This is a genomic window from Streptomyces sp. 4F14 (assembly GCF_048159485.1).
Taxonomy (GTDB): Bacteria; Actinomycetota; Actinomycetes; order Streptomycetales; family Streptomycetaceae; genus Streptomyces.
This window is the reverse complement of the sequence record NZ_JBLRVY010000012.1, coordinates 1-57,671: the sequence shown is the minus strand read 5'-3', so window position 1 is coordinate 57,671 and position 57,671 is coordinate 1. Positions and strand designations below refer to the sequence as shown.

General features: G+C 72.9%; 41 protein-coding genes and 1 pseudogene. 16 read left to right on the top strand and 26 right to left on the bottom strand.

Going from position 1 to position 57,671, the window contains the following annotated elements; genetic code table 11:
• The first annotated feature begins 24 nt into the window (after window positions 1-24).
• Window positions 25-1,260: a condensation domain-containing protein gene (locus ACLZOT_RS21975; protein ID WP_416970703.1), complete on the top strand. Its 1,236-nt coding sequence runs from the start codon at window positions 25-27 to the stop codon at window positions 1,258-1,260.
• Window positions 1,261-1,310: 50 nt separating this feature from the next.
• Here ACLZOT_RS21975 and ACLZOT_RS21970 read toward each other — a convergent pair whose 3' ends face one another.
• Complete coding sequence (locus ACLZOT_RS21970) at window positions 1,311-2,630, bottom strand: condensation domain-containing protein (protein WP_416970702.1); 1,320 nt, start codon at window positions 2,628-2,630, stop codon at window positions 1,311-1,313.
• 273 nt (window positions 2,631-2,903) lie between these two features.
• Between ACLZOT_RS21970 and ACLZOT_RS21965 the strand changes: the two genes are divergently transcribed.
• The 3 genes from ACLZOT_RS21965 (at window position 2,904) to ACLZOT_RS21955 (ending at window position 6,925) form a co-directional block, all read left to right on the top strand.
• Entirely contained in the window at window positions 2,904-4,628 is a 1,725-nt protein-coding gene (locus ACLZOT_RS21965) for a non-ribosomal peptide synthetase (protein WP_416970701.1), read from the top strand.
• A 20-nt stretch (window positions 4,629-4,648) separates the two neighbouring features.
• Complete coding sequence (locus ACLZOT_RS21960) at window positions 4,649-5,848, top strand: MFS transporter (protein ID WP_416970700.1); 1,200 nt, start codon at window positions 4,649-4,651, stop codon at window positions 5,846-5,848.
• A 75-nt stretch (window positions 5,849-5,923) separates the two neighbouring features.
• Window positions 5,924-6,925, top strand: a complete 1,002-nt coding sequence (locus tag ACLZOT_RS21955) for an aldo/keto reductase (protein ID WP_416970699.1) — start codon at window positions 5,924-5,926, stop codon at window positions 6,923-6,925.
• An 84-nt stretch (window positions 6,926-7,009) separates the two neighbouring features.
• Here ACLZOT_RS21955 and ACLZOT_RS21950 read toward each other — a convergent pair whose 3' ends face one another.
• Window positions 7,010-7,255 carry a phosphopantetheine-binding protein gene (locus ACLZOT_RS21950; RefSeq protein WP_416970698.1) on the bottom strand — a complete coding sequence of 82 codons (246 nt, stop codon included), beginning with the start codon at window positions 7,253-7,255 and terminating at the stop codon, window positions 7,010-7,012.
• 7 nt (window positions 7,256-7,262) lie between these two features.
• The gene (locus ACLZOT_RS21945) at window positions 7,263-9,191 is read right to left on the bottom strand and encodes an amino acid adenylation domain-containing protein (protein WP_416970697.1); all 1,929 of its coding nucleotides are present in this window, start codon (window positions 9,189-9,191) and stop codon (window positions 7,263-7,265) included.
• Between the two features lie 219 nt (window positions 9,192-9,410).
• Between ACLZOT_RS21945 and ACLZOT_RS21940 the strand changes: the two are divergent.
• From ACLZOT_RS21940 to ACLZOT_RS21930, 3 genes and pseudogenes are all read left to right on the top strand, one after another.
• Window positions 9,411-9,704: pseudogene (locus tag ACLZOT_RS21940) on the top strand (hypothetical protein); the annotation flags it as partial.
• A gap of 78 nt (window positions 9,705-9,782) precedes the next feature.
• Window positions 9,783-11,921, top strand: a complete 2,139-nt coding sequence (locus tag ACLZOT_RS21935; protein WP_416970696.1) for an ATP-binding protein — start codon at window positions 9,783-9,785, stop codon at window positions 11,919-11,921.
• A 32-nt stretch (window positions 11,922-11,953) separates the two neighbouring features.
• Window positions 11,954-12,673 carry a hypothetical protein gene (locus ACLZOT_RS21930; protein ID WP_416970695.1) on the top strand — a complete coding sequence of 240 codons (720 nt, stop codon included), beginning with the start codon at window positions 11,954-11,956 and terminating at the stop codon, window positions 12,671-12,673.
• Window positions 12,674-12,744: 71 nt separating this feature from the next.
• Here ACLZOT_RS21930 and ACLZOT_RS21925 read toward each other — a convergent pair whose 3' ends face one another.
• The 6 genes from ACLZOT_RS21925 to ACLZOT_RS21900 all read right to left on the bottom strand — a co-directional run bounded on the left by ACLZOT_RS21925 (window position 12,745) and on the right by ACLZOT_RS21900 (window position 26,569).
• Window positions 12,745-14,631, bottom strand: coding sequence for a hypothetical protein (locus tag ACLZOT_RS21925; RefSeq protein ID WP_416970694.1), 1,887 nt, complete (start codon window positions 14,629-14,631; stop codon window positions 12,745-12,747).
• Between the two features lie 16 nt (window positions 14,632-14,647).
• Complete coding sequence (locus tag ACLZOT_RS21920; RefSeq protein ID WP_416970875.1) at window positions 14,648-18,574, bottom strand: DUF5682 family protein; 3,927 nt, start codon at window positions 18,572-18,574, stop codon at window positions 14,648-14,650.
• Between the two features lie 92 nt (window positions 18,575-18,666).
• Window positions 18,667-19,827 carry an ATP-binding protein gene (locus ACLZOT_RS21915; protein ID WP_416970693.1) on the bottom strand — a complete coding sequence of 387 codons (1,161 nt, stop codon included), beginning with the start codon at window positions 19,825-19,827 and terminating at the stop codon, window positions 18,667-18,669.
• 50 nt (window positions 19,828-19,877) lie between these two features.
• Complete coding sequence (locus ACLZOT_RS21910; protein ID WP_416970692.1) at window positions 19,878-24,914, bottom strand: hypothetical protein; 5,037 nt, start codon at window positions 24,912-24,914, stop codon at window positions 19,878-19,880.
• On the bottom strand, window positions 24,911-25,768 hold the full coding sequence (locus ACLZOT_RS21905; protein WP_416970691.1) for a DUF4132 domain-containing protein: 858 nt from the start codon (window positions 25,766-25,768) through the stop codon (window positions 24,911-24,913). Before ACLZOT_RS21905 ends, ACLZOT_RS21910 begins: the two co-directional genes overlap by 4 nt.
• A 237-nt stretch (window positions 25,769-26,005) precedes the next feature.
• Window positions 26,006-26,569 (bottom strand): MBL fold metallo-hydrolase, encoded by a 564-nt coding sequence (locus ACLZOT_RS21900; protein WP_416970690.1) that lies wholly within the window; start codon window positions 26,567-26,569, stop codon window positions 26,006-26,008.
• Between the two features lie 161 nt (window positions 26,570-26,730).
• Between ACLZOT_RS21900 and ACLZOT_RS21895 the strand changes: the two genes are divergently transcribed.
• Window positions 26,731-28,092, top strand: a complete 1,362-nt coding sequence (locus tag ACLZOT_RS21895) for an alpha/beta hydrolase (protein WP_416970689.1) — start codon at window positions 26,731-26,733, stop codon at window positions 28,090-28,092.
• Between the two features lie 68 nt (window positions 28,093-28,160).
• Here ACLZOT_RS21895 and ACLZOT_RS21890 read toward each other — a convergent pair whose 3' ends face one another.
• On the bottom strand, window positions 28,161-28,550 hold the full coding sequence (locus tag ACLZOT_RS21890; RefSeq protein ID WP_416970688.1) for a cold-shock protein: 390 nt from the start codon (window positions 28,548-28,550) through the stop codon (window positions 28,161-28,163).
• 447 nt (window positions 28,551-28,997) lie between these two features.
• Between ACLZOT_RS21890 and ACLZOT_RS21885 the strand changes: the two genes are divergently transcribed.
• Complete coding sequence (locus ACLZOT_RS21885) at window positions 28,998-29,744, top strand: hypothetical protein (protein WP_416970687.1); 747 nt, start codon at window positions 28,998-29,000, stop codon at window positions 29,742-29,744.
• A gap of 104 nt (window positions 29,745-29,848) precedes the next feature.
• Here ACLZOT_RS21885 and ACLZOT_RS21880 read toward each other — a convergent pair whose 3' ends face one another.
• Both ACLZOT_RS21880 and ACLZOT_RS21875 read right to left on the bottom strand, forming a co-directional pair.
• Entirely contained in the window at window positions 29,849-31,189 is a 1,341-nt protein-coding gene (locus ACLZOT_RS21880) for a right-handed parallel beta-helix repeat-containing protein (protein WP_416970686.1), read from the bottom strand.
• A gap of 78 nt (window positions 31,190-31,267) precedes the next feature.
• Window positions 31,268-31,678, bottom strand: a complete 411-nt coding sequence (locus tag ACLZOT_RS21875) for a DUF5997 family protein (protein WP_416970685.1) — start codon at window positions 31,676-31,678, stop codon at window positions 31,268-31,270.
• Between the two features lie 57 nt (window positions 31,679-31,735).
• Between ACLZOT_RS21875 and ACLZOT_RS21870 the strand changes: the two genes are divergently transcribed.
• Window positions 31,736-32,449, top strand: coding sequence for a LysR family substrate-binding domain-containing protein (locus ACLZOT_RS21870; protein WP_416970684.1), 714 nt, complete (start codon window positions 31,736-31,738; stop codon window positions 32,447-32,449).
• 108 nt (window positions 32,450-32,557) lie between these two features.
• On the opposite strand, the gene ACLZOT_RS21865 is transcribed toward ACLZOT_RS21870, so the two are convergent.
• From ACLZOT_RS21865 to prcB, 3 genes are all read right to left on the bottom strand, one after another.
• A complete protein-coding gene (locus tag ACLZOT_RS21865) occupies window positions 32,558-35,227 on the bottom strand; it encodes a beta-L-arabinofuranosidase domain-containing protein (RefSeq protein ID WP_416970683.1) in 2,670 nt (889 codons plus the stop codon).
• Window positions 35,228-35,370: 143 nt separating this feature from the next.
• Window positions 35,371-35,847 carry an Lrp/AsnC family transcriptional regulator gene (locus tag ACLZOT_RS21860; protein WP_416970682.1) on the bottom strand — a complete coding sequence of 159 codons (477 nt, stop codon included), beginning with the start codon at window positions 35,845-35,847 and terminating at the stop codon, window positions 35,371-35,373.
• A gap of 124 nt (window positions 35,848-35,971) precedes the next feature.
• Entirely contained in the window at window positions 35,972-36,811 is an 840-nt protein-coding gene (gene prcB / locus ACLZOT_RS21855) for a proteasome subunit beta (RefSeq protein WP_416970681.1), read from the bottom strand.
• Window positions 36,812-37,060: 249 nt separating this feature from the next.
• Here prcB and ACLZOT_RS21850 point away from each other — a divergent pair, with 249 nt between their 5' ends.
• Entirely contained in the window at window positions 37,061-38,323 is a 1,263-nt protein-coding gene (locus tag ACLZOT_RS21850) for an FUSC family protein (RefSeq protein WP_416970680.1), read from the top strand.
• Window positions 38,324-38,411: 88 nt separating this feature from the next.
• Here the strand turns inward: ACLZOT_RS21850 and ACLZOT_RS21845 are convergent, their stop codons facing one another.
• From ACLZOT_RS21845 to ACLZOT_RS21835, 3 genes are all read right to left on the bottom strand, one after another.
• Window positions 38,412-39,329 (bottom strand): sirohydrochlorin chelatase, encoded by a 918-nt coding sequence (locus ACLZOT_RS21845; RefSeq protein WP_416970679.1) that lies wholly within the window; start codon window positions 39,327-39,329, stop codon window positions 38,412-38,414.
• Between the two features lie 184 nt (window positions 39,330-39,513).
• Window positions 39,514-40,191: a uracil-DNA glycosylase gene (locus ACLZOT_RS21840; protein ID WP_416970678.1), complete on the bottom strand. Its 678-nt coding sequence runs from the start codon at window positions 40,189-40,191 to the stop codon at window positions 39,514-39,516.
• 106 nt (window positions 40,192-40,297) lie between these two features.
• On the bottom strand, window positions 40,298-41,386 hold the full coding sequence (locus tag ACLZOT_RS21835) for a WD40/YVTN/BNR-like repeat-containing protein (protein ID WP_416970677.1): 1,089 nt from the start codon (window positions 41,384-41,386) through the stop codon (window positions 40,298-40,300).
• Between the two features lie 273 nt (window positions 41,387-41,659).
• On the opposite strand from ACLZOT_RS21835, the gene ACLZOT_RS21830 reads away from it, so the two are divergent.
• Window positions 41,660-42,277 carry a hypothetical protein gene (locus ACLZOT_RS21830; RefSeq protein ID WP_416970676.1) on the top strand — a complete coding sequence of 206 codons (618 nt, stop codon included), beginning with the start codon at window positions 41,660-41,662 and terminating at the stop codon, window positions 42,275-42,277.
• 56 nt (window positions 42,278-42,333) lie between these two features.
• On the opposite strand, the gene ACLZOT_RS21825 is transcribed toward ACLZOT_RS21830, so the two are convergent.
• A complete protein-coding gene (locus ACLZOT_RS21825; RefSeq protein WP_416970675.1) occupies window positions 42,334-44,628 on the bottom strand; it encodes a HEAT repeat domain-containing protein in 2,295 nt (764 codons plus the stop codon).
• 60 nt (window positions 44,629-44,688) lie between these two features.
• Complete coding sequence (locus ACLZOT_RS21820) at window positions 44,689-46,338, bottom strand: acyl-CoA dehydrogenase family protein (RefSeq protein ID WP_416970674.1); 1,650 nt, start codon at window positions 46,336-46,338, stop codon at window positions 44,689-44,691.
• Between the two features lie 75 nt (window positions 46,339-46,413).
• On the opposite strand from ACLZOT_RS21820, the gene ACLZOT_RS21815 reads away from it, so the two are divergent.
• The gene (locus ACLZOT_RS21815; protein WP_416970673.1) at window positions 46,414-47,226 is read left to right on the top strand and encodes a PaaX family transcriptional regulator C-terminal domain-containing protein; all 813 of its coding nucleotides are present in this window, start codon (window positions 46,414-46,416) and stop codon (window positions 47,224-47,226) included.
• Between the two features lie 476 nt (window positions 47,227-47,702).
• Here the strand turns inward: ACLZOT_RS21815 and ACLZOT_RS21810 are convergent, their stop codons facing one another.
• Together ACLZOT_RS21810 and ACLZOT_RS21805 are read right to left on the bottom strand one after the other, a co-directional pair.
• Window positions 47,703-48,488, bottom strand: a complete 786-nt coding sequence (locus ACLZOT_RS21810; protein ID WP_416970672.1) for a pectate lyase — start codon at window positions 48,486-48,488, stop codon at window positions 47,703-47,705.
• A gap of 98 nt (window positions 48,489-48,586) precedes the next feature.
• Window positions 48,587-49,543: a pectate lyase family protein gene (locus ACLZOT_RS21805; protein ID WP_416970671.1), complete on the bottom strand. Its 957-nt coding sequence runs from the start codon at window positions 49,541-49,543 to the stop codon at window positions 48,587-48,589.
• Between the two features lie 300 nt (window positions 49,544-49,843).
• Between ACLZOT_RS21805 and ACLZOT_RS21800 the strand changes: the two genes are divergently transcribed.
• Window positions 49,844-51,148, top strand: coding sequence for a PHB depolymerase family esterase (locus ACLZOT_RS21800; RefSeq protein WP_416970670.1), 1,305 nt, complete (start codon window positions 49,844-49,846; stop codon window positions 51,146-51,148).
• A gap of 13 nt (window positions 51,149-51,161) precedes the next feature.
• Here the strand turns inward: ACLZOT_RS21800 and ACLZOT_RS21795 are convergent, their stop codons facing one another.
• Window positions 51,162-52,517, bottom strand: a complete 1,356-nt coding sequence (locus tag ACLZOT_RS21795; RefSeq protein ID WP_416970669.1) for a nucleobase:cation symporter-2 family protein — start codon at window positions 52,515-52,517, stop codon at window positions 51,162-51,164.
• 113 nt (window positions 52,518-52,630) lie between these two features.
• The gene (locus tag ACLZOT_RS21790; protein WP_416970874.1) at window positions 52,631-53,962 is read right to left on the bottom strand and encodes an FAD-dependent oxidoreductase; all 1,332 of its coding nucleotides are present in this window, start codon (window positions 53,960-53,962) and stop codon (window positions 52,631-52,633) included.
• Window positions 53,963-54,141: 179 nt separating this feature from the next.
• Here ACLZOT_RS21790 and ACLZOT_RS21785 point away from each other — a divergent pair, with 179 nt between their 5' ends.
• A complete protein-coding gene (locus ACLZOT_RS21785) occupies window positions 54,142-54,609 on the top strand; it encodes a DUF6214 family protein (RefSeq protein ID WP_416970668.1) in 468 nt (155 codons plus the stop codon).
• A gap of 19 nt (window positions 54,610-54,628) precedes the next feature.
• On the opposite strand, the gene ACLZOT_RS21780 is transcribed toward ACLZOT_RS21785, so the two are convergent.
• A complete protein-coding gene (locus tag ACLZOT_RS21780; RefSeq protein WP_416970667.1) occupies window positions 54,629-55,276 on the bottom strand; it encodes a DUF305 domain-containing protein in 648 nt (215 codons plus the stop codon).
• 180 nt (window positions 55,277-55,456) lie between these two features.
• Between ACLZOT_RS21780 and ACLZOT_RS21775 the strand changes: the two genes are divergently transcribed.
• Window positions 55,457-56,962, top strand: a complete 1,506-nt coding sequence (locus ACLZOT_RS21775) for an LVIVD repeat-containing protein (RefSeq protein ID WP_416970873.1) — start codon at window positions 55,457-55,459, stop codon at window positions 56,960-56,962.
• Here ACLZOT_RS21775 and ACLZOT_RS21770 read toward each other — a convergent pair.
• Window positions 56,947-57,609: a TetR/AcrR family transcriptional regulator gene (locus tag ACLZOT_RS21770; protein ID WP_416970666.1), complete on the bottom strand. Its 663-nt coding sequence runs from the start codon at window positions 57,607-57,609 to the stop codon at window positions 56,947-56,949. The genes ACLZOT_RS21775 and ACLZOT_RS21770 overlap by 16 nt on opposite strands.
• Between the last annotated feature and the right edge of the window lie 62 nt (window positions 57,610-57,671).

Here is a 57,671-nt window from a genome sequence, read left to right as displayed (position 1 = left end):
AACAGAACACAGTGGAGGCATGCTGTGCACCGCAGCATCACCAGGACCTACCTCAAGCACTACGCGAACGTCCATGACGGAGCCGACGAGCTGATGCCGCTGACCGGCGCGCAGCGGAGGTTCCAGCACGCCAGGTCCACCGACCCGCGCGACCGGGCCCAGATCCTGCCGGTGTTCCTGGAGTTCCCGCCCGGCCTGTTGTCGGCGCACCGCCTGGAACAGGCGGCGCGATCGGTCCTGCTGCGGCATCCGGCCCTGCGCGGGGTCCCGGACACCGCCGGAGGGGTGCCGGTTCTGCGGATCGACCCGCTTCCCGAGTCCCCGGTCGTGCGGGAGATCACCGCCCCGGGCACCGACCGTGCCCTGTGGGCCGCCCTGGAGAACTGGCCCACCGGGCTGGGGTCGTTCCGGGTGCTCCTGGCCAGGGACGAGGGGCGGGACCTGCTGGCCATCGGCTTCGACCACCTGATCTGCGACGGCGAGTCCACGGGTCTGGTGCTGGACGAGCTGATGTCCGACTACCACAGCCCGGCGCACGAACCGGACTCCGTGGCCGTCACCGCACTGTGCCGCTACCGCGAAGCGGTGGAGCGGCAGTTGGCGAGGGAGCACGAGGCCAGCGGCCCGGAGGCGCTGGAGCACTGGACATCGCGGGTACGCGACGCGGGGCCCGGCCTGTGGGGCACGGGCCCGCACGAACCCAGCCCCAGCGCCTCGATCTGGCAGCGCGTCACGTTGTCGGGACCGGCCGCGCTGCGGCCGTTCCCGGCGGTGCTGGCCGGCTGCCACCAGGCGCTCGCCCAGGTGGAGAAGACCGCACCGGTCGCCTACACCTGGGGAGGCCAGGACGGGGCGGGCGTGGTCGGGTGCTTCATCAACACGGTGCTGGCCCACCCGCAGCACGACGGCGTCCACGACAGCTGGCTGGAGGACCTGGAGTTCGTGGACACCCCGTTCGACGAAGTCGTCCGGGCGGCCAGGGCGTGCCAGGCGCTGTGGACCGGCCACCTCGATCTCGTACTGACCCTCGTCGACCGCACACGCCGCCCGGCACCGGTACTGGAGGGCGTACCCGGCACGTTCGTCTATGTGCCGGGCCACCGGGCTCACGAGCCGGTGGTCGTCTCGGCCCTCCACGACGGGGAGGAGCTGACGCTGCGCGTCGACCACGATCCCGCGGTCGTGCCCGGTGCCGCCGCGACCGCGATCACCGACACGCTGCGGGAATCCCTCACGGACAGCGGCCAGGACGCGCGCTGAACCGTCCTACCGGTCACCGCTGATCGGCTTCTCGCCGGTGTCCCCGCCCCTCACCGGGAAGGGGACACGACCGGCTCGCTCTGGGCCTGCGGGAAGCGGGTCAGGACGTCGGCGAACTCGGCGGCGAGTTCCTGGGCGTGGGCGGCGCTGAGCTGGTCCCCGCGATGGGCCACCAGCGCGATCAGCCGGCCGTCCCGTTGCGCCATGGTCACCGTCAGGCCGAACTTGGCGTAGTTGCTGCGCAGTGAGTCGTCCAGTACCGGTGCCAGCCGCGTGCCGTCCAGCTCGGCGGCGTGGTCGTCCAGCAGGTTCATGTTCAGCGTGACGTTGGTGTAAGGGGTGCGTCCGAACCGCCGGGGCGGCTTCAGCCGAGTGACCACGTCGTCGAACTCGACGCTCTGGTGCTCCAGCGCGTCCAGGGCCTGGTCGCGCATCTGCGTCAACGCGTCCAGCAGCGTGCTGTCCGAGGTCACCCGGGAGCGCAGCACCACGGTGTTCAGACACGGACCGAGCAGTTCGCCGAACGGGGGCTGGTCCCGGTTCGCCGTCGGGGAACCGAAGGTGACGTCGTCCAGGCCGGTCCACCGGTGCAGGGTCACCGCCAGGGCGGCGGCGGCCACCATGAACCAGCTGACGCGGCGCTCGGACTGGAACTTCTGCAGCGACTCCAGCAGCCCGTCGGGCAGCGAGATCTGGAACGCCCCGTTCGGCTCCGGTCGCTCCGGCACGGGCAGCGGTGTGTCCGGCGAGGCTCCCTCCAGCGTGGACGCCCAGTACTCCAGGTCGGTGTTCCAGGCGTCGGTCTCACGCTGCTGTTGCTGGTGGGCGGCGAACTCCCGGTACTGGACGACCGGTCGCGGACTGTCCGGGCTCGTGTAGTGGCGGTCGAGCTCCGCGAGCAGGAGGGGAACCGACTCCCCGTCGATGACCAGGTGGTGCAGGCACAGCAGCAGCACCTGCCGGTCGTCGCCGAGCTCACCGAGGGCGGCGCGCAGCAGCTGCCCGGATTCGAGGTCGAACGGCTCGCGGACGGTGGCGTCCAGCCAGTCCATCATCCCGCCGGGAGCTTCGCGCAGGTCGAGCACCTCCAGCTGCGGCGACCACGGCTCACGCAGCCGCACGGACAGCCCGTCGTCGTCCTCGACGAAACGGGTGCGGAGTATCTCGTGCGAGGCCACCAGCCCGCCCAACGCCGCGCGCAGCCGGCCGGGGTCAAGACGGCCCGCCACCTCCCAGGCGAGCGGCACGTGGTTGCGCACGTCGGGATCGATCAACTCGGCCAGCCAGATGCGCCGTTGGAAAGCGGACAGCGCCAGGGGGACGGCTGGGGAGACGGCATCGGGCAGCGGCATCCTCGACACGGGGTCCATGAGCGCGGTTTCTCCTCGTTTCGCGGCGTGAGACGCCTGCGCAGAGACTTGCTTGCAGGCGGGCCCGCAAGTGCACGCGGCCCGTACGAAATTCCTTGATCATGTTACAAGCCGGGTGCCGACCGGAGCATTGTTGTATACGACACAGACCTGGTCAACAGCCGCCCGGCCAGGGGTTTCTGACGTGCGGCGTTGACTATGTCGATCATGGTGTGGTCCGATCGAGCCGCTTTGACCGATCCACTTCGAGTGATCCATCTGCGGGGGATGAGCATGTCGGACGAGGGTTTGTTGCACGCCCAGGTTCTCGGTGGAGCGCAGGCGGCCACGGCCTGGCTCGACAGTGCGGGTACGCCGCTGGCCTACCGGGAGCTGGAGGAGCGGTCGGGACGGCTGGCGAGACGTCTGGCCGAGGCGGGAGCGGGCCCCGGTGAGCGGGTCGCGCTGTTCCTGGAGCGCGGGGCCGACATGGCTGTCGCGATGCTGGGTGTACTGCGGGCCGGCGCGGCGTTCGTGCCCCTGAGCCTCGCGGAACCCGCTCCCCGGCTGGCCCGGATACTCGCGGACTGCGCGCCGGCCGCGGTGCTGGTGCACGACGCGACCGAGTCCCGGTTCCGGTACGACGGTGTCCGCACGCTCGGCGTGGACGGAAACGGGGCCGGGGAGCACGCACCGGCCGCGGCCGGCGCCCCGGAGGATCCCGCGTACGTCATCTACACCTCCGGATCGTCCGGCGTGCCCAAGGGCGTGGTCGTCGAACACCGCAACCTGACGCCGCATCTGGACTGGCTCGCCGAGCGGCTGCCGCTCGGGTCGGGCGACCGTTTGCTGCAGGTGGCGCCCTACACGTTCGACGCCTCGCTGACCGACTTCTTCTGGCCGCTTCGCGCGGGCGCCACGGTGGTCTCGGTCGCCGAGGGCGACCATCTGGACCCGCTCGCCATCGCCACCGCGCTGGTCGAGCAGGAGATCACCGCGGTCCGGCTCCCCCCGGCGATCCTGCCGTTGCTGCTCGACGAGCCGCGCCTGCGGGAAGCCACCGGCCTGCGGTACCTGATCAGCGGCGGTGACCGGCTGCCGACGTCCACGGCCCGCCGGATCCGCGAACTGCTGCCCGCAGTGCGGGTGTTCAACCGGTACGGGCCGACCGAGGCCGCCGTGGCGGTCACGTACCACGAGTTCGACGCCGACACGGACACCGGGTCGGACGTGCCGATCGGCCTGGGTGTCACCGGGGCCGAACTGCACGTCTCGCCGGACGGAGAGCTGCTGATCGGCGGCGCCTGCGTGGCGCGCGGCTACCTGGGCGATGCCGCACTGACGGCGGAACGTTTCGTCAGTTTGCCGGACCTGGGCAGGGTGTTCCGCTCCGGAGACCGTGTCCTGACGAACGCCACGGGCGCGTTCGAGTTCCTGGGCCGGGACGACGAGCAGGTCCAGGTCAACGGACACCGGGTGGAGGTCGGCGAGGTACAGGCGGCCCTGCGCGCGCATCCGGACGTCGTGGACTGCGTGGTCCTGGCCCAGGAGCAGGCACTCGCCGGGTATGTGGTGGCCCCGGCGGATCGGCGGTCGGCCGATGGGATCCACGAGCATCTGCGGGACAGGCTGCCCGGCCACATGGTGCCCAACGTCATCACGTTCGTGGACCGGCTGCCGATGACCGAGCGGGGCAAGGTGGATCTCGCGGCCCTGCGCGCCTTGTCCGCCTCGCCCGCCGCGGAGCCGGCGCCCGCCGCGGACCCGGTGCCTGCCGAGGACCCGGTGCGGGAGGTGGTCGTACGGGTGTGGTCGCAGCTTCTGGGCGGTGTCGAACTGCGGGAGGACGACGACTTCTTCGAGCGCGGCGGGCATTCGCTGCTCGCGGTGCAGGCGGCGGGCCGGATCCGTAAGGAGTTGGGCCACCGCATCCCCCCGCGGATCATGTTCGAGAGGACGACCCTGGGCGAGTTCACCGAGGCGGTCAAGGAGATCGTCTCCCCGGCCGCCGCAGGGTGATGGTGCGAGAGAGAGCTTCTGTGCCGACTGAGCTGAATTCCGAGGCCGCCGAGACCACCGACAAACGGTCGATACGGCACGCACTGCTGATCTCGCTGGCCACCGGGATCGGTTACCTGCCGTTCGCCTTGACGATTCCGATCCTGCCCGGCCATGTGACGGATCGCCTGCACGGCGGCCCGGCGGACGTCGGCGCGGTCATCAGCAGTTACGCGGTGACCTCGCTGCTGTCCCGGCCGGTGTCGGGTGCCTTGATGAACCGTCTCGGCACCCGGTCCCTCTCCATCGGCGGCGCGGTGCTGACGGCGCTGGCCACGGTGTGCTACCCGCTGGCCGGGTCGATCGCCCAACTGGTGGCCCTGCGGCTGCTGGTGGGTGTCGGTATGGGAGTGATGCAGGCCGCGACCGGGGTCTGGCCGGTGCAGTTGGTCGCCAAGGACCGGCAGAACTGGGCGTTGGGGCTGGGCGGCACCGTCAACTACCTGGCCCTGGGGATCGGTGCTCCGCTGGGTACCTTGATCGCTCGCTGGGCAGGCACGGCGGAGACGTTCGTGATCGCCGGGCTGGTCACCCTGCTCGTCATCCCGATCGCTCTGTACGTGCCCGAGGTACGTCTCCCCCCGAAGACGGAGAAGACCGCCGACGTCGACCGGAACCAGGCGCTGCTGGGCACCGTACTGCCGAGCGTCGCCCTGGTCTTCACCGCGTTCGGCTTCGCGGCCGTCGCCAGTTTCGCGGTCGCGAAGTTCAACGACCTGGGTATCGCCGGCGGAGCGGCCGTGGTCACCGCGTACTCCCTGACCGTGGTGCTGTTGCGCATCGCGGGTACCTGGATCCGCTGGGAGGCCACGCGGCCGATGGACCTGGTGATCCTGTTCTCGGTCGAGGCCGTGGGGATCGCGCTCGTCGGACTGTCGCACGGGCTGGTCATGGGGGTGATCGGCGGCGTGCTCACCGGGGTGGGCATGTGGCAGATCTACCCGGCGCTCGGTGTGTTCGTGGTGCGCTCGGTCAGCGAGCGCGGGCGGGCCATGGCGCTGTCGGTCTTCGGCGCCTGTTTCACGGTGGGTGTCGCCATCGGCAGCGGTTCCCTCGGGCTCGTTGCCGAGGCCGCCGGATATCAGACGATGTTCCTCATCTGCGCGGCCTGCATTCTTCTGGGCCTGCTGGTGGCGGTGAGCGCGTCCCGCGTACGAGAACCGGCGGCAGCCCAGGGCTGAGGCATTCTCCATGCCGCTATCCGGTCGTCCTCGACCGTGATTTTCCGATCACAGAACCGATGAAGGGGAAGCATCTTGAAGTACGTCAAGCTGGGCTCGACCGGCATGGACGTGTCGCGGATCTGCCTGGGTGCCCTGAGTTTCGGCACGCCGGGCAAAGGCGTCCACAACTGGACTCTGGACCTGGACGAGGCGCGGCCTTTGATGCTGCACGCCCTGGAGTCCGGGGTGAACTTCGTGGACACCGCCAACGTGTACTCCGCGGGGTCCAGCGAGCAGATCGTCGGGCAGATCCTCCACGAGTACGGTCGCCGCGACGAGGTCGTGCTGGCTACGAAGGTCCACGGGCGGACGCGCCCCGGACCCAACGGCGTGGGGCTGTCCCGCAAGGCGATCATGACCGAGATCGACAACAGCCTCCGCCGGCTGCGCACCGACTACGTCGACGTCTACCAGATCCACCGGTGGGACCCGGCGACGCCGATCGAGGTCACCATGGAGGCCCTGCACGATGTGGTGAAGGCCGGCAAGGCCCTGCACATCGGCGCGTCCTCGATGTGGGCCTGGGAGTTCTCCAAGGCCCAGTACGTCGCCGACGCGAACGGCTGGACCCGTTTCAGCACCATGCAGAACCACTACAACCTGATCTACCGCGAGGAGGAGCGGGAGATGCTGCCCCTCTGCGAGGACCAGGGCATAGGCGTCATCCCGTGGAGCCCGCTGGCCCGGGGGCGGCTGGCCCGCCCGTGGGACGTCGTCAGCGCACGCAGCGAGACCGACGAGTTCGGCAAGATTCTCTACAGCGACAACGACAGCGACCGCGAGACCGTCGAGCGGCTGGCGCAGCTGTCCGACAAGCGGGGCGTGCCGATGGCCCAGCTCGCACTGGCGTGGATGCTGTCCAAGCCGGCGGTGACCTCACCCATCGTCGGTGCCAGCAAGATGAGTCATCTCCAGGACGCCATCGACTCGGTGGACGTGGTGCTCGACGACGACGAGATCGACTACCTCGAAGAGCTGTACCAGCCGCACCGTGTCGCCGGGCACCCGATCACCTCGCTGCCGGGCCAGCACTGAGACAAGGGAAGTGGCCGTTCTCCACGCTTCGAGATGCCGGGCAGGCAACGAAGCATGAGAGAGAACGGCCGCTTCCGCCGTCGTTCAGGACTGGGCCGCGGCCAGCTTGGTCACCAGCCCGACGAAATCATCGAGCTCCGGGTGATCGAAGACGTCGCGCAGCCGCACCTTGACACCCAGAGTCTGTTCGACGCGTGCGATCATCCGCGTCGCCAGCAGAGAGTGCCCTCCGAGCAGGAAGAAGTCCGTGTCCGGGGTGACCTCGGTACCCAGGATCTCGGTCCAGATCGCGACGACTGCTTCGTGGACGCTGGTGGCGGGGGTGGTCATAGGTGATTCAGTCCTTGTTCGTCGTAGTCATGGTGGTGGCGAGGCGCGCACGGTCGACCTTGCCGTTGTGGGTCAGCGGCAGCTCGTCGAGCACCGTGTAACGCGTCGGCACCATGTAGTGCGGCAACTGCGCGCGCAGAGCCTTGCGCAGCTCCAGTCCCAGCCGCCCGTCCGCGTCCTCGGCGACCACATAGGAAGCCAGCCGCTTTCCGCCGACGGCGTCCGGTTCGACGATCACGCATGCCTGGCGGACCCCGTCGCAGGCGAGCAGAGCCGACTCGATCTCCGGCAGCTCGATGCGGAACCCGTTGACCTTGACCTGTAGGTCGGTGCGTCCCAGGAACTCCATGGCACCGTCGGCGAGGAATCTGACCCGATCTCCGGTCCGGTACATCCGTACGCCCCGCAGCGGACCCTCCTGCGGAGTCACGAAGCGCTCCGCGGTCAGGTCCGGGCGCGACGCGTAGCCGCGGGCCAGGCCCTCGCCCGAGACCCACAGCTCACCGGGGACTCCCGCCGGCACCAACTGCCCGTACCGGTCCAGCACATGCACGCGGGTCCGGGCGACGGGGCGGCCGATCGGGACACTGGTACGAGCAGGTCCGTCGTGGTCGATCGGGTGGAAGCAGGTGAACGTGGTGTTCTCCGTCGGGCCGTATCCGTTGACCAGTTCCACGTGCGGCCACAGGGACGCGACCCGATCGACGTGGTGAGGCGACACGACGTCACCACCGACGAAGAGCCGGCGTACCCCGCGCAGGCAGTCCGCTTCGTACTCGGCGATCTGATGGAAAAGGCCGGAGGTGAGCCAGAGGACGGTGATGCCTCGTTCCTCGATCACCTCGGCGAGTTCGGAGAGCCCCAGCGGTCCTGGCGGGGCCAGCTCCAGCCGGGCTCCACGCGCCAGCGCTCCCCAGATCTCCAGGAAGCAGGCGTCGAAGGTCAGGGGCGCGTATTGCAGGACGACGTCATCAGCCGTGAAGCCGGTGCACTGTTCGTCCGTGACCAGCCGGGCGACGCCGCGATGCGTGATCTCCACGCCCTTGGGAACGCCCGTGGAGCCTGAGGTGAACACGAGGGTGAAGAGCGCGTCTTCGGGATCGTCGGCGTGCCCGAGGCCGGCCTCCCCGGGGCCGGTCCGGTCGGTGAGCTCCTCCAGCGGCAGTACGGCAGCGCCCGCTGGAGCGGAGACGACGAGGTCCCCGCTGTGGACCACGGCAGTGATCCGGGGATCGTCCAGCATGATGCGCAGACGCGCCGCCGGGTAGGAGGGGTCGAGCGGCACGGAAGCCGCCCCCGCCCTGGCCACGGCGAGCAACGCGACGATCGCGTCGAGGCTTCGCTCGGTCATCAGGCCGACCAGGGAGCCGGGCGTGACTCCCGCGGCACGAAGTCGCTGTGCTGCGCGGACGGCGGCTGAGTGAAGCTCCGCGTAGGTGAGTTCTCGTGCGCCGTCGCGCACGGCGATGGAATCGGGCCTCAGCAGGGCCTGACGCTCCACCAGCTGGTGCACGAGGGGAAGCGGTACGGTGTCATCCCACCGGTCGCCCGACAGCGCCAGCAACCGTTTCTCCTCGTGAGGAGCGACGGTGCCGATGTCACGCAGAGGAGCGTGGGGCAGCCGTGCGATCTCATCGGCGAAGTGCTGTACGGCCCCCGCGACCGCGTCGCCCAGACCGTCGACCGCCAGGTGTTCGGCCAGGTCGACGACTGCCTCGGAGCCGTTGCCCGGTATCTCGTCGACCGTCACGGTGACGTCGGGCGTCCCCTCGTCGAGGGAGCCGAGCCCCGCTCGCGTGAGGCTCTCGGCCAGGGAGCAGGCCATGAGATCGGCGTCCACCCGCAACGGCGCGGGGAAGAGCGGATCCTCTGACCGGTGGCCCCGCACGCTCAGATCGTGTCCCGAGAAGCGGTGGACCAGGGCTGCCAGGGCCACGACCGTTTCCGCTGGACTGAGGGTACGGCCCCCCGGGGCTCCGGTCGTCGGGCGAAGTTCGATGCGCAGTTGCATCCGCGCGACCTCAATCATCGGAATGGCAAGAATTGACGATGTATCAACTCGCTTACAAGATCGATGCGAGGCTAGCAAGATCAACATCTCGCCCGCAAGACCGGTAAGGAAAGGGGATCTCATATCTCCATTGGTGTCCCCGTCGATGTGCGCCGGGACCGGTTGCTGTTCAGTGCTAAGGAGTCCGTGTACACGGCATGGTTCCCCCTCGCTCGTGAGCGGCTCGATTTCTCGGAAGCCGACATCGAATTCCCCGAGAACGGCCGCTTTCACGAGGCGATCCTCGTCCTCGATTCCGGCCTTCCGTCCCCTCACCCGGCCCCGGCGCCGCAGGCCCGTTCACCTGTTCTCCCGTTCATCTGCGCGTGTGATCCCGTGCGCGGCGGCGCCACCCGGCGTGAGGGTGTCGCGTTGGGGTCCGTGACGACAGTGCAGTGACGGTTCTGCAAACCGGGCCGCCGATCGGCTTCCGACCCCGGTACCTGCCGTCCCCCTCGCGAACACGCAGGTCACGGTATGGAGAGTTACGACGTGTGGACATGTGTCGACAGCCCCGGGACCCTGCCCGCGCCCCGGCGTGCGCGAACGGTCGACGGAGGTCTGCTCGGCCGCGCATCCGAACTGGCGGACCTGCGCGCGGCCCTCGCGGTACACCGGCTGGTGACGGTGACGGGTGCGGCGGGGATGGGCAAGAGCAGACTCGCGCGGGCGGCGGTGGGAGCGGGGGCCGTGGTGTGGGTGGGGGAGAGCGGGGAAGGCGGGCTGGCGGAGCGGGTGGTGAGGGCGGTGCGAGAGGCGGGGAGCGGTGCGGCGAGGGGGTGTGACATGGGGGTGCGGGACACCGAGGTGTGTGACGCGGGGGCGCGTGATGCGGGCCTGGGCGCGATGCCGGTACGGGCCGACAGCCCGACCCCCGCTGAGGCGCCCCGCGCCCAGCGCACGCCGGAGCACTCCCAGGCGTACGAGGTCGAGCGCCCCGAACCCCCCTCGCACCCCCGACTCCCCGAGCACCCCCGACTCCCCGGACGCCCAGGGCTGCCCACGCACCTCCACCCCACCGCCCCCGACCCCGTCACCGCCCTCCGCGCACTCCCCGCCCCGCACCCCCTCCTCGTCCTCGACGGCGTCGACCCCGTCCACGCCGAGTGCGTCGGCCTCGTACAGCGTCTCCTGATGGCCGTACCGGCGTTGAAGGTGCTCGTCACCGCGCGGCGGGTGCTCGGGCTGGGTGAGGAACGGGTGTTGAGGCTGGGCCCGTTGGGGCTGGAGGGGCCGGCCGTGGAGCTGTTCCTCGAACGCGGCCGGAGTGCGACAGGGCGGGAACTGCGCTACGGGGACGGCGACTTGGCGGTGGCGGGCAGGATCTGCCGGCTGCTCGAAGGCGTACCCCTCGCCATCGAACTCGCCGCGGGCCAGCTCACCCGCCACTCCGTCACGGACCTCGCCGCCCGGCTGGAACGCGACCAGTGCTGGCTGGCCGGCCCCCAGCCGGGCCCCCGCAGACACCGTTCCCTGCGGGACGCGGTCGGCGCCGGATACCGCCTGTGCGAACGGGAGTTGAGGGTCGCCTGGGCCCGCGCGAGCGTCTTCGCGGGCTCCTTCACCGAGGCGACGGCCGTCTTCCTGTGCTCGGGCGCGGGCGTCGAGCCGTACCAAGTCCCGGGTCTCCTCGCCCAGTTGGCCGCATCGGGCGTACTGGAGACGCTCGGCGAGCCCGGCGGCGTACGGCCCTCCCGGTACCGGATGACCCGCGCCGCCCGCGACTTCGGCGCCGAACGGCTGCGTGAGGCGGGCGAGTCGACGGTCGCGTACGAACGGCACGCCCTGCACTACCGCCGCGTCGCGGCCGTCGCGGAGAACCTCTGGACCAACGGGCAGCAGCGCCAGGCGGTCCAGCTCGTCCGGGAGGAGTACGACGACCTCACCGCCCTCGTCCGCCGCGGGCACGTCGAGGCCGCGGTGGAGACCGTCGTCAACCTCTGGTTCTGGTGGGCCGTCCACGGGCACGCCGTGCAGGGCCACGCCCACCTCCGCCGGCTGCTGCCGCTGGTGGAACCCGACAGCCCCAGCCTGCCGCGCGCCCTGTGGCTCACCGCCTGGCTCGGCACCGCCGACCCCGAGACGGCCCGCGAACTCCTCGGCCGCGCCTGGACCGGCGCGGTCCTCGCGGGCGACGACGCGACGGTCGGCCGTATCGCCCACGTGGAAGGCGTACTGGCCTGGCGGGAGCGCTCCCTCGACGTCGCCGAGTCCTGCTTCGCGCAGGCCGCCGACCTCGTCCCGCCGGGCGCCCCCGGCGGTCCCGCCGGCACGGTCAGCCTCGCGGCCCTCGCGATCGTCCAGGCGCGGCGCTCGCCCCGTACCGCCCGCCGCACCGCGCACCGCGCGCTCTGCGTCCCCGGCGCCGACGCCTGGTCCACGCTCCTCGCCCGCTACGCCCTCGCCGTCACCGACCACCCCACCCACCCGTCCCGCGCCTGGCACCGCGCCCGACGCGCCCTGGCCACGATCGACACCCGCATCGACACGCCCCAGGGCACGGCGGCGCTGCTGCGGCTGATCGCGGACGTGGAGTGCGGGCGGCTGGGGGAGGAGGGGCTCGGGGCGTTCGTGCCGGAGGGGGTGCGGGTGCTGCTGCCGCGCACGGGGTTCTAGCCTTGGCGCGAGGCGCGACGGCTGGAGGAACTGTGCGGGGCGATCTTTCCGGTGGGGTCTTCACGCGGATGGCGCGGGACACGCATCCGGTGGATCTGATGTGCCTCTACCTGCTCCATGGCTCGGTCGAGCGGATCCCCGGTCTGCTGGCCGCTCCGGGGCCGCTGTCGTTGGAGCACCTGAGGCGCCAGGTCCCCGCCGGGAGCCGGTGGAGTCATGACGACGCGGACACGTTCTCGCTGGGCGTCGAGAAGACGGTGCGGGGGCGGTCGTACGGCTTCGAGTTCAGAGTTCATTTCGTCGGCGGTGAGCCTTATGCCGACGCGGTGGTTCCGTTCGGTGCGTCGGTCGACCTGTACCGGTTCCTGCGTCACTTCCGTGGGCACTACGCCTCGGACGGTGACTGGAGCTTCGACGTGTACACCGATGTGCGTGACCTCCGTGAGAGCGTCGTGCTGTTCGGCAACCGTCGTGAGGTCTGGTTCCAGGTGAACCGCGGTCGGGTGGTGGCCGGTGGGAGCAAGCCGGTTCCCGGGGGGCGGCTGATCGCCGGGCGGCTGCACGGCAACCAGTTCGGGGCGAGCGCCGGGGTCCTGCACGCGGGGAGCGTGATGTTCCCCGACCGTGCCGACGCCGTCGCGGGCACGTCGGCCCAGGGGCGGGCGTATCGGCGGTACGTGGCCAGGCTGCGCGATCCGCTGCCGCTGGGGGTGAGGCGGCGGGGCCGTCCCGAGTTCGGCAGTCGGACGTGACGCCGGCCTGACGCGGGGTGCGGTCCGGTACGGAGGCACCGGGCAGGCTCGCTCGCCTTCCGGCCGCGGCCTCACAGCATCGCCGCTTCCATCCGGCTCTCCGCTCCCCATGCCGCCGCGCACAGGGTCCGGTCCACGCCGACTCCGTACAGCGCTCCGGCGAGCCATGCGCGGGCGAAGCCTCCCGTGTCCGCCGGCAGCAAACGGCCGAACACGTCACGCCCGCGCTCGGCGGCCCCGGCGTCCAGCGCGTGCAGCAGGTCTCCCGCCGTACCGAGTCCGGCCTCGCGCAGGATCCGTACGTCGCGTGCAGCGCTTCCGGGGACCGCGAGGACCCGTCGGCCGCCGGTCACGGCTTGGGTGAGTCGGCGTTGCAGCAGGTACAGGGGGGCTTCGCCGGGGTCGGAGGGAGAGGTGGCCGGGCGGCCGGACGGGGAGCTGGCCGGGGTGTCGGCGGAGGCGTCGGCGGAGGCGTCGGCCGGAGAGTCGGCCGGGGTGTCGGTCGGAGCGGCGGTCTTCTCTTCCTGAGTCGACAAATCCCCTTCGCGGCTCCCCGTGCCCCTCCCCACCCCCTCCAGGTCCACCCACCGAAGCCGCTCCACCCCGACCCCCACCCCGCCGTCGACACCCACCGCCAACAGCTCCACCCGAGCCACCGCCCCCGCCACCAGCCGCCCCACGACCCGCAGTTGAGCCCCCACGGCCCCCGCGAGCACCCGCAGGTTGTCCCGGCACGGCAGCCCCGGATCCTCGTGGGCGGCACCCAACCGCACCGCCACCCCACCGCAGTCGGCCAGCAGGCAGTCCCCGCCCGTCTCCCGAACCGTCCCGACGATCGTCACGTCGAGGAACAGCAGGTCATGAGCCTCACCCCCGAGCGCCCGCGCGACCTGCTCCCCGACCGGCACCTCCCAGAGCGCGTCCAGGGGAGCCTGCTCCCACCCGACCCCACCGGCCCGCACCGCCCGCACCTTCGCGCCCGCCCCCAACCGCCCCGTCGGTGAGACGGTCGCCCCGGACACCGCGAGCCCCGCCGACGCCAACTCCCGGTGCGTGAGGGCGGTGTCACCGAGCCGGACGGTCCGCTCGACGGCCCCGGCGGCCCGCGCGACCCCGCCCGGCGCGACATCGGACACGGTGTACAGGCGCCCGTCCGCGTCGGCGACCCAGGTGACGACACCGGCGTACCCGGTCGCGGTCAGCACGGGCTCGGAGAACAGCCCGTACAGCCGCAACGACCCCTCGGCCGTGTACGACTGCCGCGCCCGCCCCCGCAGCACGGCCAACTCCCCGTCCGTGGCCGCCGGAAGCCGGTACGCGACCCCCAGCACCTCGCGCAACGCCCCCTGGAGATCGGCGAGTCGGTACCCGGCGTCCCCGCCGCGCGCGGCCCGCACCCCGTTCACCACGGACACCGCCGCCCCCGCGACCCGGTGCAGCCCCGCGAGCCGCGCCCCGTGCGCCGCCCGCAGCAACTCCGCCTGGAGCACGGCCCCGGCGCCGTCGGTGCCCGCGTCGAGGACGGCGGCGGCAGCGTCGAAGACGGCACGGGCGGCGCGTACGGAAGCGTCGTCCGCGCCGACCGGTTCCAGGACCGCATCCGGTGCTTCTGCCTTTGGAGTCTCGGCAGGCTCCGGTGTCTCCGCCATCTCCGCCATCTCCGTCGTCTTCTCGGCGATGGGCGCCAACGACGCGACAGCGGCCCGGTGCAGGCAGTCGGGCGCGAGCAGGCACCCGCAGCGGATCGCGTCCGCCCGGCCCACCACCCCACCGGACAGGGCGAGTTGGATGTCCGTCTCGTCGTCGACAGCGACCCGTACGGTGTCCCCCTCCACCGTGACCGGCCGCCCCGCGAGTTTGGCGATCCCCGCGTCCAGCCGTTTACGCAGCCGGGGCGACAGCGCCTCCACCAGCTCGGCGGTCACCGACGGTACGACAGGCGGCAGTTCGGCCGTCACATGCCCCTCCTCGACACTACGCAATCCTCTCGCCCACCCAACGCGCCAGCTCCAGCGGGCTCAACGCCGCGACCGGCATGCCCGCCGCCACCAACTGCCCCGCCACGCCCGTGGAGTAGCGGGGCCGCCCGGCGTCGTCGAGGCTCGCGCACCCCAGCACCTGGCACCCCGCCCCGACCAGCGCCCGCACCTCCGCGAGCAGCCCGCCCAGCGGATACCCCTCCTCGAAGTCACTGACGACGACCACGAGCGTGCGCGCGGGGACGGTCACCAGCTCCCGCGCGTGCCGCAGCCCGGCGGCGATGTGGGTGCCGCCGCCGACGCTCACCTCCAGGAGCAGCGACAGGGGATCCTCGACGTGCCCCGTGAGGTCGATGACCTCCGTCGAGAACGCGAGGAAGTGCGTCGACAGCGTGGGCACCCCGGCGAGGACGGACGCGGTGAGCGCCGCCCAGATCGTGGACGCCTCCATCGACCCCGACACGTCCGTGACGAGGATCAGCCGCCAGTCCGCCGACCGCCGCGCCCGGGTCCTGAACACCGGCCGTTCCGGGACGACTTGAACGACGCCGTCCGCTCCGATCCGGGCGCTCGGGAGGTTCGCCCGTACCGTCCGCGCGAGGTCCAGGCCCCCGCCCGGACGCCGGCTGGGCCGTGCGACCACGGCACCGTGCAGGGCCGGCCGCAGCCGCGTCGCCAGCTCCCGCGCCAGCTCCGCGACGAGCCTGCGCACCAACGGCCGCAACGCCGCGACCTTCGCCTCCGGCAAGCCGCCCGCATGCCGCAGCACGGTCCGCAGGAGTTCCACGGACGGGCGCACCTCGTCGACCCCCAATTCCCCGACGACGTCCTCGCGCCCCGCCGCGACAGCCGCCGCCAACACCTCCTCCCGCACTCCGGCCCCGAACAGCGCGGCAAGCTCCTCCGCCCACTCCCGGGCCCCCGGATAGGCGGCCTCCCGCCCACCCCCGACCCCACCGAGACTCCCCCGGCTCCCCTCACCCCGGCCGCTCCCGTACAACTCGTCCAACGCCGTCGCCAACCGCCCGGCCCTGCCCGCGAGCTGATCCGCCCGCCGACCGAGCACCAGCCGCCACCGGGTGGCGGGGGAGAGCTCGGACGGGCCGACGGAGGGCGGCGCCGGTATGCCACTGCTGCCGGCCACCGACGGGCCGCCGCCGACACCTGGTACCGAAGGCTGCGCGGGACCGGAGAGGGCTTCCGGAACCGCCGGCCGAGTGGGAAGCGCCGCTTGCCCCGGAGTCGCGGGCTGCGCCGGAGCCGAGGTCCGGCCCGGAGTTGATGGCGTCACCGGAACCGATGGCGTCACCGGAATCGATGGTGTAACCGGGGCCTGAGATGCCGGCGGAACCGAAGGCGTCGCCGGGATCAGTGGCGTCGCCGGAACCGTTGGCTGTGTCGGCCCCGGCAGCAACCCCCACCCCCGCAACCCCTCCCGCGCCGCGAGATCCGCCGCCACCCAGGCCGCCGACACCCCCGCCTCCCCGACCCGGGCACCCCCCACCCGCTCCTCCACCACCGCGAGCAACCGTTCCCGCGCCGCCGGACTCAACGTCTCGAAGCCACTCCGCAACGCGGGCAGCCGATCCAGGAAGTCCCGGTCGGAAAGCGTCGACACGCGATCCAGCAACGGCCCGAGCGCGGCCCCCGCGGCCTCCAGCAGTGGCCCGGCGACGGTGAACACCCCGGTCAGCCGCCCCGCCAACGCGGCCCGCCCCTCCGCGTCGACGGCACCGTCCACCCACGACCCGACCCGCTCCCCGAACCCCTCGGCCTCCTCCTGCCCGAGCAGCACCCGCACACCCCCGGCGGCCCCCCGCATCAACGCCGACCCCTCCCCGGCGAGGCGCGCCAGCGCACCGGCGAGCCGTAGCCCGCCCAACTCATCGGCACGCTGGGCGAGTTCCGACAGCCCCCGGGCGTCCTCGACCTCCTCCGACCCCACCAACCCGTCCACCTGCCGCACAGCCGCAGCGGTCAACGCCCCGGCGACATCAGCGGCCTTGCCCGTACGCCGCTCCCGCGCATCCCCCGCGGCTTCGCCCCCGGCACCGCTGCCGAGAGGCCGTCCGCCACCCGGCGTCGCCTGCCCCACGTCCCCGCCGCCCTGTGCCCCCGGACCGCCTCCAGCCTCGTCCGGTACCTCGCCCTGGGCGTCACCGGCAAGTCGGAGGTCGGCGCGGCCGTCCGGAGTCCTCACTCCGCCACCGTTCCCCGCCCCCACAAGATCGGCAAGCCCCTCCAGTCCCGCCACATGTCCCGCCCGCAGCCGGTCCAACAACCCCAGCCCCGCCAGGAGTTCAGCCAGCGTGCCGGCCCCCGGCAGCACCTCCGCGACCTCGTCGAGCCGTTCCTCCACCAGGTCCGCGAGCCCGCACTCGGCGGCCTCCTCCAGGCCGCGCAGCACCTGCGCGGGCGTCGCCCCGCCCGCGTCGGCCTCGGCCCGCCGCCGCTCGCGCAGCACCCCTTCGGCGGCCTGCGCGGCGGTCACCCCGCGCAGGCCGGCGGCCGTGAGCATCGCGGCGGTCGCCGGCGTCCACCGCACCTCCCACCGGGAGGTCAACGCGTCACCCCCGCCCGCGCCGACGACCTCCTTGCGCTCGCCGTAGGGCACCCCGCACACGACGAGCCGGGCGAGCAACACCTCGCGCCGCCGGTCGAGTCCGGACCGCAGCGGGTCGAGCCGCAGATCGCGTGCCGGTGCGGCCGCCTGCTCTGGCCCCGGCAGCCCCAGCGCGGCCACCTCGGCCTCCACGGCGGGCGCCAGCCCACTGCGCGGCGCCCCCGGAGCGGCCCGCCCCACCCGCGTTCCGACGAGCACCCGCTCCATGGCCCGCGCGACGGCCCGCCCCCTGCCGTACGGCTCCCCCTGGGCCAGCACGGACTGCACGGCCTCCACCAGCTCCCCCCGCCCGGCGGCGGGCAGCCCGCGAAGCCGCCCCAGATCCACGGCGACCCGCACGATCTCCCGCGCGTCGGCGGGCCCCGACGGATGCCCCGAGCCCCGCACCTGCGCACACACCTCCACCGCGGCCCGCACCAACGCCTCCTCCAGCGCCGCCGCGTCCCCACCGGCCAGCAGGACCCGGTGCTGCCACTCGGGGTCCCGGATCCCGGCGGGATAGCCGGACCGCTCGTCGAGGAGGGCGTACGTGTAGGGGATGAGGGAGGTGGTCCAACGCGCGGGGGCAGGCGCCGGGGAGGGGAATGCGTCCGGCGCCTTCGCCCCCACCAGCGCGGGCGCGTGGAACGCCCCCACCACCACGGCCGCCCGCTCCCCGTTCGCGGTCGCCTCGGCGAGACACTTCCGCATCCACCGCTCCCGCACGAGGTCGCCCACGGCCACCCCCTGGGCCGACGCCTCCGCGTCCGCCCGCAGCGCCCAGCCCGTCAGCAGCGCGGCCCGCCGGACCGCCTCGGGCGGGGACCCCGGCGCGGTGGCCTCGACGAGCCGGTCCCACAGGTCGTCCCCCGCGCGCCCGGTCAGCCGGGACCGCAGCGCCTCGGTGAGCCCGGCACTCCCGGTCACCTCCCGGGCGTCGAACTCCCGCTCCCGCAAGGGCAGATCGCAGGCCACCACCGGCACCCCGCGCCGAGCCGCCCACCGCACGGCGACCAGTTCGGGCGAGAACTCGGCGAACGGATAGAACGCGGGCCCCCCGCCCCCGCCCTCGGGCACGGCGGCCAGCGCGACCGGCGCGACGGTGTCCTCGTGGGCGAGCCAGGCCACCCACTCCTGCAACTCGCCCGGCAGCTCCACGAGCACCACGTCGGGCCGCGCGGCCTCCAGCAGGGCGGGCACGACGGCGGCCAGCGAGGGCGCGTGATGCCGTACGCCGATCAGGAAGGGCCCGGCGGGATCGGTGAGGACGGCGAGCACGTCCTCGGGGCGTCCTGCGGCCTCGACAGCGGCACCCTCCATGCCTTCGGGGCGCCCCGCCGCCTCGACAGCGGCGCTCACCGTGTCGGCACCCCCCACGTCCTCGGGCCGCCCCGCCCTCCCGACAGCGGTACTCACCCCTCCAGCACCCCCCTCGACTCCCACAACGTCCGCCAGGTCGCCGCCCCTTGCTCGGCACGCCGCCGCACCGGCCCGTCCCAGTACCCGCGCAGCCGCGCCGCGTCGGACGGATCGTCCTTGCGCACGACCCCGAGCAGATGCCCCGGCAGCAGCCCCAGCACGTCCCGGTCACCGGGGAAGTACGCGCCCGCGAGCCCCAACGCCCCAGCGACGGCGACCGCCTCGGCCGTACTCATCACCGTGGACGGCCGCTCGACCTCCCAGCCCTCCGCCGAGCGCCCCTCGCGCAGATCCCGGAACGCCGTCACCAGCGCCTCCACGACCGCGTCGTCCACCCGGAACACCGCCCCCGCCCGCTCGACGGAGGCCCGCGCCTGCCGGCGCACGAGCGCGACCTCCGCGTCCAGGTCCGGAATCGGCCCGACCGTCTCGAAGTTGAAGCGCCGCTTGAGCGCGGCGGACATCTCGGAGACGCCCTTGTCCCGGAGGTTCGCGGTGGCGATGAGGCAGAACCCGGGCGCGGCGTGCGCCAACGCGTCGTCGGTGCCCGCGAGTTCGGGTACGGCGATGCGGCGTTCGGAGAGCAGGGACACCAGCGAGTCCTGCACCTCTGGCAGGCACCGGGTGACCTCCTCGACCCGGGCGACACCGCCCTGCCGCATCGCGGTCAGCACCGGCGAGGCCACCAGCGCCTGCGCGCTGGGCCCCTGCGCGAGCAACAGGGCGTAGTTCCAGCCGTACTTGAGCTGGTCCTCGGTCGTCCCGGCGGTCCCCTGCACCACCAGCGCGCTGGTCCCGCACACGGCCGCCGCGAGCAGCTCGGACAGCAGCGACTTCGCGGTACCGGGCTCCCCGACGAGCAGCAGCCCGCGCTCCCCGGCGAGCGTGACGACACACCGCTCGACGAGCGCCCGCTCCCCGACGAACTTCCCCTCGACGACGAGCCGCCGGGGCACCCCGTCGGGTACGCCGGCCCCGTCGGGCAGCTTGAGGGCCTCGCCGGCGCTGCCCATCACGAACGTGACGACCGCGCGGGGCGTGAGCCGCCAGCCGGGAGGCCGCGCCCCGTCGTCGTACGCGGCGAGGAACGCCAGCTCCTCGGCGTACAGCTCCTCGGGCGGCACCACCTGGCGAGGGGTGAGGGTGTCGGTCATGTGCGGGTTCTTTCCGTCGTGTCGTGGGGCAGCCGTCGGTGGGGAGGCCGTCATGCGCGCCGCCTGCGTCCGCGCGAGGTCCGCAGCTTCTCGAACGCGGGGCCGTCGCCGTCGCGCACCCGCTGCCACGCGCGCGCGAACAGCTCCGGCACCGGGACCGACGGCACCACGCGGCCATGGTCCCGCAGCGGGTAGAGCGCCTCTTTCCAGGTCTCCAGGGGCAGCGCGGGCGCCTTGAGGTCGGACCAGCCGCACGGTAGGAACAGCGTCCGCCCCGCGCGCGCCCGCTTCGCCGTGACGACGAGGTCGCTCGCCGCCAGCTCCGTACGGGCCTTCTTGAGCCGCGCGGGCTTCCAGCCGGTCCACCGCGCGCAGTCCCGGTCCGTCGGGTCGGGCAGCGCCAGCAGCTGGAGGTACAGCACGGCCGCGTCCTCGCTCAGCCCGCACACCTCGGCGACCTCGCCGACCAGCGCGGGCACACTGACGGAGGGGTCCTGCGCGAAGCCGACGAACTCGACGGCCGTCCCGGCAGTCTCCCCGGCAGCCGTTGCGCCGACGCTCCCGGCAAGTGGCCCGGCAGCCCCCGTACCGGCCTCCACCGCCCGCGCCAACTCCTCCCCGAGCAGCGTCCGCACGGCCTGCATCGCCGTGCCGCGTCCCGCGCCGACGATGCCCTCGGCCAGCCCGAACGCCGGATCGTCGGCCCCGGAGAGCGCGCCGGGTGCGACGAGGACCGTCTCCTGGTCGCCGTACCAGGGCCGCAGCGCGAACACCTCGCCCACGCGCACCAGCCCGTCCGCCCCGGCGCCGCCGGTCGCGGGCAGCCCGTACGCCTTGCGCAGTGCGACGGCGCTCGGCCCGCCCTTCTCCGCCCACGCGACGTCCAGGTCCATCAGCAGCCCGGGGTCGGCGATCCGGCGCCGCAGCGCGGCGAGGCTGTCCGGGAGGGCGGCCCGCAGCGGGTGGCCGTAGGGGAGGGCGTAGGCGAGGTGGGCCAGCGCGGCGACGGCGTCCCGCAGCCCGCGTCCGCTCGGCATCGCGGCGGGGTCGTCGGCGACGAGGTTGCCGCGCTCGTCGGGCCGCTGGACGGTCGTCCGGGCGATCCAGGGCGTGCGTCCCGGGTTGAGGATGTCGACGGCGCCGCTGAGCGACATGTTCGCCCGGTCCAGCTCGGCCGCGAGGTCCTCGGGCAGCCGCACGAGGCCGTGCAGGGACTCCCGCCAAGCCCCTCCCACGGCGGCCGTGTCGGGCCCGGACGTCCACAGGTCGGCGGGCGCCTCGGGCAGCAGCAGGCCGACCAGGGGCCGCCAGGTCTCCGCCCCGAGCGTGTTGAGCAGCACCCCGGCCTGCTCGCTCTGACGCGGCTTCAGGCCGATCTCCGCGAGCTGTTCGGTGCTCGGGTCGTGGGGCCGGGCGGCGAGCAGCACCGCGGCCTGCGCGGGCCCGAGCCCGCCCCCGGTGGCCGCGACGAGCGCGGCGGGCGCCTCCGGCAGCCAGGGCGCCGGACCCTTCTCCCGGACGAGCCGGACGACGTCCGCGAGCGCGCCGGCCGACAGGTCCGCCGGATACGCGTACTCCGTCTCCCGCGTGAAGTGCGCGACCGCGTCGAACCGGCCGCTCGGGTCGTGGTCCAGCGCGAGCCACCGCACGCGCTCGTGCTCGTTGTCGGTGTTCTCGCAGCCCAGGATGACGACGGTGCGCTCCCCCCGGCGCAGCACCTGTCCGGCCCGCGCGCGGGTGCCGTGCTTCCTCTCGAACGACTCGCTCAGCCGCACCTCCCGCCACCACGTGCCGCTGTGGACGAGCGGGCCCTCCAGGAGCGTGTCGAACAGCAGGAGCAGCGCCCGCCGTCGCTCCTCGGCGAGCAGCGGCGAGGCCGCCCGGTAGGCGAGCGGGCGCAGCACCCCCAGCAGGGCGGGCCAGCCGGTCTCGATGCCGGGGACGGTGAACTCGTCGCTGAGCCAGCCGTCCCTGTCGGTGTCCTCCCGGGCCCGGCGTGCCAGCGCTGGCCCGTCGGCGGGCCGGCCGGCCAGCACGTGGTGGACGGCCTTGAGCTGCCGCAGCGTCCCCCAGCGCCGCTCGTCGCGGTACCAGCCGATCTGGCGCAGATGCGTGATCCCGGCGACCGCCTCCCGCAAGGACTGGTCGTCGCCGTGCTCGGGCGCGAGGTCGGCGAACATGCCCAGGCTGCGACTCGCGCGCGCGGCCGGCTCGGGCGGTGTGACGAACTTGCCGACGGACACCGCGAGTTCGAGCATCGCGCGGACGACCCCGGCGACCCCCGCCAGCAGCCTCGGCTCGAACCCGGTCAGCACCTGCCCGACGGCCTCCCGCACGACCTCCTCGGCGCCCGGGATCGCGGCCTTCTCGTCGCCCTCGGCGGCGGACACCCGCGCCTGCCGCTCCTCCAGCGCCCGCGCCCCGACGGCCAGCAGTTCCGCCGCGCGCGTGTCGTCCAGCTCCCGCAAGACGGCCGACGCCACCGTGTCCCTGGGCCGCAGCGCGTGCCAGAAGTCGACCGGCGGGACGAGCCCGGTCCCGGCGGCGAACTCGCGCCCCGGCTCCAGCCGCGTCACCCGGCCCAGCTCCCCGCCGGACGAGGTGTCGTCCCCGGCGTACAGCACGATCTGCCGGTCCGAGGCGACGGCCACCGGCGCGGCCCCGCCCGGCAGCCGCAGCGCGCCGAGCGGCACGCACCGCCGGTGGTGGCCGTCCAGGACGAGCGTGCGCCCGTCGGGCGTGCCGACGGTCAGCCGGCCCTCGTCGTCCGCGCGCACCCAGCGCCCCAGCACGGTCCCGTCCGTGCCGAACGGGCTCTCCTCCAGCCCCGGTTGCAGCGGCAGCACCGAGCAGTCGTCCTGCCGCAGCGTCGCCCCCTCCAGGATCCCGGCGCGCAGGAACGCCGGCAGGGACGCGCGCCCGTGCGACCCGGTCGCCGGGTCGTACTCCAGCCACACCTGCCGCGTCCCGTCCCGGCCCAGCCGCCACAGCGTGCTGCCGTCGGCGATGACGGGCCTGCTCGGCGGGACGACGGTGTCGCCCGCGTGGAGCGTGCGCCCGCCGGTCGCCCGGCCGCCGCCGGGCAGCGGGACCGACGGGGTGTCGGCGTCGTTGCCGTACCAGCCGGAGAGCTGCTCGCCGCCCGCCGTGAACACCTCGGTGGGACGGGCCGACCAGTAGCCGGACTGCCTGCCCTCCGTGCGCCAGACCACCAGCAGTTCGCCGTCCGCGTACCGGAACGACGGCTGCTCCCACTGCTGGAGGGCCACCGGGATCCGCAGGTCGTGCTCCAGGAGCACCCCCTCGGGGCCGACGACGACCGCCTTGTGCCGGCGCGAGAGGATCAGCGCCGGCCACGCCTCGTGCACGCGCAGCGGATCGCTGTTGTCCGGCGCGCGCCCCGTGTCGAGCAGCCCGAGCGCCTCGTCGAGCGCGGGCCACCCCAGCTCGTCCAGGATCCCGGCCCGCAGCGCCCGCCCCAGGACCGGCGCCACCTCGTACGCGGCGGCCCGCGCGACCGCGTCCGGCGCGACCCGGCCCGCGACCGAGCGGTACGTCTGGAGCCGCCCCACGGCCGCCCGCGCCCCCGGCAGCCCCGCAGCGCGCGTCAGCTCGCCGGCCGCGTCCTCCAGCCACTCCCGGAGCACCTCGCGCAGCACCGGATGCGCGGCCAGCGCCTCCGCGTTCTCCGTCGACCGGCCGCGCCCCAGCGCCTCGATCGACTGGTACAGCCGCCGCCGCAGCGCGGGGTCGGCGGCGAGTGCCGTCAGGTCGCGCCGGCCCTCCCGCTCGTCCTTGAACCAGTCGTCGAGCCCGAGATGCACGTTCGTGTCCGCTCCGGGCAGCGCCAGCGGCACGCCCTCGGCCGCGCACAGGTCGAGCAGGTCCGGGTCCGCGCCCGGGTACCAGCGCCCGCTGAACAGGTCCACCGGACGCGCCAGTTCACGCAGCCGGGGCGCCATCCGCGCCACCAGCGCGAGCGTCGCGGGAGAGCGCCGGGACGAGGAGCTGCCGTGCTTGCGGTACAGCGCCCACCGCGTGAGCCAGTCCGCCGGGTCGACGCCGTCACCCTCGACGAGCAACCGGTCCGCCCCGCACTCCGCGAGCAGCGCGAGCCAGGACTCGTCGTCCTCGACCTCGCGCCCCAGCCCCGCCGGCATGATCTCCAGCAGCCGCGCCCGCACCCCGGGCCGCTCCTTGGCCAGTACCACCAGCGTGGCCCGGTAGGCGTTCCAGAACGACGCCGGCGCCCGCACCGCTGCCGGGGAGGCGAGCAGGTCGGCGACCAACGAGCCCTCCTCGGCGACCCGGTCCAGCCCGGCCGCCTTGACCAGCCCGCGCGCGTCCTGCGGCAGCGACGCGTACGGCGGCATCCCGGCCGCGCAGCGCTCCACCGTCAACTGCCGGAACTGCGCCCAGGCGTCGACGGGCGTCAACCGCGCGGCCAGCGCCTTCACATGCTCCTTGAGGGCCTTCACGGTGAGCGCCCCCGCGAAGGCGAACTCCAGGAACACCGCCCGCTGCCGCTCCTCGTCGACCGTCAGCGCGTGCACCCGCTCCGCGTCACGCGCCTTGCCGAAGAACGCGGCGGCGTACGTGGTGTTCTCGTGCTGGAGGAAGACCCGTGCGGCCTGCTCGTAGAACGTCGGCAGGAAGTGCGGCACCGCGCGCCCCAGCCGCCCGCCCAGCTCCTCGAAGCCCTCCTTGGCCGTGCCCGGCCGCGACTTGGCCTGCCGGGCGAGCCGCTCGACGTCCCGTACGAGCGCGAGCGCGTGGTGGCCGTTCGCCGGGTCGTTGACCAGCGCCCAGGCCGGGAACCCGAGGGTCTCCCGGCGTACCTGCCCCACCTCGGGGGCGTCCGGCTCGCGCACCAGCCCGAGGAAGTCCAGCGCCAGGTCCTCGGCCTCCCCGAGCGTCCCCGGCACCAGCCGCACCACCCGGCGGTCGTCCAGCGCGGGATGCGTGTACGTGCGCGCGGTGAGCGTGTCGGCGTCCTCGCGCGCGGTGCTGCCCGCCGGGAGGACCGCGCCGGCGTCGAGCAGGACGCCCACCGTGATCTCGTCGTACCGCTGGTCCGCCCCGCTCATGCCACCCGCTCCTCGTCCTCGATGTCCCGCCCCGCGTACAGCGCCGCCGCCATCCGCATCCCCTCCGACCAGGCCACCGGCCCGACCTGACCGAGCTTCAGCACCCGGCCCGCCGGGTCGGTGAAGACCAGCGGACCGGTCTCCGTCTCCGACCAGCCGTCGTAGTCGCCCACCCACACGCGGGCCTCGACGCCGCGCCCGTCCTCGACGACCGCGCACACCGCGTGTCCGCCGCGCACCCGGTAGCCGAGCTGGGCGGCGCGGCCGTGCAGGAACCTCAGCTCCTTGAAGACCCCGCCCGCGTACTCCTCGACGGACGTCGCCTCCGCGTCGAGCGCCGCCGGGCGGTGCCACACCTCGCGGAAGAGCTGCGGGGCGCGCTGTTCGACCCCCAGCTCCACCGCGAACTCCCGCAGCTCCTCCAGGTCTTCGAGGAGCACCGGGTGCGGCAGGCGCACCAGATCGGGCGCGATCCGGATCGTGTCACCGTCCAGGTCGACCACGCCGAGACCCCGCTCGGGCGTCGAGTCCCGAAGGAATCCGGCCACCGAGCCGTCGTCCCACGACACCACCAGGTCGCGCAGCGCCGACTGCCACGCCGGGTCGGGCCACACCCGGGTGAGGACCTCCAGCGGCACGTCCAGGGAGCGGGTCATCCACCGCTCCACGACGGCCAGGCACTGCCGCTCGTGCCGCTCCAGCCACTCCGCGAGCTGCTCCAGGCCGACCACCGCCGGATCGTCCCTGAGCTTGGACGGAACCGATTTCAGCGGCCTCCCGGAAGCGTTCCGGCACACCACCTTGCCGCCGTCGAGAGCGACTTCGTAGCCGCCCGCAGCCGACACCCACCCCATACGTGCCTCCCCAGCACCCACAGTGATCCACTGCCCCGAACTGTAGAGGGAGCCACTGACAACGACCCCGGAGAGGGCCCGCCGAGACCTCGACGCGGACCGTCGGTTTCCGGCCGGACGCCGGTCCGCACACGGCCGAGGGCCGGTCCGCACACGGACCGGCCCTCCCCGGCGCATCAGCGGAGGCCGGATCCCCGAAAAGCCGACGGCCGCGTCACACCCCGGCCGGCGGCCGTGTCACACCGGCGTTCCGGCGTCCGGCACGAACGCGACGCCGTGCCCCGGCACGATCAGCGCCGGCTCCATCGCCAGCACCTTCGCCCGCGACTCGTGCAGCAGGTCGGCGCTGGCCGCGAACGGGTCCTCCACCGGCCCCTCCGCGCTCCACCACAGGTGCGTGAAGACGACCAGCCCGTCCCGCGTCTCGACCAGCGTGCTGATGTCCTCGGCGGTGTGCCCCGGCGTCGCGGCGAGCCGGATCGACGGCGACAGGAACAGCCCGTCGGCCGGCCGGTCGGTCCACACGTCGTTCTGGTAGGTCGCCCAGTGGTCGTGGAACCGGGCCACCGGGAACAGTGCCGCGTTCAGCGTGTGGTCGGGATGGTGGTGGCTGAAGACGACGTCCGTGACCTGGGCGGGGCCGATGCCCTCGGCGGCGAGCGGGTCGAGGATCAGCCCGCGGTCGGCGACCATGCCCGGGTCGACCACGACCACGGTGTCGCCGTCGCGCACGAGACTCACCGTGCTGGCGGTACGCGGTCCGACGTAACCGGACGTCAGGACACGGAAGGTGGCGCTCATCCCCGGAACCCTAGCCGCCGGACGCCGCGGGGCACAGAGGCGTGCGTGGGCCGAAAGCGACCCCTCGGGACAGGTGATGTTGTGCAAATCGTTGACGGCGATGAGAAAACGGCCCTAGATTCCGTGCGCTCCCCCCTTCCCCCCGACAGGAGCCGAGACACATGCGAACCCGTTCCCGCACCGCCCTGACGGCCTTAACCCTCAGCCTCGCCGCCGTCCTCGCCACCCCGCCCGCGCACGCGGACACCCGGGCCCCGGCTCGCCTCACCGGCACCCTCGCCGACGGCGCCACCTGGATAGCCGACGTACCCGCCGCCTGGAACGGCACCCTGCTGATCTTCAGCCACGGCTTCGGCCCGACGATCGCCCGCAACGCCCCCTCCGAGGCCGTCCGCCTCGACCTCCTCGCGCGCGGGTACGCGCTCGCGGGATCGTCGTACGACCCGAACGGGTCGATGTGGGCCCTGGAGAGCGCCGAACGCGACCAGTTCCAGACGATCGACGCGGTCACCGCCGAGATCGGCCGCCCCGCGCGCGTGCTCGCCATCGGACAGTCCATGGGCGGCCTCGTCAACGCCCAGCTGGCCCGCGACGGCGCCGGACGCATCGACGGCGCCCTCGGCCTGTGCGGACTCGTCGCCGGCGCCACCGACCTCGACAATTACCAGCTCGACGCCGAGTACACGATCGCGCGCCTCCTGCTGCCCGGCGAGGACGTGAAACTCGTCGGCTTCACCTCCGCCGCCGAGGCCGCCGCCACCGCGCAACGCCTCACCGACGCCGTCAACGCCGCCCAGAAGACGCCCGGGGGCCGCGCCCGCGTCGCCCTCGCCGCCGCCTTCCTCAACCTCCCCGCCTGGGCCCCCGGCGAGGACAAGCCCGCCCCCACCGACTGGGCCGGCCGGCAGGAGCAGCAGTACGCCTGGTTCGCCCAGGGCATCCTGGCCTTCGTCGAGGGCGGCCGCTACGCCATCGAACAGTCCGTGGGCGGCAACAACTCCTGGAACAAGGGCGTCGCCTACGACCGGCTCCTCGCCGGATCCGTCCACGCGCCCCAGGTCCGCGCCCTCTACCGGGCCGCCGGACTCGACCTGCGCGCCGACCTCGCCCACCTCACCGGGGGCGCCAGCATCACCGCCGACCCGGCCGCCGTCCGCACGGCCGCGCGCACCTCGTCGGCGGGTCAGAGCCTCGCCGTACCGCTGCTGAACGTGCACACGATCGCCGACAACCTCGTCCCCGTCGAGCAGGAGAGCCGCTTCGGCGCGCGCGTACGGGCGGCGGGCGACGGCGCGCTCCTGCGCGAGGCGTACGTCGACCGGCAGGGGCACTGCAATTTCACGACCGCCGAGACCGTGGCCGCCCTGCACGCGCTGGAGGACCGGGTCGACGACGGCCGGTGGGGCGCCTCGGCGACCGCCGCCGCGCTCCAGACCTCGGCCACCGCCCTCGGCCTCGACGGCGCCGCCTACATCCCCTACCGGCCCGCCCCGCTGACGGTCGGCAGGGACACCCACCGCTGACGGACGGCGCCGGGACACGACAGAGGGGCGGGCGATGAGATCATCGCCCGCCCCTCATGTCCGCCGGATCAGCCTTCGACCCAGCCGTGATGCTTGGCGAACTGCGCGAGGCCCTGACGCACCTGGAGGATCTGCTCGCCCGTGAGCGAAGGCGCGGAGGACAGCAGCGCCTCCGTCACCTCCCGGGTGAACTCCTCGGTGTTCAGCACGTCGCACAGGACGTCGTCGTCCGGCGTCAGCGGCTTGCCGTCGGCGCCGCGTGCGAGCCGCACGTCGGACGCCTTCGGACCGCGTTCGCCGTCCTCGATCTCGAACTCCACGGCGACGCCGCGGCGGATCTGCGATTCAGGCATCAACATGTCGTTGACGTGCAGGAAGACATCCTCCCCGCCGTCGTCGGGAGAAATGAATCCATAACCCCGCGCGCTGTCGAAGCGCACCACACGACCGGCAACCATCCCGACCCCCAACAGCCTCGAAACACCCACTCCGGTGAACTTGTGGCAGATCGTAACCAAGGCCGGGCCCCGAGGGCGACTTCCCGGTGTTCACCGTCCGCGATACGGGGCGGTCAGCGACTCGGTCACGCTCTGCGCGGCGGAAGACGAATCGCCCCGCCGCCCACTAAGCGTACGGCCCCGGCCCGCCCTCCCGCACCGGTCGGCGGACGATTCCGGACGAGCCGGGACCCCGCCAACCCGAGGCCCCTCACGGAGAGTTCGCGCCCGGCACCCCGGGCGCACGCGGTTCACCCTTATGAGGTGCGGATCCACCGCCCCGAACCCCGTGCGCCCGATGCCCGCCCGTCCGTCCTGTGATGTCGGGCACATCGACCGGACCCGGGTGGGTGACCGGCCCGCGCGGCTGACGGCCACGGCGCCGGCAGGGCCGTATAGAGACCTGCCATGCGGACAGAACGACTCTCCCGGCTCGCCCCGGCCGTGCTCGCCCTGAGCGCCCTCCTCGCGGCCTGCGCGGGCCCCGGTGGCAGTGCGAGGCCCCTCACCGCCGACGAGGCGCAGAGGCTGGCCCTGGCGCGCTTCCGGACGTACCAGGCCGGCACGGCGGCGATGGACCTGCGGATCGCCGCGCCCGACGGGACGGCCGAGGTGCACGCCGTCGTCGACCACCGCGCCCACCGCGCGGTCGGCTGGTACGCCACGGACGGCACCCCCCGCCTGCTCGCCTGGAGCCGCGAAGGGCTCGCCGTCGCGCGGCGCGGCACCTACGGGGCGCCCGCCGCCGACCCGCCCACCGCGGACGCCCTGCGCGAGGCGGCCCGCGTCGACACCGCCGCCTGGACCCGCCGCCCCTACGGCCGCGCCCCCCTGGACACCGCCCTCCAGCTCGCCCTCGCCCTCGCCGCCGACCGCCCCGACAACGCCCAGCTCCTCGCCCAGTCGGGCCCCCTGCACCTGCGCGAGGACACCATCGACGGCCGCCCCTACGACGTCCTCTCCGGCCCCCGCCCGCGCCCCGCCGCCACCGGCCGCCCCCTGTCGGGCCGTTCACCCGTCACGTACTGGGTCGACGCGAAGGGAGCCGTACGCCGCGTCACCGCGCGCCTGGGAGACGCGCGCACGGTGACGCTCGACCTGACGGGGGAGCGGGTGCGGGGGAGTGTCCCCCCGGGGCCATGGGGCGGAAAGTGACCGAAACACGGTCCCCTGGAGGGCCGTAGATGTGATCACAGATGACCGTTTCGCAGCTCCCTGAGGGAGGGGCGTTCCGGGCGAACCCGATCAACCCCGATCGCCTACGCGGCGCGCGGCACGCGGTACGCCCGTACGTCCACCCGTCCGGGCAGCCCCACCGCCGCCCGCGCGGGCGCGTCCGGCGCGGCCGGCAGGTTCGGCTGGGCGGGCGGTACCGGCGCGTCCTGGAACGACACGCCGGGCGGGGCCGCGACGGGCGGGACCGTCCCCAGCGTGCGGGCCGTGGAGCCGGACGCGGCCGGTGCCGCGGCCCCGCACCCGTCCCGTCCGGGCAGCCGCTCCGGGCTGCGCCGCGCCTCCCCGTTGCGCACGAAGCAGTTCCCGCCCGCGTTCCCCGTCGCCAGCACCAGGTCGGCGCCGTTGCCCGACACCCAGTTGTCACGCACCGTGTTGTCGCGCGCCGGATACCCCTGGACGTCCGCCAGCACCACCCCCGCCGCCCGGTTCCCGGTCACCAGGTTGCGTTCCACGACGTTCTCCCGGCCGCCCCCCGAGCCGATGCCGATCCCGAAACCGCCGTCCGCCTGCTCCGGGCTGCGCGGATCGTTGTTGTCCGTGAACGCGTTCCCCGCGACGACCGCGCCGTGCTGCGGGCCCAGCGCCTCCAGGTCGTTGGAGTTCAGGGTCAGCCCGACCCGGTTGCGCGACGCCCGGTTGCCCAGCAGATACAGCCGCTCCGAGGCGTTCGTGACCTCCAGGCCGACCGCGTTGTGCTCGACCACGTTGTCCCGGACGACCGTGTCGCACGGCCGGCACTGGCCGACGTAGATCCCCGAGTCCGCCTGCCCCGACGCGTACGACCGCTCGATGACCCCCGCGCGCGCGTCGAACGCGTAGATCCCGTACAGGGCGTTGTTGTACGCGGTCACGTACGACGCCCGGAACCCCTTCAGCGGCGGGAACTTCGCCGTGTCCAGCGGGTCGTACGCGGAGCCGCCGGCCCGGCCCGCCTGGAGGCGCTCGTCGGTCACGCCCGTGAACAGGACGCCGTTCGCCAGGTGGTTGCGCACGGTGAGGTTCTCGACGACCGAGCCCGCGCCGGTCACGGTGATCCCGTTGGACCGCTCGAACTCCCCGTCGAACACGACCCGGTTGCGGTCCGTCCCGCGCAGCACGACGCGCGGCTTCGCCACGGTCACCGACTCGCGGTAGACCCCCGGCGACACCAGCACCAGCCCCCCGGCCCGCACCAGCTCCACCGCCCGCCGCACCGACGGCGTGTCCTGCGGCACCCGTACGACGGCGGCCGTACCGCCGCTCCCGGCCCCCCGGGCCCCCTCGTCACCGCCCCCCGAACACCCCACGGCTCCCGCCGCGACGACAGCCGTCAGACACCAGCGGGCGAGCACCCGGACACCGGGGAGAAAAGGAAGATTTCGCACGGAGGCACATCTATCGCCCCGGAGGGCGGGACGACAGCACCGACGTGCCGCGACACGCTTCGGGCACGTGCGTACGGCTCAGTCCTGCTCCTGGCCCCGCTCCGCCTTCGCCGCCCGCTCCGCGTCACGCTTCTTGATGCGCGCCGCCTCCTTGCGGACCTCCGCCTGCGTGGCGCGCTCCTTCTCCAGCCAGGAGGGCATCTCGTCGCGCAGGGCCTCGATCTCGGTGGTGGTCAGCGCGTCGGTGACGCCGCCGCGGGCGAGGCCGGCGATGGAGACGCCGAGGCGCGAGGCGACCACGGGACGGGGGTGCGGGCCGTTCAGTCGCAGCTCCTGAAGCCATTGCGGCGGGTTCTCCTGGAGCTCGGTCAGCTCGGTGCGGGAGACGACACCCTCCTGGAACTCGGCGGGGGTGGCGGGGAGGTACACGCCCAGCTTCTTCGCCGCGGTGGCGGGCTTCATCGTCTGGGCGGTCTGGTGCGACTTCATGGCCCCAGACTATCCGCCGCCGGGCAGACCTCCGACCACAGCCGGTAACCTTACGGCGTGACTGACTCGGTGGATTCCCCCACGTTCCGGCTCGCCTACGTACCCGGCGCCACCCCCGCCAAGTGGGCGCGGATCTGGGCCGAGCGCTACCCGGAGGTCCCCCTCACCCTCCTCCAGGTCACCTCCACCGAGGCATCCGACGTCTTGCGCTCCGGCACCGCCGACGCCGGCCTCGTACGCCTGCCCGTCGACCGGACGACGTTCAGCGCGATCCCCCTCTACACGGAGACGACGGTCGCCGTGGTCCCCAAGGACCACGTGTTCACGGCCGCCGAGGAGATCACGCTCGCCGACCTCGCCGACGAAACGGTCCTCCACCCGAAGGACGACGTCTTCGAGTGGGACCGGCCCCCCGGCGAACCGGCCTTCGAACGCCCCGAGACGACAGCCGACGCCATCGACCTCGTGGCCGCCGGCATCGGCGTCCTCATCACCCCCCAGTCCCTGGCCCGCCTCCACCACCGCCGCGACCTCACCTACCGCCCCATCGCCGACGCCCCCCAGTCCGCCGTCGCCCTCTCCTGGCCGGAGGAGGCGACGACGGACCTGGTGGACGACTTCATCGGCGTGGTGCGGGGCCGGACGGTGAACAGCACGCGGGGCCGGACGAAGGAGGAACAGCCGAAGACGAAGAAGGCACCGGTGAAGAAGGCTCCGGCGAAGAGGCCCGCACGGAAGGCTGTGAGTCAGAAGCCCCGCCGCCGTAAGTGAACAACGGTGGGATCCCAGTCTTTCAGGGGCGCGGGGCTGTGCCGATATGCGGCTACCGCCGCGTGGGCGCGACAGGCCACATCCGGGCCGGTGGCCGAAGAACTACCGCTACGGCACGTAATTCGCCCTCTGCGCAGTACTGACGATCACCTCACCGTCCTCAGCCCCCACCAACCCGGCAGTGACCCACGACGAAACGACCGTCCGAACCCTGTCCGTCAACGCCGCCCCGTCGGCGAACGGCGCCCCCGCCCACACCTCGTCGAGCAGCGAACTCCCGTCCCCCTGCACGGGATTGGCGACCCCGGAATCCACGCCCCCGAACACCACCCGCCCCTCCACCCTCCGCACGTACACATGCGAGGGCTCCGCGGTCCCCTCGAAGAACGGCGCGAACTCCACGCCCGCCAAGGAGAAATGCAGCGGCTTCCCCTCAACTGCCGTGAAAGAGGACGCCAGATCACCCGACAGTGCGGCGTTCCGGTACAGCGAGACCGGCAGATACGACGTCGACGCGCTCCGGGCGACGAGGTTCACCGGCCCGTAGAAGACCGACTGGAGCGACGGCTCGTCCGGCGTCCGCTCCACCCGCATCCGGAACGGCGCCTCCACCCGCACCACATCCCCGTCCCGCCACTCCCGGGCCACCGCGAAGTAACTCCCCGGCACCGGACTCCCGTTCACCGCCTGCCCGTTGACGCATACCCGGAACCCGTCGACGGCCCACGCGGGCACCCGCACCCGCAGTTCGAACCGCCCGCTCCCGTGAACCGTGAGAGCCGTCCCCTGCTCGAAGGGAAACGCGGTGTCCTGCACGACACGGATCCCGTGCTCGGTCCAGTCCAGCGTCGACGGCGCGAAGAGGTTGACGTACAGCGAACTCCCGTCGGCGGCGACGAAATACACCGTGTCCTGGTACTTCGTCGCGCTCTCCATGCCCGTGCCCTCGCAGCACGTGGTGCCCTGCTTGGGCGTGTAGTCCCGGACGTGCCCGGGATCCAGCCCGAGGAAGTACGTGACGAGCGGCTTCTCCGCGTCGGCGGCATCGCGCTTGGAGCCGAGCACCTGGTTGAACAGCGCCCGCTCGTAGTGGTCCATGTACTTCGGGTCCCGCTCGTGCAGGAACAGCGCCCGGCTCAGCTTCAGCATGTTGTACGCACAGCAAGTCTCCGCCGACGTCTCGCTGATGACCCCGGCGACGACATCCCGCGCCCGCCAGAACTCCGTGTCGCTGGTCCCGCCGATCGCGTACGTCCGATGCGGTACGACCATGTCCCAGAAGTTCCGCGCGGCGGCGAGGTAGCGCTCCTCGCCGGTCGCGTCGTACAGCCGGAGGTACCCCGTGAAGATCGGGATGTGCTGGTTGGCGTGCAGCCCGTCGAGGGCGTCCGTGTTCGCGGCGCACGCGTCGATGAGCCGGTCGAGGTCGAACAGCCGGGCCAGCGCGAGGTGTTCGGCCTCGCCCGACAGCTCGTGCAGATCGCACAGCGCCTCGACGATCCCCCCGAACTCCCCGCTGGAGAACAGCCCCCACATCCGCTGGAGCGTCGCCCCGGGCAGCTTCGACAGCCGGGAGTGCATCCAGTCGGCCATCCCGGACGCGAGGTCGAGCGCACCCGCGTCGCCGGTCGCGGCGTACGCGTCGAGCAGCCCGCGCAGGATCTTGTGGGCCGTGTAGTAGGGCGCCCACACCTTCGTGTAGTCGCTCGCGGTCATCGACTCCAACGCGATGAACTGCGTCTCGGGGTACGCCGCGAGGAACCCGGGGTGACTGGGGGAGCCCCAGGTCCGCCGCAGGGTCGCGGTGAGGCCGCGTCCCGAGGAGTCCGTGAACGTACTGCCTGACGTCTCGTCACATGCGTACGAGGCGAGGTCTCCTGAGCCCCTGCGTTCCTGAAGTCCCTTGATCTCGGCGGCGGTCAGGGCCCGTGACCACACGTCGAACCCGCCGAAGGCCCCCGCGAACACGGGGTCATCGGAGTGGTGGGACCGCCCCAGCCAGTGGTGGGCGAGCGTCCCGAGCGCGGCCGGCGTCAGCGTCAGCGCTGAATTCCGGCCCGCCTCCTGCCCGTTGACGTACAGCGTGCCGACTCCGCCGTCGATCGTCACCGCGAGATGGCTCCACCGGTCCAGCGGGAGCGCGGCCGTGCCGTCGATGCCCTGCTCGCCGTCGGTGCCGTTCGTGGTGATCGCGAACCGGGGTGCGCCGTTCGTGCTGCGTGCCGTGAGGTAGAGGTGGCGCGTCGTGTCGTTGCCGAAGTCGAGGACGCGGGCCCGACTCCCGTCGTGCGTGGGCCTGATCCACGCCGCGAGCGTCACCGACGAGGCGTCGCCCAGGAGTTGGGGAGGCAGGTCGACGTACTGGTAGGAACCCCGGACGTTCTCGATGGCCGTGCCGAACTTGCCCTGCGCGCTGAGGACTTGGGGTGCGTGGCGCAGGGCCTCGCGGGACTCGGTCAGGGCGTCGACGATCGTGCGGATCTTCTCCGCGTACACCGCGTCCCCGGTGCTCGCGTACGCCTGGGACAGCATCGTGAGGAAGTGGCCCGTGTAGTGGCCGCGCAGGTTTCCGTTCGCCTCGCCGTCGAGGCCCTCCCAGCCGCCGGGGGCGACCGCGCCGAGCGTGGGGAGACCGGCGTTCGCGCGGAACACCTGGAGCAGCCGGTTCACGTCGTATCCGCGCGCGTGGTCCAGCATCAACTGCCGTTTGTCCGCGAGGAGTCCGGGGCCCAGAGAGACCTTGTCCAAGGGGAGGGGGAGCAAGGGGGCGGCGGGCATTGCGCTCCTGGAGAGGGTGTTCGGGATATCGGATGTCGTTCGGAGGGTCGTCGCGACGATAAGCACGAGGCCGCGGTGCGTCAACGGGACGGACGGGTACGGAAGTTTCGGCGCACCCGGCGCCCCCTTTCGGCGCCCCGCGCCTACTTCGCCGTCGCCCGCCCCACCGACTCGACCAGCGGGAGCAGCCGGTACGGCACCCGCTCCCGCAGCGCGACCTCCGTCCGCGTCCGCACCACGCCCGGGACGCTGATCAGCTTCTGGATGACGTCCTCCAGGTGGAGGTTGTCCCGCGCGACGACCCGGGTCAGCAGATCCCCGCCGCCCGTGATCGAGAACGCCTCGACGATCTCCGGCACCGCCGCCAGCGCGTCGCCGACGTCGTCGAGGTGGCCCTGCGTGACCTCGATGTGCACGAACGCGAGGACCGGGTGGCCGAGCGCGCCGGGGGAGAGGGAGGGGCCGGTGCCGGTGATGACCCCGTCGCGCTCCAGCCGGTCAAGGCGGGCCTGGAGCGTGCCCCGGGCGACCCCGAGGATCCGCGCGTACTCGCGCACGCTGGTACGGGGCTGCTCCAGCAGCAGCCGCAGGATCCGGGTGTCGAGCTCGTCCACCGCCATGCCGTCGGCCTTCCCGGTGCGCTGATGATCACCGGCGACTGTACCAATGGCCCAGCGCGGGGGCATGCGGTGAGCGGCCCTTCACAGGAGACCCGGCACTGCCTTTCTCACAGCACCGCCCCCCTCACAGCACCGGCGCCCGAGGCCCGTCCGGCGCCTCCCTGCGCCCCTCCACCACCGTCCGCGACACCGCCGCGACCTCCTCCGCGTCCAGCATCCGGAAGCCGTCCGCCGTGACCAGCGACACCCGCGGGAACAGCCGGCGCGACAGGTCGGGGCCGCCGGTCGCGGAGTCGTCGTCGGCCGCGTCGTACAGCGCCTGCACGACCGCCGTGACCGCGTCCGCCTCGCTCATCCCGGGCCGGTACAGCTTCTTCAGCGAGCCGCGCGCGTACACCGACCCTGAGCCGGTCGCCGCGAACCCCGAGGACTCCTCGGACCGGCCGCCCGTCACGTCGTACGTGAAGATGCGGCCCTCGCCCCGGTCCACGTCGTACCCCGCGAAGACCGGGACGACCGCGAGGCCCTGCATGGCCATGCCGAGGTTGCCGCGCACCATCGTGGTCAGGCGGTTCGCCTTGCCGTCCAGGGACAGGGCGGTGCCCTCGATCTTCTCGTAGTGCTCAAGCTCCAGCTGGAAGAGCCGGACCAGCTCGATCGCGAAGCCGAGCGTGCCCGCGATGGCCACCGCCGAGTACTCGTCGGCCGCGAAGACCTTGTCGACCTCGCGGTTGGCGATGACGTTCCCCATCGTGGCCCGCCGGTCGCCCGCGAGGAGCACGCCGTCCGCGTAGGTCGCCGCGACGATCGTCGTACCGTGCGGTGCCTCGAAACCGGGCACCTGCGGGAGCGCGCGGCGTGAGGGCAGCAGTTCGGGGGCCTGGGCGCCGAGGAAGTCCAGGAAGGACGACGATCCGGTGGCCGTGAACGCGGACGGCAGTGCGCCGTCGGGCTGGTGGCTCATGGGACTCCCTTTCAGTCGGGTCGTGATCGGCCTACCCGACCGGTCGCGCGCGTATGCGCGGGGCGCGCGGATGGTCCGTTGGCCTGACATCGGCCCACTGGAGGCCGGATCGGCTGAGCCAATGGATCACTCGATTCGAGGTCACTTGAGCCAGAAGGGCCGTAGATGGTCTGATAATCGCATCGATGGCGCTGCGGAGACCCGCGGCGCCTTTCTCGTGCCGGAAGAGAACCAAGGGGTGGGTGGCAGATGCTGAGGAAGGCGTTCACGGCTCCGGACCCGGGACGGCTGAGGCTGCGCGCCGCCTCCCGGGCCGTCCTCGGCATCGGGCTCGCCGTCGCGGCCTGCGCCGCCGCCGGGCACTCCCTCGTCGCCGCCGTCACGGGCGGCCTCGCGGCCCTCCTCGCCCTGTTCACCGTGACGGACGCGAGCATCCGGGGCCAGGCCGTCACGACCGCGCTGCTGCCCGCCGTAGGACTCCCGGTCCTCGCCCTCGCGGCGGAGGTCCACGACCGTCCTGTGGCGCGCGGCCTCGCCTTCCTCGCGATCGTCGGCGCGGGGGTGTACGCCCGCCGCTGGGGCCCGCGCGGCCACGCCCTCGGCGTCTTCGCGTTCATGGCGTTCTTCGTGACCCTGGTCCTCGGTACGACGCCGGCGCACCTGCCGGAGCTGTACGCCGCTGTCCTGCTCGCCCTGCTGGTCGCCGCCACGGTCCGCTTCGGTCTGTGGTGCTACGAACGCGGCCTCCCCGCGCCGCCCGCCGTGACCGTCCCCGGCCTGGCCCGCGTCACCTCCCGCCAGGCCGTCCAGGCGACCGCCGCCGCCACCTGCGCCCTCCTCGCCGGCCACGCACTCTCCGCCGACCGCTGGTACTGGGCCGTCGGCACGACCTGGTGGATCTTCGTGAACACGACGTCGCGCGGCGAGACCCTGGTCCGCGGCTTCCGCCGGGTACTGGGCACGGTGGTCGGCATCGCCGTCGGCCTCCTGATCGCCGTCCCTCTGAACGGCGCACCGATCCCCACGGCGATCGGTCTGACGGCGGCGGTCTTCGGCATCTTCTACACGGCGGCCGTCTCGTACACGTGGATGATGCTGTGGGTGACGCTGCTGGTGGAGCTCCTGTACGGCGTCCTGGGCGTCCTGACCCCCTCCCTGCTGGCCCTGCGCCTCGCGGAGACGGGCCTCGGCGCCCTCGCGGCGGCCCTGGCCGTCCTCTTCGTCCTGCCCAACACGACGAACACGGTCACGGACGCGTGGATCCGCCGCACGCTCCAGGCGGTCCACGCGGGGAAGGCGGCGGAACTCGAAGCGCTGCTGCCGAGGGTCCGCCAGGCGGTGGCCCCTCTGACGCACCCGCTGAACCCCCTGCGGGAACGGAAGGCGAAGGCGCATCAGGCTCTGGCTCTGCTGGACACGTGCGCGCGGGAGGTCCGCACGTCCGCGGACGGCACGCCCTCGGCGCACCTGCACGAGGCGGAACGGGCGTTGGCGGAACTGGTGGCCCGCTGAGGTCCTTCACAGGCGAAGGGTCCGCTCCCACAGGGGAAGCGGACCCTTCGGACGTACAGCGTCCTGTTTCTCTCCTGCCCGGCCGGCGCTAGCGGACCGCAGGTGTCTGCTGGGGCGCGATCCCCAGCGCCGTCGTGTACTTGGCCAGCGCCAGCTTGCCGATCGCCGGGTACGGGCCCAGCGCCTCCGCGGCCGCGCAGTCGACCTCCTTCGCCGCCTCCTCGACCACGACGGAGTCGATCTCGGGCCCGATCAGGTACGGCGCGAGCGCGAGCTGCTGCGAACCGGACGCCCGCAGCTGCTCGGCGACGGAGGCCACGGACCCCTCCTGGTCCAGCGCCGCGGCCATCACCGGCACCGCGAGCCGCGCGGCGAGCAGCATGCCCGTGATCCCGGCGGCCTGCACGGCCTCGTCCCCGCCGACGGACGCGAGGATGATCCCGTCCGCGGCGGTGGCGACGGTGAACAGCCGCGCCCGGTCCGCACGGGCGAGCCCCGCCTCGGACAGGCGCACGTGCAGCGCCTCCGCGAGCAGCGGGTGCGGCCCGAGCACGTCGGTCAGCTCGGCGGCGACCTTGCTCTCCATCACGGCCTGCCGGACCTGCCGCAGCAGCGCGCTGTCCGGCCCCGCGAGGAGCGGTACGACGACGGCGACGGGGCCGTCGGGCTGCTTGACGTCGTGCCCGGCGGCGAGCGCCTGCTCGTAGCGCGCCGTGCGCTCGTCGGCGGCGTGGGCGAGGACCGCCTGAAGGGTCGGGTATTCGGTGTCGTCCCCGTCCAGGTACCCGATGCGCGCGTCGAGGCCGGGGAGTTCGGAGCGGGCGATGCTCACGATCTCCTCGGCGAGGCCCCGGGTGGCTTCGCCGGGCGTGCCCGGCACCGCGAGGACGAGCGCGGGTGCGCCCTCGGGAGCCGCCAGGGGCTCGGGTCGGCGGTGCCGCCCGGGCTGACGGGGGCGCGGCATTCGTACTGGCAGGCCGGACGCGGGCCCAGTGGGGGAGCTCATGGCGCCGCATGTTACTGGTTTCCTGGGCTCCTCCGTTCGGGGAGGGTGCAGGTGAACGGTATCCGTCCGGTTTTGTCTGATGAGTTACGTGCGGATCAGACGTGATCAGCGTGATTTACGGGGGAGTTGTCCCGGTCGGCCCGTCTTTCGGCGGGAAAGGGCGGCCGGTCCGACCGGGAACGGGTCACGGCAGGCGCCAGTCCACCGGCTGTCCGCCCTGCCCGGCCAGGAGGTCGTTGGCCCGGCTGAAGGGGCGCGAACCGAAGAAGCCGCGGTCGGCGGACATCGGGGACGGGTGCGCGGACTCGACCGCGGGCAACTGCCCGAGCAGCGGACGGAGGTTGCGGGCGTCGCGGCCCCACAGGATCGACACCAGCGGCTTGCCGCGCGCGGCAAGCGCCCGTATCGCCTGTTCCGTGACGGCCTCCCAGCCCTTGTCGCGGTGCGCGCCCGGCTTGCGCGGGGCGGTCGTCAGCGCCCTGTTGAGCAGCAGCACACCCTGCTGGGTCCACGGCGTCAGGTCGCCGTTCGACGGCTGGGGCAGGCCCAGGTCCGTGTTCAGCTCGCGGTAGATGTTGATCAGGCTGCCGGGCAGCGGGCGCACCTCCGGCGCGACCGAGAAGGACAGCCCGACCGCGTGCCCCGGCGTCGGGTACGGGTCCTGGCCGACGATCAGGACGCGGACGTCGTCGAAGGGCTGCTGGAAGGCCCGCAGGACGTTCGGCCCGGCCGGCAGGTACGTCCGCCCCGCGGCGATCTCCGCGCGCAGGAAGTCGCCCATCGAGGCGATTCGGTCGGCCACGGGTTCCAGGGCCTTCGCCCAGCCCGCCTCTACGATTTCATGCAAGGGTCGTGGTGCCACGGGCGTCACCCTACTGCCGTACACAGCAAGGTGATCAACCGGTGGCCAAGGCCCGTACGGCCGTTGTCTGTCATGGTCCCCCCTCGGGATTGTTCTTGAGTGCCGGTCAGCCCACGACCGCCGCCCGGACGCACAGCACGTCCGGCAGGTGCGAGGCCAACTGCCGCCAGGTGTCGCCCTCGTCGGCCGACGCGAACACCTCGCCGTTGCGGTTGCCGAAGTAGACCCCGGCGGGGTCCGCGTCGTCCGTGCACAGCGCGTCCCGCAGCACCGTGCCGTAATGCGCGTCCTGCGGGAGGCCCTCGGACAGCGGCTCCCACGTCTCGCCCGCGTCCGTCGTCCGGAACACCCGGCAGCGGTGGTCCGCCGGGACCCGGTCGGAGTCCGCGGTGATCGGGAAGACGTACGCCGTACCGCCCCGGTGCGGGTGCGCGGCGACCGCGAAGCCGAACGTCGACGGCAGGCCCGCGCCGATGTCCCGCCAGTGCGCGCCCCCGTCGTCGCTGCGGTACACGCCCCAGTGGTTCTGGAGGTACAGCCGGTCCGGGTCCGCCGCGTCCCGCGAGACCTTGTGGACGCACTGGCCGAACTCCGGGTCGGGGTCCGGCAGGAACACCGCCGAGACGCCCGAGTTGGACGGCGTCCAGCTCGCCCCGCCGTCCGTCGTGCGGAACACGCCCGCCGTCGACACCGCGACCGTCACCGCGCGCGGGTCGCGGGTGTCCGTCAGGACCGTGTGCAGGCCCTCACCGCCGCCGCCCGGGACCCACCGCGAGCGCGTCGGGTGCTCCCACAGGGGGCGGACCAGGTCGAAGCTCTCGCCGCGGTCCTCGGAGCGGTACAGCGCCGCCGGTTCCGTGCCCGCGTACACCACGCCCGGTTCGGCCGCCGCCGGGTGCAGCTGCCAGACGCGCTCCAGCGACGCGTCCGTGTCCTGCGGGAACTTCACCGCCGGCTTCGAGGGTTCCGTCCACGTCCGGCCCAGGTCGTCCGAGTGGAAGACCGACGGGCCCCAGTGCGCGCTGTCGCCGCCCGCCAGCAGGCGCGGCGAGCCGCTCCGCGTGTCGATGGCGACCGAGTAGATCGCCTGGGCGTTGAAGTACGGACTCTTGTCGAACTCCCACTGGGCGCCGCCTCTTCCGCGCCCGATGAACAGGCCCTTGCGGGTGCCCACGGCGAGCAGTACCTCGGTCATTTCCGGTCACCTCCGCGACGTCTTTGTCCCAGCACCGGCCAGTCTGCACCCCGCCACTGACAGTCACCTCCGGAGCCCGCGTCGTCGCAGGTCAGAGGCGTCGGACAGAGGTTCGACCGGCTCTCCTCGGCCACATTCCGGCGGACGCCTGCGCGGGTGGCGGGGCGCGTGGGAACGTCGGGTCACACGACTCGCCCTGAGCATCCGGGCGGCTCGCTTCGTATGGAAGTGCGGTCGGGGGATGTTCGCGCGCTCATGAGGAGGAAGCCTGCGATGGCGTTCCGTGGTCCGGGGATGTGGCTGTGGCGCGACCGGCGTCCGAAGGTGTTGCTGTGGCGCTGGCGGCGCAACCCCCTCAGGCGGCGCTCCGACGTCGTCGAGGCGTGGGTGCTGCTCGGGGCGTGGGCGGTCGCCGTCCTGACCGGGGTCCTCGCCGGGTGGGGCGCCGCGGACAGCATGGAGCGGGGCCTCGCCCGGGAACGCGCGGAGTGGCACAAGGTCGAGGGGACCCTCACGGAATCCGCGCCCCCGCCGTCCGCCGACCCCCAGAGCCCCGCCCGCACGGAGTTCCTGTGGACCAAGGTCACCTGGCCCGGACCCGACGGCATACCCCACTCCGGCCAGGTCCGCGTCCCCGCGGGCAGCTCGGCCGGAACCCACGTCGACGTCTGGACCGACGCCCGGGGCCGCCTGGTCACCGAACCCACGACCCCCTCCCAGGCCCGCCTTCGCTCCACCCTGGTCGGCACCCTCGCGGGGGCCACGACAGCGGCGATCCCCTTCGTCGCCGGGCGCCTCTTCCGGGGGCGGCTGGAGCGGCGGCGGATGGACCAGTGGGGGGCCGACTGGGCGCGGTTCGATCCGCTGTGGGGGAGGCGGCAGACGGGGTGAGGGAGCGGGCGGCTTTGTCAGCGCTCGCGGGGGGGCGTGGGGACCGGCGCCGGGGTTCAGGCGCGGGCCGTCAGTTCCCGGCACAGGCTCAGCAAGGTCTCGTCCAGGACGATGCCCTGTCCGTGCGCCCTGCCGAGGTGCCGGCGCCGGTGCGTCAACTCCGTTGCCGGCAGGTCCAGGAGAGGCGCGGTGACCTCCGGGGCGAGGTTCGTCAAGGTCGTCGCGATGCGTACGCGGGTGAGCGGGCGCGCGTGCCAGGCCGACCGCAGGACCGTGCCCACCTCGCGCTCGATCTCGCCGGTGATGGCTGTGATCGCGCATCCCGCCGAGACCCGCTCCCACGAGTCGGCCGAGTCGGTCAGGAGACGCCGCAGCGCGGGCAGTGCGGGGTGGGCCGCGGGGCCCAGGCGGGCGAGGCGCCCGGCGGTGAGGGCCCGGTGGCCGGGGTCGTCATGGGCCGCCTCGGCCTCGGCGAGGAGGACCGGCAGGACGAAGGAGACGTCCGGCTCGATCGCCCAGAGGGCCGCCGCCGCAGCCCCCTGATGTACGCCGTCCAGCGCGCCCCGCACCACCGGCAGCGCCTCCCGCGCGGCACCCCCCATCGCCTCCAGCGCCCCGAACGCGGCCTCGGCGAGCCCCGCCACCCCGCTCTCCAGCACCCGCAGAACCTGCGGTACGGCATCCCCGTCCCGAAGCCCCCCGACCGCGCCCAGCAGCGCCCGGACAGCCTCCCCCGACTCCGGCCGGCCCAGCGGCACGACGGCCAGATGCCACCGCAGCGCGGGCGCGAGGGGAGCCGCGGCCGCCCCCAGGCACGGCACCACGGAAGCGGCATGCCGCGGCAACTCCCCCTCGCCCAGTACCTCGCCCAACGCGGCCACAGCGCGCCCGTCCCCGCAGCGGGCCAACGCGAGCAGGGGCCCACCGAGCACGACGGCTCCGCCGAACCCGCCGCCTGAGGACACCCTCGGCCCTACCGGGCCTGCTCTCCCGGGAACCGTCGATCCATCAGCCCCGGGCACCTCCCTGCCAGGCACTGTCGGCCCGCCGGGCGGGGACGCCTGGGCGGGACCTGCGGGGTCGCCCGTCCCGCTCGGCTCCGGGTGCCCGGAGGGTTCGCTCCACCCTGTGGCGCTGTCCGATGTCCTCGTCGGCCCCCTGCCCACCCCCGCACCGCCTCCCGGCCGCCACCGCTCGACCCACCCCTCGGGCCGCCCCGCCACCAGCGCGTGCAACCGGTCCGCCGCAGGCGCCCCCACCCCGTACAACTCTCCGAGCACGGACACGGCCACGTCCCGCAACCGCCCCTCCTCGCCCGCCAGTTGCTCCCCGATGAGCGAGACGAGCCCGGAGTGGTCCCCGCGCCACTCCCGGATCAGCCCGGCGGAGAGCAGTACCGCGTTGCAGCGGTCCGTGGGGGAGGGGAGACGGAGTTGGGAGCGGAGGAGGGCGGTCCGGGTGGGGACGTCGTCGGCGAGGGCGGTGTGGAGCGTGCGCAGCAGCCGCGCGCCCTGTTCGTCCGAGGGCCTCAGCCGGCGCAGCCGCCCGGTGAGCGTCTGCTCCGCGCCGGGCCACTCGCCCGCACGCGGCGGGTGCGAGGAGCGCTCCTGCAGGAGCCGCGCGGTGAGGGCGGCCAGGTCGGGCGGGAGCCGATCGGGCGCGTGCGCGGCGAGCTGGCCCAGGACCGCGAGGCGCAGGACGGGCGGGTTGGGCGAGGGGAGGTGCGTGGTGAGGAGGGCGATCGCCTCGCCCGCGTGCGCGGGATGCCGGCGGACGAAGAGACCGACGGCCTCGGCGACGGCGATCAGCGCGTCGTCGTCCCGCTCGAAGAGGAGCCGACGGCTCAGGAGCGGCAGCACCCGCGAGGCGTCGTCCACGAACCGGACCACCCCGGCGACGGCCGCACGCCGGACGGCGGGATCGGCGTCGAGGGTGAGCGCGACGAACACCTCGGCCCCGGAGCGCACGGCGCCCGCACCGGGACCGTCCACTCCGCCGGAACCACTCACCCCGCCTGAGCCGTCCTCCGGACCCGAGCCCGCCTCGCTCCCGATGCTCACCAGCAGCTCCAGCACCCCCGAGCGATCCCCGACCCCCTCCCGCGCGGCCACCTCCAGCAGGAACGGCACGGCCGCCAGCGTCGCGCCGTAGACCTTCCCCTCGGGATGCACCGCCCCGTACAGCGCGTCGAGCGCCGCCTCCCGCTCCCCGGGCTCCTCGGAAGCCAGTGCCCGCAGCCATCCGGGGACGTCCCCGGCGGTGCCGTACGCGTGGTGCAGTGCGGTCCAGTCGACCTCGTCGATCCCCGTGAACACCTGGTCCTCCCCCGGACGGTGTGTCAGAAGCGCCACCTGATCACGAGTGTGCACCACGCCACTGACAACGGTGCGGAGTCGGGGGGTGACCGGACGTCAGAGGCCCTCGGGGAGCGCCCGGTCGAGGATCGCGGTGAGGTCGGCGGCGTCGGGAAGGGTGCCGAAGGAGTGGCCCCAGTCGCCGTCGAGGCGGCTCGCGCAGAAGGCGTCGGCGACGGCCGGCGGCGCGTGCCGGACGAGCAGGGACGCCTGGAGGGTGAGGGCCATGGCCTCGACGACCCGGCGGGCCTGGGACTCGGAGGCGCTCGCCACCAGCCGCCGTACGCGCGCGTGGGCCGCGTCGAGGCGGGCGTCCGCCCCGCGCGTGAGGGCGAGTTCCGCGTCGTACGCCTGCGCGGTGGCCGGGTCACGGGACAGGGCGCGCAGGACGTCGAGCGCGTTGACGTTGCCGGAGCCCTCCCAGATGGACAGCAGGGGAGCCTCCCGGTAGTGGCGGGGCATGCCGGAGTCCTCGACGTACCCGTTGCCGCCCAGGCACTCCAGGGCCTCGGCGGTGAAGGCGGGGCCCCGCTTGGTGACCCAGTACTTGCCGACGGCGGTCGCCAGGCGCCGGAAGGAGCGTTCACCGGCGTCCCCGCGCGCGGCGCGGTCGGCGGCGCCCGCCAGGCGCAGGGTGAGGGTCGTCGCCGCCTCGGACTCCAGGGCAAGGTCGGCCAGGACATTGCGCATGAGGGGCTGGTCCAGCAGGCGCGCGCCGAACGCGGAGCGGTGGCGGACGTGGTGCCCGGCCTCGACGAGGGTCTTGCGCATCAGGGTCGCCGTCGCCGTCACGCAGTCCAGACGCGTGCAGTTGACCATGTCGATGATGGTCTTCACGCCCTGCCCCTCGGGCCCGACCAGCCAGCCGAGCGTGCCGTCGAACTCGGGCTCGGAGGACGCGTTGGAGCGGTTGCCGAGCTTGTCCTTCAGGCGCTGGATGCGGAACGGGTTGCGGGTGCCGTCGGGCAGCACGCGCGGGACGAGGAAGCAGGACAACCCGTCCGGGGCCTGCGCCAGCACCAGGAAGACGTCGCACATGGGGGCCGACGTGAACCACTTGTGCCCGCGCAGGGCGTACACGCCGGGCTCGGCGGTCGGCGTCGCCGTCGTCGTGTTCGTGCGGACGTCCGAGCCGCCCTGCTTCTCGGTCATGCCCATGCCCGCGAGGATGCCGCGCTTCTCCGCCGGGACGCGCAGGCCCGGCTCGTACGCGCGCGCGGTGAGCAGCGGTTCGTACACCTTCGCCAGGTCCGGCTGATGGCGCAGGGCCGGGACGGCGGCGTACGTCATCGACACCGGGCAGCCGTGGCCCGCCTCGGTGTGGTTCCACACCAGGCCGCCCGCCGTACGGGCCACGTGCGCGCCGGGGCGGTCGTCCGCCCACGCGGCGCCCGCGAGGCCCTCCGAGACGGCGACGTCCATCAGGGCGTGCCAACTCGGGTGGAAGTCGACCTCGTCCACACGGTGGCCGTAGCGGTCGTGCGTGCGCAGCACCGGTTCGTGGCGGTTGGCCAGGTCGCCCCACTCCTGCGCCTCAACGCTCCCCGCGCGCCGGCCCAGCGCGCGGAGGTCCGCCTCGGCCCACCCCGCGCCCTCACGGCGCAGGCCCTCCAGGAGGGCGGGGTCGGCGGAGGCGTCGTAGGGGGCGAGGGGCGGTGGCTGGTTCGTGACGTCGTGGGTGGCGTACGGCGCGGGGGTCGATGACATGGAATTCATGTTGCGCCTTCGCTGCGGCTGTCGCAATAGTGCAACACGGAGGGGTGCGCCGTAGAGTACGTGCCCATGCGCAGGGAGGTTTCGGTGGAGACGGGGCTGCGGCCGCTGTCCGCCCGGTCGGTCGTCCTGAGCCTGCTGCTCGGCGCGCAGCCGCCCGAGCTGCCGGTGCGGGAACTGGTCGCCCTCGTCGAGCCGTTCGGCATCGGCGGGTCCACCCTGCGCGCCGCCCTCAGCCGGATGACCGCAGCCGGCGACCTGCGCTGCACGGACGCGGTGTACGGCCTCAGCGACCGCCTCCTCGAACGCCGCCGGCGCCAGGACGCGGCGCTGCACCCGCGCACGCGCGCGTGGACCGGCGACTGGGAGATGGCCGTCATCACCGCCACAGGCCGCCCCGCTGCCGAACGGGCCGAACTCCGCGCCGAACTCACGGCCCTGCGCCTCGCCGAACTCCGCGAGGGTGTGTGGCTGCGCCCGGCGACCCTCCTGCGCCCCTGGCCGGACCGCCTCCACGAAGTCGCCCACCACTTCACGACACACCCGACTGCACCGCCCCGGGAACTCGCGGCCACCCTCTGGCCGTTGCGGGAGTGGAAGGCCACCGGGACGGCCCTCCTCCGGCACACCGACCGCTCCACGACCCCCGCCGACCGCTTCACCGCCTTCACCGCGGTCGTCCGCCACCTCCTCTCCGACCCCGTCCTCCCGCCCGACCTCCTGCCCCCGGGCTGGCCGGGCGAGGCCCTGCGGGCGGCATACACCGAGTACCGCCGGGAGTTCGCGAGCCGACTCGGCGAGGAGACGGGGGATTCACGGGACGCCGGCGACGCGACAGGAGCGGGGCGAGGCCGGGAGGCCGAAGGGGTGCGACAGGGCTGAGGCTGCCGAGTGCGTGGAGGAGGACGCGACGACGAGGCCGGGGTGAGGGGATGCCGGTGGTGAGGTGTGGTCGCCGGATGCTCGGGCGACGGCATGGCGAGGTGTGAACTCGGTCCCTGAGATGAGGACTTCGTGCCCGGGGAGGCTATGACGCGGGGTCCGGCGGAAGCGCGGCGGACTCCCGGCCCGGACGGTACCCTGCGCGACCGGCGACCGGCGACCGGCGACCGGCGACCGGCGACCGGCGACCGGCGACCGGCGACCGGCGACCGGCGACCGGCGGACGCCTCGCGTGTGCACGCGCACGTGCAGCAGTTCGCGTCGGCAGGGCCGCGACCCCCTCACAGCCCCCCGGCCCCTCCGCCTCCCGCCCTCCTCGCGCCACCCCACCCCCCGTCCCCCGGAAACACCGAACCCCGGCCGCGCGCAACGCCGTGCGGGTGCGTTGCGTGCGGCCGGGTGCCCCGTGGGGGGAACTACCGGTACGTGATGTCCGACGTCGCGTACTTGCAGTACGAGCCGTCCGGACCGGACCCGTTGGTCGTCGGCTCCTTGCCCGTGTTGTTGCCGATGTACTTCTGGCAGGGCACGATCTTGCGGCCGCTGTCGCCGACGATCGTGATGCCCCGCAGGGTCGCGCTGTCGCCGTAGTTGGTGTTGATGCCGACGAGCTTGCCGCCGGAGTAGGTCGCCTCGATGGAGTTGAGGTTGATGGTCCGCTTGTACTGCGTCGAGCAGTTGCCGCAGGACCGCACGAAGGTGCCGAAGCTCTGGACGGCGAAGTTGGACACGTTGAGCGTGCCGGCGCCGTTGAACTGGAACACCTTGTCGCTGGCGGAGCGCGCCCCGCCGCCGGAGACGGTGTAGACGTTCGAGGAGGACGAGCCGCGGAAGGTGGCCGCGTCCTCGCCGACGTCCTCCCACCAGACGTTCTGGAGCGTGCAGGCGCCCTTGCAGTGGATGCCGTCGGCGGCGGGTGCGCCGATGATGACGTTCTTGAGGACGGCCCCGGCGGCGAGTTCGAGGATCGGGTCCTGGTCCTCGTTCTGCCCGCCGGTGCCGAGGTCCCCGCTGCCGTAGAGCCGTTTCATCCCGTAGTCCTTGGTGCCGGAGACCGGGATGGTCGCGGTGACGGCCTGGCTCCCGTTGGCGGACGGCCAGGTCGCCGCCTGCACGGGGGACGCCCCGCTAGTCATGATCATGCCAAACGAGAGCGAGAGGGCGGCGAGCCCACCGCCCGCGGCACGCGCTAAGGAGGTCATGTCCCGTATGCCTTCTTCCTGTTGGGGAGGAGAACTGGTGGAGGAGGGGTGACGCGCCCCGCCGGACAGGGCACGTCCTTCCCGAGGCCCGTGAACCGTCAGAGCTTCCCGGCCCCGGCCCCGGCCGCCACCGACGCCACCACGGACGACGCCGGCTCGGCGGTGTACCCGTACGGCGGCGCCGTGAACGACCCGGTCCGTGACACCTCGGTCGCGGCGCCCCCGAGGTCGTTGCCGCGCAGGTTCGCGAACCCGTCGACGTCACTGCTCTGACTCGTCGTCACCGCGATCTTCGTGTTCCGGAAGACGTTGTTCTCGACGAGCATCTGCGCGCCCATCCGCGAGTGCACGGCGGTGTCCGCGCCGACGACGTGGTTGTCGTAGAAGTGCCCGGTCCCGAAGCGCAGGCTGGGGATGCGCGAGTAGACGTTGCTGAACAGGTTGTGGTGGTACGTCACCCTCAAGTGCCCGGTGTCCTCGGAGGAGTTCTTGTCGCTGTGTCCGACGAGCGACCCCTTGAAGTGGTCCTTGAAGGTGTTCCAGGAGACGGTGACGGAGTCCGACCCGTGGTTGATGTCGAGCAGACCGTCGTAGTGGTCCTTGTCGTGATCGCGGTCGGCGGAGAAGGAGTTGTGGTCGATCCACACCTTCGTCGAGCGCTGCACCTCGATGCCGTCGGCTGGGGCCACCGGCTTGCTGATGTTCAGGTTGCGGACCACGACGTTCGTGACGTTCTTCAGCCGCAGCCCGCCCCCGGTGAACCCGGACGACGAACCGACGCCCAGGACCGTGGTGTTGGACCCGATGTCGACCTGACCGCTCAGTGTGATCAGGCCGTTGACCCGGACGACCTTCGAAGTGCCGCCGGTCACCGCCGACTTGAACGCGGCCAGGGTGGAGACGGTGACCGCCGAAGCGCTGCCGCCGCCGGTCGTGCCGGCGCCGAACCCGACGGGCGAGGACTCCGCCGCCCCGGCGGGGTGGGGGAGGGTGACGGTGAGCGCCGCGACCAGTGCGGCGAGCGCCGTCTTGCGGGACAGGGAATGCGTACGCATGTGGGGGCGTCCCTTCACGAGGACATGGCTGTACATGTCCTTGAACAAAAAACGTGATGTTGAACGCTTGCCTGAGCACGATGTGGCCTTTGGGTGGAACTGGGGAGCGGCTCGGTCACATCGCTGAACGGAACGTAGAGGGTAAGCGCTTTCTGGTCAACGCCTCGCGCAGAACGGATCCGGCCACCTCCGAAAGTCCCGAAAGAAGCGTGGGAGCGCTTCCATGGGGTGGCGTGCCCATGCCACCATGCGAATCGGGCGCCTCCCCTCCCCGAGCCGTGACCAGAAGGGACCGACCCCGTGTCCACCCTCAACTCACCGCGTACGGCGCCGCGTTCGGCGCGCTCCGCGCTGTCAGTGCTGTCGGCGCTCGCCGTGCTGCTGGCGGCGCTGTTCCTCGCCCCGCCGTCCGCCTCCGCCGCGCCCGTGCCGCCCGCGACCTTCACCGAGGTCACCGGCTTCGGCGCCAACCCCAGCAACCTGCGCATGTGGGCGTACGCCCCCGCCAACGTCAGCGCCCGCCCGGCCGTCATCGTCGCCGTGCACTGGTGCGGCGGCTCCGCGACCGACATGTACAACGGCAGCGAGTACAAGTCCCTCGCCGACCAGTACGGCTTCGTCGTCGTGTACCCGTCGGTGACCCGCTCCAGCAAGTGTTGGGACGTCGCCTCCCCGCAGGCACTCAAGCGCGGCGGCGGCAGCGACCCCGTCGGCATCAAGTCGATGGTCGACTGGGCCGTCACCAACTACGCGGCGGACATGAGCAAGATCTTCGTCACCGGCATGTCGTCCGGCGCGATGATGACGAACGTCCTGCTCGGCGACTACCCCGACGTCTTCGCGGCCGGCGCCGCCTTCGCGGGCGTCCCCTTCGCCTGCTTCGCCACCACGAACGGCTCCGAGTGGAACAGCGACTGCGCGAACGGCACGATCATCCGCACCCCGCAGGCGTGGGGCGACCTCGTGCGCGGCGCCTACCCCGGCTACACCGGCCCCCGGCCGCGTATGCAGCTGTGGCACGGAACCCAGGACGACATCCTGCGCTACCCCAACTTCGGCGAGGAGATCAAGCAGTGGACCAACGTCCACGGCCTGACCCAGACCCCCTCCGCCAGTGACTCGCCGAACGGCTGGACCCGCACCCGCTACGGCTCCACCGGCAACCAGGCCCCCGTCGAGGCGATCAGCATCCAGACCGGCCACAACGTGTACGCCGCCGGCATGGGCGCCCGCGTCCTGACCTTCTTCGGGCTCACCCCCGACCCCGGCCCCGGCAACCCCAACCCGCCGTCCGGGCCCTGCAAGGTGACGTCCAGCGTCAGCGCCTGGAACACCGGCCTGACCAACTCCGTGACCATCACCAACACCGCCACCACCGCGATCAACGGCTGGAGCCTCGCCTTCACCCTGCCCGCCGGCCAGACCATCACCAACGGCTGGGGAGCGACGTACGCGCCCGCCTCCGGCGCGGTGACGGCCACGAACGTGACGTACAACGCGGCGCTCGCGCCGGGCGCGTCCGTGACCGTCGGCTATCAGGCCAACCACACCGGGAACGCGGCGGCTCCGAGCGCCTTCGCCCTCAACGGGACGGCCTGCTCGTAGAGTTGACGTACCGTCAGGAGGTCGGGGTGCCGTGCGGTGCCCCGGCTTCGGTACTTGTCTCGCCCGCCGGTGAACTCGCCTTCACCGGAAGGTGGTTGAAGAGCAGGTTGAGGACGATCGCCGTGAGGCAGCCCGCGCTGATGCCGCTGTTCATGACCGTCTGGAACCAGTCGGGGAACTTCGCGTAGACCGTCGGCACCCCGACCGGCAGCAGACCCACCGCGACCGACACGGCGACGACGGTCAGGTTGTGGTTGTCGCGGAAGTCGACCCCGGCGAGCGTACGCAGCCCGCTCGCGGCGACCGTCCCGAACATCGCGAGCCCCGCGCCGCCCAGCACGGGCGCCGGTACGGCGGCGACGACCGCGCCGAGCTTCGGCAGCAGCCCGAGGACGACGAGCATGCCGCCCGCCGCCGCGACGACCCACCGGCTGCGCACCCGCGTCATCCCGACCAGCCCCACGTTCTGCGCGTACGCCGTGTACGGGAAGGTGTTGAAGACCCCGCCGAGCACCGTCGACAGGCCGTCCGCGCGCAGCCCGTCCGCGAGCGAACTCTCCTTCACCTCGCGGCCGGTGAGCTCGCCGACCGCGATCAGGTCACCGGTCGTCTCGGTCATCGTCACCACGGCCACGACCAGCATCGAGATGATCGCCGACGCCTCGAAGACGGGCGCCCCGAAGTGGAACGGCGTACTGATCCCGACCCAGTCCGCGTCGCCGACCCCGCCGAAGTCCGTGAACCCGAACGGCACGGCGACCGCGAGCCCCACGACGATCCCCGCGAGCACGGCGACCCGGCTCAGGAAGGGCGGCCCGAACCGCTGGACGGCCAGGACGACCGCGAGGACGAACGCGGCGAGGCCGATGTTCCTCGGTGCCCCGAAGTCCGCCGAACCGACCCCGCCCGCCGCCCAGTTGCCCGCGACCGGCAGCAGCGACAGACCGATGACCAGGATCACCGTCCCCGTCACCAGCGGCGGGAAGAACCGCAGCAGCTTCCCGAACACCGGTGCCAGCAGCACGATCGCGAGCCCCGCGACGATCACCGAGCCGTAGATCGCGGGGAGTCCACCGCCCGTCGTACCGATCAGCACCATCGGCGACACCGCCGCGAACGTACAGCCCTGCATGATCGGCAGCCGGACCCCGAAGCGCCAGAACCCCACGCACTGGATGAGGGTCGCGATGCCGCACACCAGCAGGTCGGCGGTGATCAGATACGCCAGGTCGGCCGCCGAGAGCTTCATCGCGCCGCCCACGATCAGCGGGACGGCGACCGCGCCCGCGTACATCGCGAGGACGTGCTGAAGGCCGAAGGCGGCGAGGTGGCGTATCGGCGGCACCTCGTCGACGGGATGGACGGTCATGTGCGCTCCTGAGCGGAAGGGGACGGAAAGTGGCAGCACGTGACCGTAAAACGGTTGAACAGATTGTTGATTTCCGGGGTGTTGCCGCTCTGTATCCCGTGGATCGGGCGGGATCAGGCGCCGCCGGCCACCGCAGCCCGCAGTGCCGCCCAGTCCGGCAGCTTCACCACGCTCCGCCCGAGCGACGCCCCCCACGCGGCCTCCGCCCGCTCGATCGCCCGCCACCCCTCCCACCCGACCGGCTCCACCCCGCCGGCCCTCAACAGCGGCAAGGGATCCGGTAGTTGACCCTCCATCAGGTCAGCGAGCAGCGACAGTACCGTCTCCTTCGCGCACGGCCGGTTCGTCCCGATGACCCCGGTCGGCCCCCGCTTGATCCACCCCGCCACGTACTCACCCGGCGACACGACCCCCTCCCGCAGCACCCGCCCGGCCGTATGCGGCACCGTCCCGAGCGCCTCGTCGAACGGCAGCCCCGCCAGCGGCACCCCGCGATACCCCACCGACCGCAACACCAACTCGGCCCGGATCTCCTCGAACTCACCCGTCCCCCGCACACCCCCGCCCCCGTCGGGCCGCGTCCGCTCGAACCGCACGGCCCCCACCCGCCCCCGCGCGTCAGGCAACACCGCCACCGGCCGCAGGAAGAACCGCAGCCGGATACGGCGGCCCGCCGCGCCCGCGCCGCGGGCGGCCCACCCGCGCAGCGCCTCCACGTTCCGCCGCTGGGCCGGCGCCAGCCCGGACGGGTCCGCGTACCCGGGGTCGAGCGCCAACTCCCGTTCGTCCAGCGCCATGTCGACCCCGTGCAGGCTCCCCAGCTCGCGTAGCTCCTTCGTCGTGAACCGGGCCTGCGAAGGGCCGCGCCGGCCCACCATGTGCACCTCGCGCACCCCGCTGTCCGCCAGCGCGAGCAGCGCCGACTGGGGTATGTCGGTCGGGCTCAGCTCGGCGGCGCCGCGCGCCAGGATGCGCGTCACGTCCACCGCGACGTTCCCCACCCCGATCACCACGGCCGAGCGGACGCCGGTCAGGAAGCCGTCGGCGACCGTGTCGGGGTGCGCGCTGTACCAGGACACGAACTCCGTCGCCGACCAGCTTCCCGGCAGCTCCTCCCCGTCGATCCCGAGCCGCCGGTCGGTCGCCGCGCCGACGCAGTACACGACCGCGTCGTACAGACGGCGCAGTCGTACGACCGTCACACCGGACGGGCCGACCTCGACGCCGCCGAGGAAACGCACCCGTTCGTGCTCCAGGACCGTCCGCAGGTTGTTCTGGAGGGACTTGATCTTCTCGTGGTCGGGGGCGACGCCGTAGCGGACCAGGCCGTACGGGCACGGCAGCCGGTCCAGGACATCGACGAGGACCTCGGGATCGCGCTCCACCAGGCACTGGGCGGTGTAGACCCCGCTCGGCCCGGAACCGACGACGGCGACTCGCAGCACGCGCAACTCCTCACGCGGGGAGACCTCCAGCATGACACCGGGCGTGCTGCGCTGTCAGGGTGCCGGGCAGGGCCGGTGTGCGTGTCTTTTCGTATGGAATGTGATGATGCGGTTACGTTGCGTGTGTGCTAGAAGCATCTTTTCTTAATCTTTCTGATCGCCCCGCCGAGGACGCCGAGGTGTCCGTGTGGCCCGCGTGGGAAGTGCGGGAGAGCGGCGGCGCGACCGCCTGGTACACCGTCCGGCTCGCCTTCCCCGACCGGGCGTGGGTCGAGGTCCTGGCGGTCGTGCGTGACGGGGGCGTGTCCATCGAGGACGTCCGGGCCCAGCCCGCGCTGTCCCTGATCGACCTGACCGTCCTCGCCGACTGGATCGAGGGCCCGCTCTTCGAGATGTGCGGCGGCGAGGAGGGCGACGAGGACGGGGAGCCGGGGCACCCCGGGCCGAGCCGCGCCCGCCCCTCCTGGCCGCGCGGCGCCGAGGGCCGCTGGCTCGTCGCCCAGGAGTACCGGGCCGCCCAGGAGGAGGGCGCCGACCCGGTCCTCGCGGTGATGGGCGCGACCGGGCACAGCAGGCGCCGTTCCCTGCGGCTCATCGCGCAGGCGCGGGACGCCGGTTTCCTGACACCTCGTCATGTCAGGCGTTGAGCGGGACGGTTGACCCCGGTCACCGGAGCATCGCGCGCATCCGGGCGATCTCGCTCGCCTGCTGGGCGACGACGTCGTCCGCCATCTCCTCGGCCTGGATGTTGTTCCCCCGCGACTTGAGGTCCGTCGCCATGGTGATCGCCCCCTCGTGGTGGGCGATCATCAGGGTGAGGAAGAGCTTGTCGAACGCCTTGCCCTTCTCGCCGCGCAGCTCGGCGAGTTGGGCCGCCGTCGCCATCCCCGGCATCGCCGTGTGACCCGAATGCCCTTGCGCCTCAAGGGGTTTGCCGTGTGTTTTCAGCCAGTCCCGCATCACCTCGATCTCGGGTGACTGGGCGGCCGCGATCCGCTCCGCGAGCCCCTTGACGGCCGCCGACCCGGCGCGGCCCGGGGCGAGTCCGGTCATCTCCAGCGCCTGCGCGTGATGCACGATCATCATCTGCGCGTACGTCACGTCCGCCGTGTTGGGCGAGTCGTCCTGTGCCCGGTGCCCGGCCGCCTCCTCGGCGGACATCGTCCGGTTGGCCTCGCCCGGCAGCCCCGGGACCAGCACCGTCGGACCCCCGCTGCGCGCCGCCTTCGGCTCGTCGTCCGACCCCGAGTCGCAGCCGGCCAGGGCGAGCGCCAGCACGGCGGCGGTGATCACGGACGCGCGGCGAAAGCGCACAACGGCCTCCTGATACAGGCGAGTTGGAACGGCTGTGAACGTCCTAGCACGGATCTGTGCCCCGCCGATCGAAAAGTTATGTGACGAGCTTGTTGCCATCTATTGGTGTGGGCATGACTAAGACGATACTGCGGGAGACCGTGCACCGTTCCCGCGGGAACGGCGATGAGGGAGGACGCAGTGATCCTGTTGAAGGAGCCCCGAACGCGGCGCAGACGACTGGGAGTTCTGGCCGGCGTCACCGGCCTGCTGGCCACGCTGCTCACCGCGGCCCCGGCGCTCGCGATCCCCGACCCGGGGGACTCGCCCGCCGCGGAGCGCAAGGTGTCCCAGAGCGACCGGACCGACGTCGCCGAGGCGATAGCCGCCGGAGAGATACCCGGCGTCGGCGAGATCGTCCACTCGGCCAACATCAAGCATCTGGCGAACGTCCCCAAGGACGTGCTCCTCGACAAGAACTCCGACCTCGCCTTCCAGGGCAGGTACGCGTTCGCCGGGAACTACGACGGCTTCCGCATCTTCGACATCAGCAACCCGAGGGCCCCGAGGACCGTCTCCCAGGTGCTCTGCCCCGGCGCGCAGAACGACGTCACCGTCGAGGGCAACCTGCTGTTCCTGTCCACCGACTCCTCGCGCAGCGACGCCAGTTGCAACTCCACCTCCCAGCCGGCGACCGAGAAGTCGTCCTGGGAGGGCATGAAGATCTTCGACATCAGCGACAAGCGCAACCCGAAGTACGTCGCCGCCGTCGAGACCGCCTGCGGCTCGCACACCCACACCCTGGTGCCCGAGCGCAGGAACATCTACCTCTACGTCTCCTCGTACTCCCCGAACGCCGCCTACCCGGACTGCCAGCCCCCGCACGACGGCATCTCCATCATCAAGGTGCCCCGCCACGCCCCCGAGAAGGCGGCCGTGATCGACTTCCCGGTGCTCTTCCCCGGCGCGGGCCCCGACGGCGGCGGCAACCCCGGCGGACCCACCAACCCCGGCGTCGCCAAGACCACGGGCTGCCACGACCTCACCGTCCTGCCGGAGCTGGACCTCGCGGCGGGCGCCTGCATGGGCGACGGCATCCTGATGTCCATCAAGGACCCCGAACGGCCGAAGGTCATCGACCAGGTCCAGGACAACGTCAACTTCGCCTTCTGGCACTCCGCGACCTTCAACCAGAAGGCCGACAAGGTTGTTTTCACCGACGAGCTGGGCGGCGGTGGCGCGGCCACCTGCAACGCGGAGATCGGCCCCGACCGGGGCGCCGACGGCATCTACGACATCGTCGGCAAGGGCGACCACCGCAAACTCGTCTTCCGCAGCTACTACAAGATCCCCCGCCACCAGGCCGCCACCGAGAACTGCGTCGCCCACAACGGCTCGCTGATCCCGGTCAAGGGCCGCGACATCATGGTCCAGGCGTGGTACCAGGGCGGCATCTCCGTCTGGGAGTTCACCGACTCCAGCCGGCCCAGGGAGATCGCCTACTTCGAGCGCGGCCCCGACAGCGCCACGACCCTCACCAGCGGCGGTTCGTGGTCCGCGTACTACTACAACGGCCACATCTACTCGAACGACATCAGCAACGGCTTCGACGTCCTCAGGATCGACGACCGGCGCACGGATCCGGCCAAGTGGATCCGGCTCGGCCAGCTCAACACCCAGACGCAGCCGGACTATTTCGGCTGGTGATCCGTCTCGAAATAGCGTGACAGATCCAGGTCACGCACCCCGCCGGGCGTCTCGGCGCCCGGCGGGAACCCCTGCCACCACTCCAGCCCGTACCGCCCGAACAGCTCGGCTCGCAGCGTCTCCAGCTCCAACGGCACGTTCGGCAGCACCATCCCGTAGACCGCGCCCATCAACTGCACGCGCAGCAGCGGATAGTCGGCGTCCACATCCCGCGAGCCGTGCCGGACGACCGTGTCGCGCAGCAGCTCCGCCAGCCGCCGCTGCTCGGGACACTGCACGAACCCGTCCGTGTCCAGCAGCCCGGCCATGTGCTGGCGCATCAGCACGGTACGGTCCCGGGCCAGCCCCAGCACCGCGTCGATCGCCCGCGCCATCCGCTCCGTGCCCCCCTCGACGCACGGCTCGCTCTCCAGCGCCTCCTGCAAGGTCCGGTGCATGAGCCGGTGCACGGCCGACTGCACGAGCTGACGCTTGCCGGGAAAGTAGTACGACACCAGGCCCCGCGCCGACCCCGCGCGGTCCGCGATGTCCCCGAGGGTCGTCGCGTCGTACCCGCGCTCACCGACCAGCTCCAGGGCCGCCAGCAGCAGCCGTTCCCGCGAACGCCGTCGCAATTCCTCATTGACCGATGCGCTGCGCGGGGACATCCTGTAACTCCTGCGTTGACTGGCCGGCAGCCAACTATAATCGACGCGGTGACACGGCCGGG

Bases quoted from the DNA above. Each gene is read 5' to 3' on its own strand.
- ACLZOT_RS21815 (WP_416970673.1), top strand. From the start codon at position 46,414: ATGCGCAGGGAGGTTTCGGTGGAGACGGGGCTGCGGCCGCTGTCCGCC.
- ACLZOT_RS21950 (WP_416970698.1), bottom strand. From the start codon at position 7,255: ATGACCACCCCCGCCACCAGCGTCCACGAAGCAGTCGTCGCGATCTGG.
- ACLZOT_RS21970 (WP_416970702.1), bottom strand. From the start codon at position 2,630: ATGGACCCCGTGTCGAGGATGCCGCTGCCCGATGCCGTCTCCCCAGCC.
- ACLZOT_RS21830 (WP_416970676.1), top strand. From the start codon at position 41,660: ATGGCGTTCCGTGGTCCGGGGATGTGGCTGTGGCGCGACCGGCGTCCG.
- ACLZOT_RS21920 (WP_416970875.1), bottom strand. From the start codon at position 18,574: ATGGAGGGTGCCGCTGTCGAGGCCGCAGGACGCCCCGAGGACGTGCTC.
- ACLZOT_RS21915 (WP_416970693.1), bottom strand. From the start codon at position 19,827: ATGACCGACACCCTCACCCCTCGCCAGGTGGTGCCGCCCGAGGAGCTG.
- ACLZOT_RS21845 (WP_416970679.1), bottom strand. From the start codon at position 39,329: ATGAGCTCCCCCACTGGGCCCGCGTCCGGCCTGCCAGTACGAATGCCG.
- ACLZOT_RS21965 (WP_416970701.1), top strand. From the start codon at position 2,904: ATGTCGGACGAGGGTTTGTTGCACGCCCAGGTTCTCGGTGGAGCGCAG.
- ACLZOT_RS21770 (WP_416970666.1), bottom strand. From the start codon at position 57,609: ATGTCCCCGCGCAGCGCATCGGTCAATGAGGAATTGCGACGGCGTTCG.
- ACLZOT_RS21810 (WP_416970672.1), bottom strand. From the start codon at position 48,488: ATGACCTCCTTAGCGCGTGCCGCGGGCGGTGGGCTCGCCGCCCTCTCG.
- prcB (WP_416970681.1), bottom strand. From the start codon at position 36,811: ATGAGCCACCAGCCCGACGGCGCACTGCCGTCCGCGTTCACGGCCACC.
- ACLZOT_RS21905 (WP_416970691.1), bottom strand. From the start codon at position 25,768: ATGGGGTGGGTGTCGGCTGCGGGCGGCTACGAAGTCGCTCTCGACGGC.
- ACLZOT_RS21875 (WP_416970685.1), bottom strand. From the start codon at position 31,678: ATGAAGTCGCACCAGACCGCCCAGACGATGAAGCCCGCCACCGCGGCG.
- ACLZOT_RS21850 (WP_416970680.1), top strand. From the start codon at position 37,061: ATGCTGAGGAAGGCGTTCACGGCTCCGGACCCGGGACGGCTGAGGCTG.
- ACLZOT_RS21805 (WP_416970671.1), bottom strand. From the start codon at position 49,543: ATGCGTACGCATTCCCTGTCCCGCAAGACGGCGCTCGCCGCACTGGTC.
- ACLZOT_RS21795 (WP_416970669.1), bottom strand. From the start codon at position 52,517: ATGACCGTCCATCCCGTCGACGAGGTGCCGCCGATACGCCACCTCGCC.
- ACLZOT_RS21865 (WP_416970683.1), bottom strand. From the start codon at position 35,227: ATGCCCGCCGCCCCCTTGCTCCCCCTCCCCTTGGACAAGGTCTCTCTG.
- ACLZOT_RS21885 (WP_416970687.1), top strand. From the start codon at position 28,998: ATGCGGACAGAACGACTCTCCCGGCTCGCCCCGGCCGTGCTCGCCCTG.
- ACLZOT_RS21895 (WP_416970689.1), top strand. From the start codon at position 26,731: ATGCGAACCCGTTCCCGCACCGCCCTGACGGCCTTAACCCTCAGCCTC.
- ACLZOT_RS21860 (WP_416970682.1), bottom strand. From the start codon at position 35,847: ATGGCGGTGGACGAGCTCGACACCCGGATCCTGCGGCTGCTGCTGGAG.
- ACLZOT_RS21835 (WP_416970677.1), bottom strand. From the start codon at position 41,386: ATGACCGAGGTACTGCTCGCCGTGGGCACCCGCAAGGGCCTGTTCATC.
- ACLZOT_RS21820 (WP_416970674.1), bottom strand. From the start codon at position 46,338: ATGTCATCGACCCCCGCGCCGTACGCCACCCACGACGTCACGAACCAG.
- ACLZOT_RS21890 (WP_416970688.1), bottom strand. From the start codon at position 28,550: ATGGTTGCCGGTCGTGTGGTGCGCTTCGACAGCGCGCGGGGTTATGGA.
- ACLZOT_RS21910 (WP_416970692.1), bottom strand. From the start codon at position 24,914: ATGAGCGGGGCGGACCAGCGGTACGACGAGATCACGGTGGGCGTCCTG.
- ACLZOT_RS21935 (WP_416970696.1), top strand. From the start codon at position 9,783: ATGGAGAGTTACGACGTGTGGACATGTGTCGACAGCCCCGGGACCCTG.
- ACLZOT_RS21900 (WP_416970690.1), bottom strand. From the start codon at position 26,569: ATGAGCGCCACCTTCCGTGTCCTGACGTCCGGTTACGTCGGACCGCGT.